The organism is Consotaella aegiceratis, from assembly GCF_036541425.1.
Taxonomy (GTDB): domain Bacteria; phylum Pseudomonadota; class Alphaproteobacteria; order Rhizobiales; family Rhizobiaceae; genus Consotaella; species Consotaella aegiceratis.
Genome location: NZ_JAZHFT010000039.1, coordinates 1 through 40,611, shown reverse-complemented (window position 1 = coordinate 40,611; position 40,611 = coordinate 1). Strand labels below are relative to the sequence as shown.

Sequence of the window (40,611 nt, the reverse complement as noted above, 5' to 3'; positions counted from 1 at the left end):
AGAAAAAGCCGATAAAGCGTCTGACTACAACGATTTGTTCAAGCTGAACGCCTGATGTAGCAAAGCCACTTCTAGTGGCTCAAGCGCAGCGTTCCAAACCTCCGCCTCTGGCGGAGGTCATGACTTTTCAATCGATCGAATTTCGAGACCACGCTGTCGCCGCGTCGTCCGCACTGGGACGTGGAGACTGCGGCATTGCGTGAGCCGTTGGCTTGCGACGATTGCGCCACTGCGCACCTTCGGCACCATCGCACGCGAAACCAGCTGAAGCGTCCGGCCGACAAATCCGAAAGCTCGGCACCGTTTCGGGTCGATACTCTGGGCCTCTGTCCGGCCATCGATCCGGCGAACGCATGAAAAGCCGCGCATGGGCGCCCGCCGGCCTTTTGCGCCGGCGGCCTTCGATCCGGCGTTACTGCTCTCGGGGCAGGGCGTAGGCGATCACGGAATCGCCCTTCTTGGTGCCGAGCGAGCCGTGGCCACCCGCAACGACCAGAAGATACTGCCGCCCGTCACGTCCTTCATAGGTCATCGGCGTGGCCTGGCCGCCGGCCGGAAGCCTGGCCTTCCACACCTGCTCGCCCGTCGTCAGGTCGTAGGCGCGGATAAAATAGTCGAGCGTGCTCGACAGGAAGGCGAGATTGCCGGCGGTGACGATGGGTCCGCCGAGATTGGGCACACCCATCTCGAAGGGCAGAGACACGGGCGAAAGATCGCGCACCGTCCCGTTCTTGTGCTGCCAGACGATCTTGCCGGTGGTCAGATCGGCGCCAGCGACGTAGCCCCAAGGCGGAGCCTGGCAGGGCAGTCCGAGGAAGGACCGGAAGGCCGCGAGCTTCACCGCATAGGGCGCGCCGAAATTTTCGTTGAGCGCGGGCAAGGCACCTTCGGGCGGCGCGTCGTTGACATAGAGCTCGGTCGGATCCTCCCGCGGCACCAGCTGCGAGGTGAAGGCGAGATAGGTCGGCGTGGTAAAGGCGACCTGCCGCTGCGGATCGACGGCAATGCCGCCCCAGTTGAAGACGCCAAAATTGCCGGGGTAGATCAGCGAGCCTTGTTCCGAGGGCGGCGTGAAGCGGCCCTCGTAGCGGTATTGATGGAAGCGGATGCGGCAGACGAGCTGATCGAACATCGTGGCGCCCCACATATCGGCGCCCGTCAGCCTCGGCGGATCGTAGGAGAGAGCCGAGACCGGCTGTGTGGGCGCCGTTCGATCGCCGTCGGCCGCGCCCTGCGGCGCCGGGGTCTCGGTGACCGGCAGCAAGGGCTCTCCGGTCCGCCGGTCGAGCACGTAGAGTTCGCCCTGCTTGGTGGGCTGCACCAGAGCCGGCACGGTCTGGCCGTCGATCGTTAGATCGATGAGGCTCGGTTGGGCGGGAACGTCATAATCCCACAGATCGTGATGCACCGTCTGAAACGCCCAGCGCACCTGCCCGGTCGCAAGATCGAGCGCCACCACGGACGAGGAGAACCGTTCGACCGCATCGCTGCGATTGCCGCCGAACTGGTCCGGTGGCTGGTTGCCGAGCGGCACGTAGATCAGGCCCAGCGCTTCGTCGGCGCTGGAGATCGACCAGCTGTTGGGCGAGTTCGGCGTGTAGGTCTGGCCCGGCGCCAACGGCTGAGTCTGGTCGGGGTTGCCCGAGTCCCAGTTCCACACCAGCGCGCCCGTATTGACGTTGAAGGCGCGGATGACGCCGGAGGCCTCGTTGGTGGAGACGTTGTCGAGCACGGTGCCGCCGACGATGACGAGATCGCGGGTCACCACCACCGGCGAGGTCGAATAGTAGGAGCCGGGATTGACGTTCGGCATATTGGTCCAGAGGTTGATCTGGCCGTTGTCGCCGAAGCTCGGACAGACCGCCCCCGTTTTGGGATCGAGCGCGATCAGGCGCCCGTCGGCGGTGGGCATGAACAGCTTGCCATCGCAGGTATCGGCCGTCCGCGCATTGGCAGCGGCCTGGGGCTGTTCGGCGGCGTTCGGCGCCGCTGGCTGCGGCGTCCCGTCCGTTTGCGACGCGGCGCCGGTCGAATCCGGCGATGCTGCCTCGGCTGGTGTCTGTGCGTTGTCCGCCGTCGATTGCGCCGTTGTCTGGCTGGCGGCCCGCGTCGTCTGGGCCGCCGGCGGCTGGTAGGACAGGCCGCGGCAGGTGAGGTGCTGCAGCGCCAGCTCGCCCTGGATCTTCGGATCGTAGCGCCAGACTTCCTTGCCGGTCACGGCGTCGAGCGCGATGACGTTCTGGTGCGGCGTGCAGAGATAGAGGCGGTCGCCGATCTTGAGCGGCGTCACCTCGTAGGTCGTTTCCGTCGGGTCGCCCGGTTCTCCGCGCTCGTCTCCTGTATGATAGTGCCAGGCGACGTCCAACTGGGCGACGTTGTCCGGGGTGATCTGCGCCAGCGGCGAGTAGCGCTGGCCGTAGGCCGTGCGTCCGTAGGCGTGCCATTCGCCGTCCGGCACGCCGAGATCGTCCGCCATCGCTGCGCTGCGTTCGGGCAGATTGCCCGCGCGCAGTGGCGGATCGTAGACCCAGGAGAAGGCGGCTGCGGCCACCGCCAGAACCAGGGCGAGCGTCAGCACGATGCCGCTCCCGCGAAAGACGCCGGGATGCACGCGGACTCGGTCGAGCGCGTCGCGCACCGTCGGCCGGCCGAGACCTCGCGTGATCCAGGGAGTCAACAGCCAGAGGCCGATGAGCACGACCACGTCGCCGCGCGGCGCGAGCTTCCACCAGTCGAAACCAACCTCCCACCAGGCCCAGGCCAGGGTGCCGACGACGAACAGGCCGTAGATCCACAGCGCCGCAGGCCGCCGGCCGATGAGGAGCGCTGCCGTGACGATCAGCACGGCGCCGGCGACGGCATAGTACCAGCTGCCGCCGAGGACGATCAGCCAGAGACCGCCGGCCGCGAGGCCCAGCCCGACGATCGCCAGGATGGCGCCGGTGATCCAGAGGGCAGGGCGGGCGGATGGTCCCGTCGTATCACTCATGCACTCGTTCTCCGCGGTTCGTGCCGCTCGGTCAGTGTCTCGTTCTGGGCAGGCGCTTCGTGTCGGATGGGCTATTCGTCCCGGAAATAAGCTTCGACCGGGCCGCTCAGCTTGAGCGTCATCGGTTTGCCGAACCGATCCTTGGAATTGCCGGCGGCAACCCGGACCCATCCTTCGCTGACGCAGTATTCCTCGACATTCGTCTTCTCGGCGCCCTTGAAGCGGATGCCGACGCCCCGCTGCAGCGCGTCGTTGTCGAAATGCGGGCTGGTCGGATCGATTGAGAGGCGGTCAGGCGGCTGGTCGGTCATGTCGTAAGGTCCGAAGGTCAGAAAATGGCGTCGTCGCGAGCACGTCAGCAACTAGGTCACGATGCCGGAGCGCCAATCCCTGCGGCTTCCTTGCTTTTGGTCCTGCAAGGCCGGGTGGGGCGCGATGGCGCCAGCCAGGCGAAAGGCGATCGGTGCAATATCGTGTCCACACTTGCACTTTGCGTCGTTGCTTGATCAAAAGAGACGACGAACAAGCCGAAATGCCGGTGCGCCGACGGCGGACCGCGAAGCCAGCAACCGTCGTATCGCGGCCGGCGCGCCCTCACGGCGAGCTTCGGGTCCGCGATTCGGCGCCACGACGAGGACGGATCGCGTGTTTCAGACTTTGGAGAGCCGGTGGCTGGACCGTGCCATGCTGAAGAAGGGCGGTCCCGGCGTTTACCAGTCGGGAGCCATGCCCTACACCGTGGTCGACGGACAAGCCGTCTTTCTGCTCATCACCTCGCGCCGCAGCGGCCGTTGGATCTTTCCCAAGGGATCGCCGATCGATGGCTTGACGCCCTGGCAGACCGCCCAGCAGGAGGCTCTCGAAGAAGCCGGGGTCGAAGGCACCGTCGACCGGGTGCCGATCGGATCGTACCGAACCCTCAAGCGGGGCATCCGCTCCAAGGTGCTCGATGTCGAGCTCTATCCGCTCAAGGTGACGGTGCAGCATGAGAGCTGGCAGGAAAACGGCCAGCGCTATCGCCACTGGGCCATTCTGCCGGAGGCCAAGCGGCTGATCGCCGACAAGGCACTGGCGGCGCTTGCCGTTCGCTTGGCCGAACGGGTTGCCGCACAGCGGTCGTTTGCCACCACGCCGATCGAGTTTCGGACAGCGGCCGAGAGCGATCTCTAGCTGGATCGGATCGTCCAAAACGTTCGGGCTGGCGCTGGCATCGGCCGCGGCGCCGACGGGATTGCCGCTTCGTGCTCGATGGAGCTAGCCCGCCAGGGCGTAGAGCAGCAGGTAGAGCAGCGCCGAGAGCGCCATCGAGGCCGGCACGGTGATCACCCATGCCGCCGCGATGCCCAGCATGTGATGGCGGCGCACCAGCCGGCGCCGCTCGCGTTTCTGGAAGTTCTTGATCGCCTCTTCGGGCGTCTTGTTCAGCTTCGACGTTCTGAGAAACGTCGAGCGCGGCTGGACGCCGGGATTGCGCAGGCCCCGGTTGGACTTGAACTCGCGTAGAAAGCCGACGCCGAAGACGGCGCCGACGGCGATGTGGGTCGAGGACACCGGCAGGCCGAACGCCGAGGCGACGAGCACCGTCACCGCCGCCGACAGCGCGACGCAATAGGCCCGCATCTCGTTCATCTTGGTGATCATCTGGCCGACCGTGCGGATGACCCGCGGTCCGAACAGCGACAGGCCGACGGCGATGCCGACGCCGCCGATCGCCAGCACCCAGAACGGCAGAGCCACCACACTCGCCTCGCCGGAGCCGCTGGCGGCGGCCTGGACGATGGCGGCGAGAGGGCCGACGGCGTTCGCCACGTCGTTGGCGCCGTGCGCGAACGAGAGCAGGGCGGTCGCCATGATCAGCGGCAGGGCAAACAGCGTGCTCACATGCTTGACGCGATTTTCCAGACCGGCCGACCCACGGCGGATCAGAGGGACGGACAGCAGCCAGCCGAGCAGGAAGAACCCGCCGCCGAGCACCAGAACGGTCGCAAGCCCGGGTGACCACACCCGACGCAATCCCTTGCTGGCGAGATACATGGCGAAGGTGCCGGTCATCAGACCGACGAACACCGGCACCCAGATGCGCGCGGCGGCGACCCGGTCCTGCCGGTCGACGATCGCCTTGTCGATGAAGGCGAGCAGCAGCGATGCGATGGCGCCGCCCAGCGCCGGCGAGATGATCCAGCTTGCCACGATCGAGCCGAGCATCGGCCAGGCGACGATATCCGCCCCGGCGGCCGCGATGCCAGCACCGACCACGCCGCCCACCACCGCATGGGTGGTCGAGACGGGCGCGCCGAGAAAGGTGGCGAGATGCGTCCACAAGGCGGCGGCCAGCGAGGCGGCCATCATCACCAGGATGAACTCGGAGGCCGTCATGGCCTGAACCGGGCGGAGCAACTCGCTGGAAATCGTGCCGACGACGTCGCCGCCGGCCAGGATAGCGCCGGCGGCTTCGCAGATTGCCGCGATCAAAAGTGCGCCGGTCAGCGTCAGGGCGCGGCTGCCGACGGCCGGGCCCATATTGTTGGCCACGTCGTTCGCGCCGATGTTGAGCGCCATGTAGGCGGCAGCGACCGCGGCGAGGATCACCAGGTGATTGAGCGGCCCGCTGACGATCGACAGATAGGCGAGAAGCACGGCGCCGATGAGAAAGACGATGGTCAGCCCCGGTGCCGCGGCGGCGCGCGCGTTCGACCGAGTCACGCTCTCCAGGCCGCCGATCTTCTTCAGGTCTTTGTCGAGAGCGCTGCTGGGCACGGATATCCCGATCGTTCGTGGACGGAGCGGCCGGCACGCCGGCTGTCGCCTTTTGCCGTGCCTTCCACCGGCCGTCTCATGATCCATGTCAAGGAGGCAAGACGCGCTCGGCAGGATGCTGGGGATAGACGGAAAAAATGAAACAACCGTCATGCAAACGACAAATCGCGAACGGCGACAATCGAGGTGGCCGCGCCGGTTGAGATCGGTCCGCCGCCGAAGCCGGCCTGAAGCCGGTAGCGCCGGCCGGGAGAGGTGATCGACATGCTGAAGGATCTGGTGGTTCATCTCGACGGGTCGGCCGCCGACACGGTCACGCTGGCCCATGCAGAGGCGTTGGCGGCGCGTTTCGAGGCGCATCTCGTCGGCCTCTACACCAATATTTTCCAGACGAGGTTCATGCCGGCCGACCTTGGCGGCGGAACGTCGGCCGACATCATCGCCGATCTTCTCGCGCAGGCTCGCCAACTGGGCGACGAAAGCGAACATCGCCTGCGCGAGCGCTTCGCCAACCTTGGCGTGGCCAGCGACCTGCGCCGTTCCGACGGTTCTGAAGGCGACTTGGTGCAGGCGATCGCCCATGCGGCTCGCGGGCACGATCTCTTCGTGGCGCTGCGGCCCTACGGAGTCGATGGCAATCGCTGGCCGGAGCTGGTCGAGGCCGCGTTGTTCGCCGGCGGGCGCGGCGTCTATCTGGTCCCGCCGGAGATGGCGAAGCCGGGCAAGCTGGAGACGGTGCTGATCGCCTGGCGCGACACCTTCGAGTCGACGCGGGCAATCGCCGAGGCCATGCCGTTTCTCAAGCGCGCCGCCACGGTTGTCCTGGCCGCCGTCGCGGACACCGAGGAAACCGGCGGCGAACCGGGCGAGGGCGTCGAGGAAATGGCGCGTCACCTCAAGCGGCACGGCTTGGCGGTGGAGCATCGCTGCGTGCGGCGCGAGGGCCGCATCTCCGACGTCATCCTGAAGGAATGCGGCGCGACGGGCGCGGGACCTTCTGGTCATGGGCGGCTACGGCCATACCCGGCTGCGCGAATGGATCCTCGGAGGCACCACCCGAAGCATCCTGGCCCAGGCCCCGCTTCCGGTCTTGATGGCTCACTGAATCCGGGTGAGGCTGCGGCGCATCAGCCGTGCTGCAAATGATGGCGCCTGCGCGGCTGCGGTTTGACAGGCGCGGCGGGCGGACGATAGTCGGGAGCGTCACTGTCCGGGATTTCCATTGCGCGCTCCAATTTCACTTCGGCTGAGGTCTCTGATCTGCCGCTCGGTCATCGCCGGCCTGACGGTGCTGTCTTTGACCGCCTGTCAAAGCGCATCGGGACCGACCGAGGTTCTGCAGATCCCCTCCGTCACGGCCTTGGCCGCGACCGAGCCGCCGAGCCGGATCCTGTCGGGCGAGGTCGAAAAGCGGGCGCCGGCCGCCATCGTCATCGACGCCGCCACCGGCCGGGTGCTCTATGCCGAGGAGGCCGATGCGCTGCGCTATCCGGCGTCGCTCTCCAAGCTGATGACGCTCTATCTCACCTTCGAGCAGATTCAGGCTGGGCGGCTGTCGCTGGACGATGATCTGCTGGTCTCTGCGGAGGCCGCCTCCAAACCGCCTGCAAAGCTCGGCCTGACCGCGGGCTCGACGATCCGCGTGCGCGACGCCATCCAGGCCTTGGCGGTCAAGTCGGCCAACGACGTCGCGAGCGTCATCGCGGAAAATCTCGCCGGCTCCGACGAGGCCTTTGCCCGCGCCATGACGGCCAAGGCGAAGGCGCTTGGCATGAGCCGCACCAATTTCGTCAATCCATCGGGGCTGCCGGACCCCCGGCAGATTTCCACCGCCCGCGACATCGCCCTTCTGGCCCGCGCGGTTCGCTCGCACTTTCCCCAGTTCACGCCGCTCTTCGCCGAGTCCGGTTTCGACTACGGCGGCAAGCACTACAAGGCGACCAACCATCTCCTGGGCAAGGTGCCCGGCGTCGACGGCATGAAGACCGGCTATATCCGCGACTCCGGCTTCCACCTGGTTGCGACCTGCCGCCGCGGCTCCAAGCGCGTCATCGTCGTCGTCCTGGGCGGCAAGACGGCGCGCGCCCGCGACGAAGAGGTCGTCGCGCTGATCGACCGCTATCTCTGACGGATCGATGACGCGCTGAAGCCGGTGCCGGCTGCACCCGCCGCTGTTGCATGATTGTCACATCGACCCGCTAGAAGGCCCCCGTACGACAGAGATCCCGTCGGACTTTCGGAGAGGCAATCATGAACAAGCTGGTAGCACTGGGGCTGGCTTCGGCGCTGATGACGACTGCGGCATACGCCCAGGACATCGCGCAGCAGGACAGCCAATGGTATAAGGATGCGCAGACCAAGATCCAGGAGATGGTCGCGCGGCAGCCGAACACCAATCGGGCCAAGAACGTCATCCTTCTGATCGCCGACGGCATGGGCATCGGCACCAACTATGCCATTCGCCTCTATGACGGCCAGCAGAAGGGCATGATGGGCGAGGAGAACGTCCTGCCTTACGAGGCGTTTCCGAATCTGGCGCTGGTCAAGACCTACAACATCAACGCCCAGACGCCCGATTCCGCCCCGACCGCGGGCTCGATGAACACCGGCGTCAAGCAGCAGTTCAATCTGATCAACCTCAACGAGAACGCTCGCTGGGACGACTGCTCGACAGTCGCCGGCAACGAGCTGACCACCTTCGCCGAGATGATGTCGGAAGAGGGCAAGTCGGTCGGCGTCGTCACCACCGCGCGCATCACCCACGCCACCCCGGCCGCCGTCTACGCCAAGACCGCCAACCGCGATTGGGAAGACAAGGTGTCCGAGGGCTGCACCGCTCAGAAAGACATCGCTAGCCAGCTCGTCGACGCGATGAAGTCCGGCGAGATCGACCTCGCCATGGGCGGCGGCCGCGAATACTTCGTCCCCAAGGGCACCACTCTCGCGGATCAGGAGCAGACCGAAGGCCATCGCCCCGACAGCACCAACCTGATCGAGGATGCGGAGGCTGCCGGCATCCAGTACGCCTGGAACACCGAGACGGCCAAGCAGCTGAAGCTCGACGGCGAGACGCCGGTCCTGGCGCTCTTCGAAGACAGCCACATGAAATACGAGGCCGACCGGACCGACGAGGACGAGCCGTCGCTCACCGAGATGACCCGGATGGCGATCGAATACCTCCAGAACAACAGCGAGAACGGCTATTACCTGGAGATCGAGTCGGGCCGCGTCGACCACGCCAACCACGACGGCAATGCCTACCGGACCGTCACCGACGGCGTCGAGTTCGCCAAGGCCGTCGCCATGGCCGACGAGATGACCGACGACGAGGACACCCTCATCATCGTCACCGCCGACCACGAGCATTCGATCGCCCTCAACGGCTATTGCGGCCGCGGCTCGCCGATCCTCGGCCTGTGCTACGAGGTCGATACCACCAAGATCGAACATGCGGACACGCCGAACCTCGGCTCCGACGGCAAGCCTTACACGGTCATCGGCTATCTGAACGGTCCCGGCTCGGTCCTGATCGAGCAGGAGGGCGGCGCCTATTCGGGCGAGCGGCCGGACCTCACCCAGGAAGAAGCCGAGGACACCGAATATCTGCAGCAGTCGCTGATCCCGATGAGCTCGGAAAGCCATTCGGGCGAGGACGTCGCGGTCTGGGCCAAGGGGCCGTGGTCGCATCTCTTCGACGGCGTCATCGAGCAGAACTACATCTTCCACGTGATGGATTATGCGGTGAGCGCCGGACAGACCGGCTCGAACTGAGGCCGGAGATGGCGGGCCCGGTGGTCGCCGGGCCTGCAAACTTTCATCGACACCGCGTCCTGGAGGGCGCGGTGTCGGCATGGGAACTCCGTCTCAAGGAAGGACCACGATGCGACGTCGCGACTTCCTCCTCGCCGCAGGTGTCGGCGCACTCTGTCCCAGCCTCGCCCACGCCGACGATCCGGTGCGGATGCGCGATCTCTACAACAAGGATCTTTCCTTTTCGGATTACGCGCAAAAGATGGAGGGCCAGCGGATTGCCGTGCAAGGCTTCATGGCGCCGCCGCTGCTTGCGGAATCGAGCTTTTTCGTCCTGACGAAGCGGCCGATGGCCGTCTGCCCGTTCTGTGAGTCGGAGGCCCAGTGGCCGGACGACATCCTGGCCATCTATACCAAGCGGGTCGTCGACGTGGTGCCGTTCAACGTGAAGATCGTCACGCGCGGCCGCCTCGCTTTGGGGCGGTTCAAGGACTCCGAGACAGGCTTCGTCAGCCGGGTTCGTCTCGAGGATGCAGGCTACGAGCGGAGCTGAGTGCAATGGTTCTGCCCCTGCGGGTTGAGGGACTCATAGTTCGCAGTCCGCGTGGACGGGCGATCCTGACTGTCGATCATCTTGCCGTCCAACCGGGCGTCTGTCTCGGCATCCGCGGGCCGTCGGGCGCCGGCAAGTCGACTCTCCTCTTTACCTTGGCGGGCCTGATTCCACGCGCCGAAGGGGCGGTCCACTGGGGCGAGACCGAGCTTATCGGCCTGGGTGAATCCAAGCGCACTGCCTTTCGTCGCAACCATGTCGGTCTGATCTTCCAGGATTTTCTGTTGTTCGAGGAACTGGGACCCCGTGCCAACGCGGCCATTGCCGCCGCCTTCTCGCCGTCGCACGAGCGGGCGCCGATCGGCCGGCGCGCCGGCGAAGTGCTGGCGCGACTGGCGCTCGACGTCGAGGAGCGGCGGACCGTGCGCAGCTTTTCTGGCGGTGAGCGGCAGCGGGTGGCCGTGGCGCGCGCCCTGGTGCACGACCCCGACATCATCCTCGCTGATGAGCCCACCGCAAGTCTCGACCGCGCCAGCGCGGACCGGCTGGTCGACGATCTGGCCGTGCTCGTGCGCGAGACGGGAAAGACGCTGATCGCCGTTAGCCACGACGCTCATCTCCACGCCCGCATGGACCGGATCGTCGACGTCGTCGACGGCCGATTGCAAGGAGAGGAAGAGTGGGGTGCCTGAGGCGGTGATGCTGTGGTGGGAAGCCTTGTCGCCGACCGTGCAGGACGCGATCTGGCTGATCCTTCTGCTGTTGCCGGCCATCGTGGTCGGCGTCGTCGTGGTCGGCGGCTACCGTCCGTTCGGTCTCGCCGGTGCGATGCTGTGGCGGTTTCGCTGGCCGAGCCTGCTGTTTGCCGCTTTGATCGCGGTTTCGGTCGGAATTGGCGTCGGTCTCGTCTCGCAGGAAAGGGCGCTGCGCCAGGGCACGGCGCGCGCGGCCGAAAAGTTCGAGCTCATCGTCGCGGCTCCCGGCAGCGAGATCACCATGTTGCTGGCCGCCGTCTACCTGCAGCCGAGCGACGTGCCGTTGTTGTCCGGGCAGGTCTATGACGAGATCGCCCGTCACGAGCATGTGGAGATCGCGGCGCCGATCGCCTTCGGCGACTCGCTCAACGGCGCGCCGGTGGTCGGCACCACGGCGGAGTTCATCACGCACCTTGCCGGCGATCTCGCCGAAGGACGGCCGTTTACGGCGCCGCGCGAAGCGATCGCGGGCGCATCGGCACCGGTCGGGCTCGGCGACGTCTTCACGCCGCAGCACGGCGTGGGCGGCGAGGGGGAAGAACACAAAGGTTACGAGTTCACCGTTGTCGGTCGGATGTCGGCCACTGGCAGCCCCTGGGATCGCGCGGTTCTGGTGCCGGTCGAGGCGGTCTGGCAGGTGCACGGGCTGGCCGACGGCCATGCGCCGGCACGGTCCGGCCAGCTCGGTCCGCCCTTCGATCCGGACTATTTTCCCGGTACCCCGGCCGTGCTGGTGCGCGCCGACGAACTGTGGGCCAATTACGCGCTCCAATCGGAATTCACCCGCTCCAACACCATGGCGTTCTTTCCGGGCGCCGTGCTGGCCCGGCTTCACAGCCTGCTGGGCGACGTCCGGCAGGTCATGTCGGTGCTCGCCGTCGTCACCGAGATCCTGGTGGCGGCGGGCGTGCTGACGGGCCTCGTCATCATCACCCAGCTGTTCTCCCGGCAACTGGCGTTGTTGCGGGCGCTCGGCGCGCCGCGGCGCTTCGTCTTCGCCGTGGTCTGGTGTTTCGCCGCCGCCCTGATCGCCGGCGGTGCCGCGCTCGGCATCGGTGTCGGCGCGCTGGCGACGCGACTGATCTCCGACGTCGTCACGGCGCGCACCGATATTTTGGTCTCGGCAACGCTTGGCTGGCGCGAATTTCACCTGGTGGCCGCCTTCGTCAGCATCACCGTGATGATGGCATTGGTGCCGGCAGCCGTAGTGCTGGCGCGTCCGGTGGTCTCCGACCTGAGAAGCTGATCGGCAGCGAAGGAGTGGTCCGATGTCTCGAAACTCGTCTCTCGCCCTTATTCTGGCGTGTCTTTCGGTCGCCTGGCCCGCTCTGGCGGAGGACGATCATCATGACGACGATCATCATGTCAGCGAGCTTGACGGCGTCCGCGTGATCCATGCCTGGACCCGCGCGACGTCGGCGCGCACGACGGAGGTGTTCTTCGACGTCCAGAACCGCAGCGATGCCGATGTGGCGCTGACAGGGGGCGAGAGCGGCATCGCCGAAATGGTTTCGCTCGTCGGATTCACGATGAGCGGAGAGGGCGAGGGTACCTACGAGACGCTGCCGTCCGTGCCGATCAAGGCCGGCGGCACGATGAAGCTCGCGCCGAACGGTCTGGCCCTCCAACTCGGCGGTCTGAAGCAAGCCCTCCGGCAGGGCGACGAGATCGAGATCGAGGTCATCTTCGACATTGGACATATGGACGTGCATGTCGAGGTCGAGGCCGCAGACGCCACCCAGCATAGTCACGCCGGCCACAATCATTGATCGCCATCGCCGTGCCGGCCGGTTGCGATGCCGGCTATTCGACGGATCGTCCGGCGGATTGCTCCTGTCGAGCCGTGGGAGCCAGCTTCCGTAGCAGGTGTTGGCGCACGGACGGGGCGTCCCAGTCGACCGGCCCCGCCCAGCGCTCTTCGATGCTTCGATCGGGGCCTAGAAGGATCGTCGTCGGGTAGCCGAAGATACGAAACGTGGAGCCGGGATTGCCGGCCGTCACCTGCCAAGAGGTCAGGCGTTCGACGCCGACATCGTCGAGAAACATCGCCACTTTGTCGTAAGGCGGTGCGTCGACGGAGACCACGATCAGCCGATCCTTCGCCCCGGCCTCGTCGAGCGTTGCGGAAAATCGGTCGAGCGCCGGCAGTTCGACGCGGCAGGGCATGCACCACGTCGCCCAGAGATGCAGGATGATCGGCGCATCCGGCAGCAACGCGTCGAAGGAGACGTCCTGCCCAGCCGCATTCGACACGCGCAAGGTGCCGGATCCGGCCGGCACCTCGTCGTCGGCCCACGATGGCGACGGGGCGACCACAGCCGTGATGATCGCGGCCGCCAGCAGTCGTTTCACCGTCGTCACCAGCATCCCGAGACCCTCTTTGGAATTAGCTGAATTTAAGATAAGCTTCCGTAAATAAAGAAAAAATCGATTTGAGTCGCGCGTCGCCCCCTTCCACAGGCGCGCCATCGCGATAAATGTATCGCAGACACACTTTTCAAAAGATGCGGAACTTTCGCAATGGTCATCAAGGATAATGCGGAGGCCGTTCGCAATCGCGCCTATGCGATTTGGGAGCGAGAAGGGTGCCCGAGCGGTCGCGAGCACGAACATTGGGCGGAGGCGGCCCGCGAAATCGACGCGGAAGCACGCCTGGCCGAACAGGAAGAGGTCCGCCGCGAGGTGGTTCAGCCCTGGAGCGCCGGTCCGTCGAACGAGCGGGAAGCCGAGCGGATGAGGCGGGCACTCTGGGAGCCGCAGCCGCACTGCGTCGAGCTTTTTCCGGGCGAGCCTCGCTACGGCAGCGACCGGCAATCCATTCACGCTCGGTCCTCAGATCGGGTTGCCGGACGGCGTTCGGCGGCCTGATGGCGATTTCGGAGCCGGCTTCGGTCGGCCCCGGCCTTTACCGGGGGCCACGATTCGGGCCCCGGTGGAAGGATTGCAAGTGTTGACGTTAACGCGTTGTCAGATGGGAGGTAATGGCATGACGGTGAAGCATCTTCCCAGCACGCGCTTGGGCCAATCGCCGGATGTATCGGTCGTCGAAGCGATGGAGATCGCATGGGTCGATATCGAAGCCGGCAGGATCACGGTGGTCGACGAGCGCCGGCAATTCGTCTCCGTGGATGTTCCCGAAGGATTTTTCCGTCGCTCGATTCCGGCCTGCGGCGATTTTCTGGTGCGCTACAGCGACGGATACGTGTCCCACGCGTCTGTCGGAAGCAAGCTTATGACGAGGCATGCCGCGCGGCTGGCCGCGCGCAAGCGGATCGGCGCTGCTGCGTGAGCGTTCATCATATGATGGCACGGCAGCGGCCGGCGGTGATGACCGCAGGCCGTGCCGCCGCTGACGTCAACGGCTGACGCGCAGGTTCGACAACGAGTCCGCGATCGCTTCGAAGTCTTCCGCCAGATCGGCGGAGGTCGGCGAATCGAAGAAGTAGCTCGGCTGTGTTGCGCACCCTTGCAGCAGTCCTTTGGTGGTGTTGTCCGGATCGCCGAACGCTACCGTGTAGACGATGATGCCGGCATTCTTCATGGCCGTGCAGATGCTGCTCAAATCGGCGTCGAAGGCCTTGACCATGGCTGAACTCGCGGACGCGCTTGAGGCAACTGTGATCTCGAGGCGTCGATTCTCGTATTGACTGCACCGGGTTTCTGTTTGGCCGTTCGACTTGGTTCGCGTCGTATACTCCGTGCAGGTCCAGTCGTCCTCGTTACTCTTGTCGGTCTCGCCAAAGGCGGTTCGTGACGACGGCATGGTATTATCGCCGTCTGTCATGATGATAGCCGCCTTGACCATGTTGTCTGTGCCGTAGTCGAGCGGCAGGGCGTCGGTATCCATGCTGCCGCCCCACTCTCCGCGCCAGCGTGGGGAGAGCAGGCGCCAGCCCCAGGCGGCGCCGAGATTGATGTGGGTATAACCGGCGGCGTCGAGATTGTTGATGGCGGTCGTCAGCGTCGATTTCGTCGAGGTGAGCGGCGTAATCGCATTCGGGCAGTTCGAGCCGCTATATTTCGTGAAAGGCGCTTCGCTCGGCGGGTCGTCGGTGATCGACAGGTGATCGTAGCGCGCGTCCACGCACCCCGACCAGCTTCCGCCGCTCGACGCCAGCCAGTCCGTGTGCGACGTACCGACATTGACCGTCTGCGAAAATGGTACGATGCCGACGAACAAGTTGTCGACGCTCGTGTTCGAGCCGAACAAAATATTCATGAGGTCGTTCGCTGCGGTCTTCAGGCCGCTCAGCTTGCCGTTGCTGTCCATCGAGCCGGTGACGTCGAGGACCAGCGCCAGCTCCATGCCTGTCGTCGCCTTGGTAATCTCCGTCTGGGCGGTCGCAGTGATCTTGTCATATCCGAACAGGCTCATGAAGACGGTCGGCGCCTCGACCTGGGCTGTCAGGGTCATGACGTCGCCATTGGCGCTCTTCGTCGGAACGAAGGAAACGATCTCGGCGCCGACATAGCCCCTGACGAAGTTGGCCTCGGTGAACTTCCGGGCTTCCGTCGTGAAATCGGTGGTGTTCAGCTTGGCGGCTGCCGACAGGCCGGCCGCATCGATCGCCGACTGCAGGGTCGACTGCATCAAGGCCATGCGGGCCCCGTCCACCGCACAGCCGATGGCGCCGATCAACGCCAGGCTGCTGATGGCGATGATCGGCAGGACGCTGCCGCCGTCGCCGCGAAATGAGCTGCTCGGCGTCGCGCCCGGAGCGTGCCGGGACATGTCTGGCCGGCAGCGCCGCGCGAGGGTTCCGACGCGTCGGAGGATGTCGTGGAACAAGGGGGTCGAACCGTTCATGATTGACCTCAGCATCCCGGCGCTGTCGTCAACGCGCCGAGACGCGGTCGAAAGACGGCGGTTTTGTAGATCGTGGTGTCCTCGATCGGCAGCCAGCTCAGAACGGGCGTGTATTCGTAGAAGACTTCGGCGACGATGACGTCGTCGTCCTCGTCGATCGTCAGATTCCCCGGCAGCGTCGCCGTTTGTCCCACTTGGCCGATCGCACTCATCTGCGTGAAGTCGCCGCCGCCGCTGCACTGCCATTCCACCGTGGGATCCGTCTGATCTTCCTCGAGGGCGACCGATGAAAGAATGATGTAGCCGTTGTCGCTGAAGTCGTCCTTACCCATGACCTGGGCGGACAGATCGAAGATCGCATCGACCAGTTCAGCATTGACGGTGTCTTCGCGGGCAATGGCGTCCGTGACGGTCGTCGCCATCTGGGCCGCCTGGTAATGGGCGACCACGAAGCGGCTGATCTCGACGGTGCCGCACAACATGGTGAGCAGCATCGGCGCCGCCAGCGCCATCTCAACCGCCGCGACGCCCGACCGGCTGGCCAGCGCCGGCAGCACCGAGCGGCGAAGTCGAGACAACAGGGTTTTACGGCATGCGCGAAGAAACTCGGCCGCGATGTTGTTTGCCATGTGAGATTTGCGGGTACCGATCATCGCTCTACGACCAAGGCTCGTTCTGGACGATCGCCGTGGCGGTGAGCGTCAGCACGCCGTCCGTCCCCATCAGATCGCCAATCAACGGCGTGAAGAATGTCCAGGGATAGGTCACGGTATAGACGACCACCGAATCGGCGTCGCCAATGCCGACGGTGGCGCCGTCATATTGGCCGTTTCCGTTGACGTCGGTGTAGTTCTCGCCGTCGTCGCGCACACCGTTTTCGTTGGCGTCGACGAAGGGTTCCGGTGCCGACAGCGTATCGAAGCCGTCATAGGATTTGCTGTCGATGTCGATCTTGCTGGTGTCCATCAGGATGCCAGCCTGTTCCTCGATGATCTGACGCACCAGTTCGTCGCGCGTCGTTTCCGATGTCGAATAGCCCGTGCGCCCGGTCCGCGAGGCCGTGTAGGTCGCATGCTTGAGCATCACGTCCGCCGTCAGCACCAGACCGCCCTCGATCGTCCCCATGAGCAACATGAACAACACAGGAGCGACAAACGCGAACTCGATGGCGGTGACGCCGCTTTCGTCACGGAAATTTCGCCGCGTTCGCTGACCCCAACGAGACGAACCCGCCGCCTTCGAAGGGCGACGGGCACTTGCGGTCGGGGATCGGCGGCCAAACGCCGCCCGGACTGCGCGCAGGTCGAGATGCATCATCAGAAGAGCTTATCGTCCAGCCGTTAACAGTCGCCCTATCGCTTTCCTACAAGTCGAGCGATCGGACGCCATCGTCCCCTGGCGCCGCCTATAGTCGGGAGACGGAGAGGTCGCGCCATTGCGATAAGAACAAACGGCGCTATTTGCTTGCAGCGTCGCCTTGATTGCGGATAACGTGGTTAATGAGGCGGCTTGTTCAAAAAGGCAGCGCCTCTCATTTTCGACTGCCTTGACACGGGGGAAGGCATGACGGTCGCCGACCACGATAAGATCAGCAAGCGCGCATACGAGATTTGGGAACAGGAAGGACGTCCGCACGGCCGGGATCAGGAACACTGGGACCGGGCGCGGACGGACGTGCAGGGCGCATCCGCCCCGGCAAGCGAGCCGGCACCGGTGCTGAACGGTACGGCCGGCGCGGCGGCGCCCGCGGTCAAGAAAACGCGCAAGAGGGCTGCGGCCAAGCCGACCGAGGGCGTTTCGAGCGTCGCGGCGAAAGCTGTGAAAGCGGCCGCGAAGAAGGTCAAGGCCGTGCCCGCTGCCAGCGATGACGCGTCGACGTCCGCCGCCCCGGCCAAGCGCACGCGCACGTCGGTGAAAAAGCCCAAGACCACCGAGTAGTTTGTTTGTAGCTGTGGCGCGGCTTCTGGGCCACGAAGGCCCGATCCTCACCATTCATCGAAGCTCGGCGGGCTGATCGGCGGACTTCGTCGTCGGCCTGGCATTCGGCTTGGTATGGTGTCTGAGTCTCCTGCTCGCGGCCATCCGCGTGGCATCTCATGCGCACATGGCCGCCGACGCTTTTACAGAGCTTGGGTACGAAGTGGCTCGTCGGCGGTGCGCGCCTGCATGGCGGCCTCGGCGAACACTTGGCCGACGCCGATGAGCAGTGGCCGGCCATAGCCGATCCTGTCGACCAGATCACCCAGGTCCGACAGACGGCCGGCATCGCGCGTTTCGTCCTCGCGCGACAGGTTGGCGGCGATCGCTACGGGCGTATCGGCCGGCAACCCTTCGGCCATCAGCCGCGCCGCGATCGCTCCGGCCATGCGCGCGCCCATGTAGAAGATGGTGGTGGCGCGCGGCTCGGCGAGCGCCTGCCAATCGAGGTCGCCCGGCAAACCGCCGCTCTTCGAATGACCGGTCACGAAGCGCACCTGGCTGGCGTGGTCGCGATGCGTCAGCGAGACGCCGAAGGCCGAGGCGAGCGCCGAGGCGGCGGTGATGCCCGGCACGATGGCGGTCGGGATGCCGGCGCGCTTCAGTTCGGCGAGTTCCTCGCCGGCCCGGCCGAAGACGGAGACGTCGCCGGACTTCAGGCGAACCACATGTTTGCCCGCCTTGGCGAAGCGGATCATCATCGCATTGATGTCCTCCTGGCGGCAGCTTTCCCGCGCCGCCCGCTTGCCGACCAGCATCCGTTTGGCCTCGCGCCGCGCCAATTCGAGGATTTCGTCGGAGACGAGGTCGTCGAACAGGATGACGTCGGCCGCCTGCAATGCGCGCATGGCTTTCAGCGTCAGCAGTTCCGCTTCGCCCGGTCCGGCCCCCACCAGGGTGACGCGGCCCCCCGCTTTCGGAGAACGGGCCAGATCCTGGACGAGACGATGGGCGGCATCCTCGGCGAGGTGTCCCGGCGCCTTGGCGGTGAAGGCCCAATCGGCGAAGCGTTCCCAGAAGGCGCGGCGTGGACCGCCTGGCGTCAGGCGGTCCATCACCTCTGCGCGAATGGCGCTCGCCAGCCTTGCCCAGTCGGCGAGGGCGGGCGGGAGCAGGGTCTCGATGCGGCGGCGGATGGCCTGTCCCAGAATGGGCGCGGCGCCATCGGTGGAAATGCCGACGACCACCGGAGATCGATTGACGATCGAGCCGAACCGGAAGTCGCAGAACGCCGGCCGGTCGATGACGTTGACGGGGACGCCTGCCGTCCGGGCCGCCGCGGCGAAGGCGGCGGCCTCATCCTCGTCTTCGCAGTCGCCGATCGCGATCGCCGCGCCACTGAAGACATCCGCATCCCAGTCTCGGTTCATGGGTTCGATCGCGCCGGCCACCGGAGTGCTGGCGAGGAGCGCCTGCATCTCGTCGGACAAGGCGTCGGCGGACGCATAGAGGGCCACATGCGCGCCGGCGACTGCCAGCAGTTCGGCTTTCCAGGCCGCGGCCGCCGAGCCTCCTGCCACCACCACGCGCTTGCCGATAAGATCGTAGAACACCGGCAGGGACGCGAGCGCCGTCATATGCGGCGCGCGGGCACGGGCCTCCTGGGCTTCGCGAAGCCGCAGCGCACGGCTGTGGAATTGGGGGTCGACCATCGAGCAGTCCCTGGATCGGTTGTCGTCGCGTTCGAGCGGCGCAGCTTGGATGGAGCCGCCATTGCCTGGTTTTTCGCAGACTTTTCGCGACCGTCGTCCAAGGATGTCGACGGCCCGGCATCGAAACAAGAACGGAAGTTGCGCCGCAGGGGCCGTGCGGGAAATGTTCGTTCGTAAATGCCGCGACGCCGAGAGTCGCCGGCTCTCCAGCCGTCGCCGCGGGGGCGACGGCGCGGCAGGGGCTTGAATAGCGCCATAACATTAGATATTTCTAATGTAAGAAACGCGCAGGGGGCCGCAGGTACCAGCCGCGTGACCCAGTCTTAATAGATCGGCGGGATTCAGCATGTCAGTTCGTTCTCTCATAGCTGCGGTCGTGATGGTCTTCACGGTCGCTCCCGCGCTCGCCACGGAATACCTCGTAGAGCCGACCAAGGTGGTCGAGACAAAGGCGGTCTTCGGCCAGGTCAAGAGCCGCACCGTGGTGCCGGCACGCGCGCGCATCGGCGGAACGGTGCGCGAAATCACGGTGGACGAGGGCGCCCAGGTGACGGAAGGCCAGGTGATCGCGGTCGTCGTGGACGACAAGCTGGCGATCCAGCGTCGGGCCGCCGCCGCCCAGGTTCAGGCGGTCCGCTCCCAGCTCGACAATGCGCAGACCGAACTGGAGCGTGCTGGTGAACTGCTGGCGCGGGGCACCGGCCCGCAGAGCCGGGTCGATCAGGCGCAGACCCAGGTCCAGGTCTACACCAACCAGCTCGCCGCTGCCGAGGCCGAGCAGGCGGTCATCGAGCAGCAAGCCAAGGAGGGCAGCGTTCTCGCCCCGGCCAACGGCCGCGTTCTCGACGTGCCGGTGACGCCCGGCTCGGTCGTCTTGGCGGGCGAGGAGATCGCCAGCATTGCCGGTGGCGGCTACTTCCTGCGCCTGTCTCTGCCCGAGAGACACGCGGCCGCCATTCGCGAGGGCGACACCGTGGCCGTGGGCCAGCGGACCCTGTCGAGTGGCGGCCGCGAAGAGACGATGGAAACGCGCGATGGCCGGCTCGCGAAGGTCTATCCGGAGATCAGTGGCGGCCGTGTCGAGGCCGATGTCGAAGTGGAGGGCCTTGGCGACTATTTCGTCGGCGAGCGCACCCTCGTCTGGATCCCGGTCGGCCGCCGCTCCGTCATCGCGATCCCGCCGGAAGCCGTGAAAACTCACCATGGCATCGATACCGTCCGATTGACCAGCGGGCAGGGGGCCGCCGAGGTTCCCGTCGTGCTCGGCGAAACGATGCAGACCCAGGAGGGCGGGCGTATCGAAGTGCTGACCGGACTTGTCGCCGGCGACACGATACTCTTGCCTTGAACGTCGACCGGGCCGACTGGTCCGATCCGTTTCAGTCCTCACCGGCTTCCTGGGGAAAGCAGTAGACCGCCTGCAGCGTCTGGATGACCTGCAGCACCTCGGGCTGGGCGATGTGGTAGAAGACGGATGTGCCTTCGCGACGCGACGCCACCAGTCCGTCGAGCCTCAGTCGCATCAGATGCTGTGACATCGGGGCCTGATCGATACCGCCCAACTCTTCCCGCAACTGCCCCACGGATTTTTCGCCGTGACCCAGGGCGCACAGCACGAGCAGCCGGTGCGGATGCGACAGACTTCGCATCAAGCTCGCGGCCCGCTCGGAGGCTGGGATCAGGCTCTTTACATTCATAATTTCTAATTTATAATATTCGAATATACAGCGCAACCAAGAACGCCGTGCTCGATCTCCCGGGCATCGAGACGCCGAAAGACAACCACATGGACACGGCGGATTAGCCCGCCACCCCGATCAACTTTGGAGCAAAGCACATGACCGTCGATCGCGCCGTGCTGGCCCTGGCCGGCACCATCACCCTTCTATCGCTGGCGCTGGGCTATGTTCTCTCGCCTTACTGGTATCTCCTGACGGTGTTCGTTGGCGCCAACCAGATCCAGGCGGCGTTCACCGGCTTTTGCCCGGCTGCCCTCATCTTCAAGAAGCTCGGCGTGAAGCCGGGCGTCGCCTTTTCCTGATTGAGACCGCCGGCCTTGCGTCGCGCGGGCCGGCAGCTGCCGTCTATCCCGGGTCGATCATGCCATATGCCATCCAGCGGGTCCGGCCTCGGTCCGCGCTCGCCGTCGGTTCCGCGCGGGAAGGGAGCCTGACTAGCTTCCCGCCGCATTATATCGGCGCCGATGAGCGCGCCGGTCGCAAGAGCGACGTCATGCCGCCGCGCCTGACCGGCACTCTCGTGACAGGATCGGACCGAGGCAAGGGCTGCGGGGGCATGCCGTCATGAAGCTCGGACTGGCCGGTCGGCTGACCCATGCCTTCATCGCCTCGCCGCTGACACCGCTTCTCTTGATCGCGTCCTTTGCGTTCGGGCTGATTGCGCTGGTCCTGCTACCGCGCGAGGAGGAACCGCAAATCTCGGTGCCGATGGTCGACATACAGGTCGAGGCCGACGGGTTGAAGGCCGAGGATGTCGTCAAGCTCGTCACCGAACCTCTGGAAACCATCGTCAAGAGCATCGACGGCGTCGAGCACGTCTACTCGCAAACCGAGGACGACGGCGCCATGGTGACGGCGCGCTTCCTCGTCGGCACCAATGCCGACGCCGCGATTCTGCGCGTGCACGAAAAGATCCGCGCCAACATGGACCGCATTCCGGTCGGCATCCCCGAGCCTTTGATCGTCGGCCGCGGCATCGACGACGTCGCCATCGTCGTCGTCACCCTGACGGCCGAGGATGGCGAGGCGGGCCATTGGTCGGCCAGCGACCTGACGCGGCTCGCCCGCGAACTGCAGGTCGAACTGGTCAAGCTGCCGGATATCGGGCTCACCTATCTGGTCGGTCAGCAGCCCGAGGAAATCCGAATCGAGCCGGACCCCGAGCGCCTTTCGCTCTACGGCATCACGCTGGAACAACTGACCGGCAAAATCGCCGGCGCCAACCGCTCGTTCCAGGTCGGGCGCATTCGCGACGAGGGCGCGCAGCGCGTTCTGGTCGGCGGCCAGACACTGCAATCCATGCCGGAGATCGGCAATCTGCTGCTCACCGCGCGCGACGAGCGGCCGGTCTATGTGCGCGACATCGCCACGATCACGCTCGCCACCGATCCCAACGAGACGCGCGTCGGCGCCGTCACCAAGACCGAGGACGGTCTCGTGCGCTCGCCTGCCGTTTCGCTCGCCCTCGCCAAGCGGCCCGGCACCAACGCGGTGGTCATCGCCGACGAGATCCTCGAACGGCTCGACGAGCTCAAGGGCGAGATGATCCCTGAAGGCGTGCAGCTGTCGGTCACCCGCAATTATGGCGAGTCGGCCAACGAAAAGGCGAACGAGCTTCTGTTCCACCTCGGCCTCGCCACGATCTCGATCGTCGTCCTGGTGGTGATCGCGATCGGCTGGCGCGAGGCGATCGTGGTGGCGGTCGTCATCCCGACGACCATTCTGCTGACGCTCTTCGCCTCGTGGCTGATGGGCTACACGCTCAATCGGGTGAGCCTGTTCGCCCTGATCTTCTCGATCGGCATTCTGGTCGACGACGCGATCGTGGTGATCGAGAACATCGCCCGGCATTGGGCGATGCACGACAAGCGATCGCGCCGGCAGGCGGCGATCGAGGCGGTCGCCGAGGTGGGCAATCCGACGATCGTGGCGACGCTGACGGTGGTCGCCGCGCTTCTGCCGATGCTGTTCGTGTCGGGCATGATGGGCCCCTACATGAGCCCGATCCCGGCCAACGCCTCGGCCGCGATGATCTTTTCGTTCTTCGTCGCCGTCATGCTGACGCCCTGGCTGATGGTCCGGGTCGGCGGTCATGGAGAGGAGGCCGCCGGCGCAGAAGGGGATGGCCATATCGGGACGCTCGGCCACGTCTACATGGCGGTGGCGCGCCCGGTGCTGCTGTCGCGCTGGCGTGCCTGGATCTTTTTGATCCTCGTCGGGATCGCCACCATTGCCTCTTTGGCGCTGTTCTACACCAAGGACGTGACGGTCAAGCTCCTGCCGTTCGACAACAAGACCGAATTGCAGGTGGTCGTCGACCTGCCCGAGGGGTCGTCGGTCGAAGCGACCGATCGTGTGCTGCACCAGGTGGTGGAACGGCTGGAACCGATCGCCGAGATCACCTCGTTCCAGACTTATGCGGGCACAGCCGCGCCCTTCGACTTCAACGGTCTGGTGCGTCATTATTACATCCGCTCGCGGCCCGAGATGGGCGACGTGCAGGTCAACCTTCTGCCGAAGGGCGATCGGGATCGTGCCAGCCATGCGGTCGCTCTCGACATGCGCGAACGGCTGACGGGCCTGGATCTGCCCGAGGGCACGGCGATCAAGGTGGTCGAGCCGCCGCCGGGGCCTCCGGTGCTCTCGACGCTGCTCGCCGAGATCTACGGTCCGGATGGAAAGACCCGCCGCGCGGTGGCCGCCAAGGTGCGTGAGGCCTTCCAGGCGGTGCCGTACGTGGTCGACGCCGACGATTCGTTCGGCGTCCAGGCCGAGCGGGTGCGCCTGCGCATCGACCAGGACAATCTCGAATATTACAAGGTCGAGCAGTCCGACGTGTACGATACGATCAGCGCGCTCTATTCCGGCACCACCGTCGGCTATTCGCACCGCGGCGACGGCCGTCATCCGATTCCGATCCGCATCGCGCTTGCCAAGGGCGACAAAGTGCTGGACGAGGCGGCGCTGACCACGCCGATACCAGCCAATGCGCTGCCCGGCGTCCGCTCCGTGGTCGAACTCGGCGACGTCGTGTCGGCGCGGCGCGAACCCGCCTCCTATCCGATCTTCCGCCACAACGGCCGGGACGCCGAAATGGTGACCGGCGATCTTGCGGGCGAATTCGAGGCGCCGGTCTACGGCATGGTCGCGGTGGCCGACGTGCTCGATCGGATCGACTGGGGCGACGTGCCGAAGCCGACGATCAGGCTGCACGGCCAGCCGAACGACGAGTCGCGCCCGACGCTGCTGTGGGACGGCGAATGGGAAGTGACCTGGGTCACCTTCCGCGACATGGGCGCAGCCTTCATGGTGGCGATCCTCGGCATCTACATCCTGGTGGTTGCCCAGTTCGGCTCGTTCAAGCTGCCGCTGGTCATCCTGACGCCGATCCCGCTCACCTTCATCGGCATCATGATCGGGCACTGGCTGTTCCATGCGCCGTTCACCGCCACCTCGATGATCGGCTTCATCGCGCTCGCTGGCATCATCGTGCGCAACTCGATCCTCCTGGTCGATTTCATCCGGCATTCGAGCGCGAAGGACCGGCCGCTGATCGACGTTCTGCTGGAGGCGGGCGCCATCCGCTTCAAGCCGATCCTCTTGACCGCCATCGCCGCGATGATCGGCGCGGCGGTGATCCTCGCCGACCCGATCTTCCAGGGCCTGGCGATCTCGCTGCTGTTCGGCCTGGCGTCCTCGACGGCGCTCACCGTCCTGGTGATCCCGGCGATCTACGTGGCGCTGGGACGGGGGCGGAAACAAGAGGGCTGATCCCTCCACCGATCACGATGGCGGCGGCCCCGCCAATGAGGGGCCACCCGCGCGACCATGATCGGTTTGCCGCTGCGGAAACCACGGCTATGATGCCACCTGGGCGTGTGGAGGTGTGGAGCCGATGGCAGACAAACCGGATCCTCATGACTTCTCGGAGATCGAGAGCGCGCTGAACACCGCGTCCGCTCAGGTCGGCGCACTGTGGATCGGCTTTCTGACGATCCTGACCTATCTCTTCATCGCCGTCGGTTCGGTGACGCATCGCGACCTGCTGCTGGAATCGCCGATCGGTCTGCCGATTCTCGACGTCGAATTGCCGCTCAAGGGCTTCTTCTTCGCCGCACCGCTCTTTTTCCTGGTCAACTATTTCTACATTCTCGTCCGACTGTTGATCCTGTCGGGCAAGGCGGCGACCTACAACAGCGAAATCAGGACGGCATTCCCGCTCGCCGCTGACCGCAGGGTGGCCCGCCAGAGGATCGACGGCTTTCTGGTCACCCAATTGCTCTGCGGCTTCCACGACGGCAACAGACCAGGCATTGCCTGGCTGATCCGCGCCGCCGCGCTCATGACGACGGTGGCGCTGCCGATCGTCCTGCTGCTCTTCGTCCAGCTCAGCTTTCTACCGTATCACGACCCGATGCTGACATGGTTCCACCGGGGTTGCGTGGTGGCGGGCCTGTCGCTGATCGTGGGGTTCTGGCCGCCGATCATGACGCCGGCCGGCTTCGAGGGTGGGATAGGGGGCGCCCGCCTGCGCGACCTCTGGCCGAAGGTGCGGCAGCAGGAGGCGGGGGAGACCGGTACGAACAGTGATCCGACGCCGCTGGACAGCCCATCGGCTGGCCGCACGGCAGGGCAGGGTGGCGCTTGGACGGGGCTGCGTATCCTCGGACACGTCTTCGCCGCCGGTCGGCGTGCCGTGCTCCGGCTCATCCGCCGGTTTCTGCCGTTTCTGGTCTGGTCGGGGCGCGAGACCGACCGCGAAGCCATCGGCAGACTGGCGGCCGTGGCGATCTCGTTGTTCGCCATCTTGATCGCGACCTACCCGGGCGAGTGGATCGATGACAATCTCGCCCGGCGCCTTGCCGATCATGTGCGGTTACCGAACCGCTCGCTGGCGCTGGTACCGGCCTCCGAGGCTTTGTTCGAGGGTAGGGTCGACCTCGTTCGCGGCGGCACGCAAAGTTGGTTCGCCAATCGCTTGGTTCTGCCGGACGTCGATATCGTCGACGAGACACGTGACAACTTCGATACCCAGGCTGTCAGCCGCAGTTTGCGTGGCAGAGACTTCCGCAACGCCATCTTCATGCACGGTGACTTTCGAAAGGTCGATTTCACTGGGGCAGACCTGTCGAATGCCGTGCTGGCTCGAGGACGGTTCGATAATGCGCGATTTGGCTGTGACAGCATGGATGGAGCGGAAGCCAACTATATTCCCGGATTGCTCCTATCGATGCATATGTCGCCGCATCTGCTCGGCCTGACCTGCACGAATCTGGCGCACGCGATCATGCCGCTGGCGGAATTGCGCGAAGCCGATCTTCGCGGAGCCCAGCTATTCGATGCTTGGCTCGCCGGGGCCGAACTTCAGGAGGCTTCCCTGGACTGGGCGGATCTCCAGGGAGCAACCGTGTCTTTGGCATTCTTCCAGGGGGCCAGCCTCTATGGCGCTAAGCTTCAAGGGGCATTCCTGAAGCGCGCTCACTTGGAGGCGAGCGACCTGACCGGTGCCGTCCTTCATGGCGCGGTGCTCGCGGAGACTCATCTCGAAGGAGCCAAACTCCATAACGCCCAACTGCAGGGTGGCGACCTGGCTCGAGCCCAGATGCAGGGCGCCGACCTGTCCGATGTACAGCTTCAAGGCGCCAATCTCGTCGCGGCAGAATTCCGAGGCGTTAATCTGAAGGGGGCCTATGTCTGGCGGGCGCGGGGGCGTTCCAGCCCAAATGCCACGACGCAACAGCCGGCCGCTGACGCGCTTCATGATTTGGACGCGTGCGCGCAATGGCGGTCTTCAGCCGATCCTTCTGGTTCATCGGCCTCGGTGGAAGGGCTCGCGCCCGACGTTGCGGCCAAGGTGACCGGGGCGTGGCTGGAACGTGTTCGCGCAGGATCGTTGCGGAACGGCGTGGCGAAACGCCTTGCCCCCTTGACCAAGCCTGCGGATCCTGATCTCGCCACCGAAGAGGCGGCGGCGCCCTTCGAAAAATCACTCGGCCCGTCGCTGAGCGAGAAGCAATATCACCGCGTCGCCGTCGATGAGATCCTGCGCGCTGCCTGTAAGTCCTCCGGCGCCCCTTACGTGGCTCGCGGTATTCTGGCTTACCGCACACCCGGCGAGTTCGGCGATCAGGCGGCCCGCATCGTTGCGGCGTTTCGCGACGCCGAAAGCTGTGCAGGAGCCGAGGGGCTGATCGAAGGCGACTGGGACTATTCCGATTGGACCGACATTGAACTCCCGGCATCGACGTCGGCGCCAGGACAGGCAGCGGCTCCTTGATCATCGCTCCGGCCGTTTGACTTCGGGCATCGTCGGCGCGGTTCCTCGAATATCCTTCCGCCTCACGCCACGCGGCGGCCTTCGCGCCAGACGCCCCGGACCACTGGCACCTTGTCGTTCTCGGCGCGGATGCGCACGAGGTCGGCGCGCAAGCCGAGGGCGATGCGGCCGCGATCGGTCAGGCCGACGGCATCGGCGGGATTGCCGGTGACGAGGCGAAGCGCGTCCGGCAGTTCGGCCTCGCCCTCTTCTGCCATCAGGAAGACCGCCTGCAACAGGCTGAACGGCACGTAGTCGGAGGACAGGATCGACAGCAGGTCCCGACGGTGAAGGTCAAGCGCCGCGATGTTGCCGGAATGTGATCCGCCACGCACCACGTTCGGCGCGCCCATCAGCGTCATCATGCCGGCCTGCCGTGCCGCCGCCGCCGCCTCCAACGTCGTCGGGAACTCGGCCAGGTGGATGCCGAGCGCGATGGACTCGGCCACATGCTCTTGCGTCGCGTCGTCGTGCGAGGCGAGCGTGATGCCGCGTTCTCGACAACGACTGGCGAGTTCGGTCCGGTTCGCCGGCGAATTGCGCTCCGACTGCGCCACACGCTCCCGGCAGAAGGTTTCGAATTCGGGGTCCGAAAGCTTCATCTTCGCCTGATAGTACAGGCGATAGGTCTCGATATCGCGGAACTGTCGCTGGCCCGGCGCATGGTCCATCAGCGAGACCAGCCGGATGCGTTCGTTGCCGGCGATCCGGTCGAAATCCTCCACCACGTCGTCGGCCGACACCTCGCAACGCAGATGGATGTAGTGGTCGGCGCGCAGGCGGCCCTCGTCGACCGCCTCGCCGATCGTTTCGGCCATAGCGCGCATTTCTTCCGCCCAGGCCGTGCTGTCTCCATCCGTGCCGACGCGCAGCGCGTCGAAGACCGTGGTGATGCCGGACGCGGCGATCTGCGCGTCATGGGCCTGCACCGCCGCCATCTTGTTCCAGCGCACCGTGGGGCGCGGCAGAAAGTGGTTCTCGATATGATCGGTATGGAGTTCGACGAGGCCCGGGATCAGCGTATCGCCCTCCAGGTTCTCGCCCGAGCCGACACGTCCTTCGCCGATTTCTGCGATCTGTCCGTCCCGCACCACCACGTAGCCGTCGATGACGGACTCGGGCAGGACGACCCGCGCATTTTCCAGAATGAACTCGTTTGTCACGACAGGCTTTCCGCGGGTGGAGCGAAGGGATGGACCGAATGGACGACGAAGGGCGCACCCGGCTCCGGCTCGACGAAGAGTGCGAGCCGATCGACGGGCAGCGACACGCCGTCGAAGCGGGCGAAGCGATTTTTCAGCGTCGTTTCCATGACCTCTTGGTCCGCTTCGGCGATCGGTCCCGTCAGTGTCATATGGAAGCGAAACTCGTCCATGACATAAGGATAGCCCCACTTTTCCAGGTTCTGGCGCTGACGACGGCTCAGTCGCTCGGGCTGCCGGCGGGCAATCTCGTCGCGGCTTGCAGGCGCCCGGACGACATCGAACTCTCGCACCACGGCCTCTTCCAAGGCGTTCAGGGCCGTCGGCTGGGGGGCGGCGACGAACGCGAAGAACGCGCCGAGCCTGTCGATCGCCACCCGATCGATGCGGAAGGATTGTCGTGCGGCACAGAAGACGGCCATGTGCTGGGTCAAGTCTGCCAGCGTGCAGCCCTCCGCCAGCCGGAACGGCGCCTTGACGGTGGCGTGAAAGCCGTAGCGCGCGGGAGCGGCGACCCGCGGATCGAGATCCGGGTCCGGCTCGCGCGTCGGCCCGCCGGTGAAGGCGTCGCGCCCGAGCCAGACCGCGGCGGCCCGCGTCAGCTCGGCGTCGTCCGGCGGAGTGAAGTAGATGGCTGCGCGCATGGTCGGCTCGATCGGATAGTCTGGCAGGGAGATATTCAGTTCGGGGTGGTCGGCAATGATGCCGGGCAGGGTTTCCGCCGTCAGGCCGATCCGCCGCATTCCTGGATGATTTCGGCCAGCGCTTCGAAGTCCCGGTGGCGTACCGAGGATCGGCGGAACGCCAGGGCCAGCGTCCGCGTCGGCGTGGGCTTGGCAAGCGGCAGAACCGCAACGCCGCCGCTGCGGCCTTCCACGGTCACGGCGATCTGCGGAATGAGGGTCACCCCCAGGCCTTCCGCGACCATGCGCAGGATCGTCGTCAGGCTGGTGGCGCCGAAGCTCGCCAGCCGATCGGGATCGGCGATCTGACACACCTTCAGGGCCTGATCGCGCAGGCAATGGCCCTCTTCGAGCAGGATCAGCCGTTCGCAGGCGATGGCGCCGAGCTGGACAGGGAGAGGGAAGCGGCCCGCATCCGTTTCGGGGACGGCGAGATGAAAGGGGTCGTCGAACAGCGGGATGAGCTCGATGCCGGATTGTTCGTAGGGCAGTGCCAGCACCACGCAGTCGAGTTCACCGGCGTCGAGCGCATCGAGCAGCGAAGTGGTGACGCTTTCGCGGATCTCGACCTCGAGCTGCGGCCGGCGCTCGCGCAGGAGCGGCAATAGCGCCGGCAGGAGATAGGGCGCGACGGAGGCGATGAAGCCGATCTTCAGGCGCCCGCTCAACACCTCGCCATGGTGGCCGGACAGTCCCTCCAGGTCGCGGACCTCCGCCAGGATGTGGCGCACACGGGCCGCCACCACGCCGCCTTCGGGCGTCAGAATGAGGCCATTCGGCCGTCGTTCGACCAGCGGCCCGCCAAAAAATTCCTCCATCTGCGCGATCTGCGCCGACAGGGCAGGCTGGCTGATATTGAGGCGGCGAGCGGCCCGTCCGAAGTGCAGTTCCTGGGCGAGGGCGTCGAAATAGCGCATCTGTCGAATAGTGATCATTGCCATAAGATAACCTGATCGGGCTATCGAGAAAATACGATTGGAAATTATCAGCCTGATATGTTGGAACGGCTTGGAACGGTTTTAAAAAGCGAGGGAGGCCATCATGGCAGACCGCAAGACAATGACCACGTCGGCCGGCGCGCCGGTACCCGACAACCAGAATTCGTGGACTGCGGGGTCTCGCGGTCCGGTGCTCCTGCAGGACTACCAGCTGATCGAGAAGCTGGCGCACCAGAATCGCGAGCGGATCCCGGAGCGCGTGGTGCACGCCAAGGGCTGGGGCGCCTACGGTGTTCTCAAGATCACCGGCGACATCTCCAAGTTCACCAGGGCCAAGGCGCTGCAGCCGGGCGCCGAGACGCCGATGCTGGCCCGCTTCTCGACGGTGGCCGGCGAGCAGGGCGCGGCCGATGCCGAGCGCGACGTGCGCGGCTTCGCGCTGAAGTTCTACACCGAGGACGGCAACTGGGATCTCGTCGGCAACAACACGCCGGTGTTCTTCGTCCGAGACGCCTACAAGTTCCCGGACTTCATCCACACCCAGAAGCGCCACCCCAAGACCAACATGCGCTCGCCGACGGCGATGTGGGACTTCTGGTCGCTGTCGCCGGAAAGCCTGCATCAGGTGACGATCCTGATGTCGGACCGCGGCATCCCGACCGATCCGATGCACATGAACGGCTACGGCTCGCACACCTACTCGTTCTGGAACGACGCGGGCGAGCGCTATTGGGTGAAGTTCCACTTCAAGACCGAACAGGGCCACAAGCACTTCACCAACGAGGAGGCCGACAAAGTTATCGGCAAGACCCGTGAGAGCTATCAGGAGGCACTCTACGGCACGATCGACCGCGGCGAATTCCCGCGTTGGAAGGTCCAGGTCCAGATCATGCCGGAGCTGGATGCCGAAAAGACGCCCTACAATCCGTTCGACCTCACCAAGGTGTGGCCGCATGCGGACTACCCGCCGATCGACATCGGCTATTTCGAGCTGAACCGGAATCCCGAGAACTATTTCTCCGAGATCGAGAACGCGGCCTTCTCGCCGTCCAACATCGTGCCGGGCATTTCCTGGTCGCCGGACAAGATGCTGCAGGCCCGCATCTTCTCCTATGCCGACGCGCACCGCTATCGCCTCGGAACGCATTACGAGACGATCCCGGTCAACCGTCCGCGCGTCGAGGTCGCGCACTATCATCGCGACGGCGTGATGAACACGTTCGGCGGCATCATGACCGGCAATCCGGATGCCTATTACGAGCCGAATTCGATGAACGGCCCGGCCGAGGATCCTTCCGCCAAGGAGCCGGCGCTGCGCATCAGCGGCGACGCCGACCGCTACAACCACCGCGAGGGCAACGACGACTACGGCCAGGTCACGGCGCTCTTCAACCTGTTCGATGCCGGAGAAAAGCAGCGCCTCTTCGCCAACATCGCGGCCGCGATGAGCGGCATTCCCGAAGAGATCGCCGATCGGCAGATCGCCCATTTCGACCGGGTGCATCCGGATTATGGCGCGGGCGTGCGCAAGGCGCGCGCGGAACTGACCGGCCGCGAGCCGGCCATTTCGGTGACGCCGAACACGCCGCAGGAAGCGGCGGAATAGACCATCGGACCGAGAAAATCGGCGGGAATTGGCAGGCGCGGGAGACCGCGCCTGTTTTCGTTGTGTCCCATCCTGGCGGCCGGGCGCGGCGCCGTGCCGTTTTCGGGTCTGTTTTCTTGCCGCCGGACGTGCCACAGAGGGCGCTGCCGACCAGTGCATGGGATGGGACGAATGAGACTTGGCGGACGCATGGCCGCGGCGATCGAGGTGATCGAAGATATCGAGGCGCGCCGCCGCCCGGCGGCGGACGCGTTGAAGGATTGGGGCCTCGGCCATCGCTTCGCAGGCTCCGGCGACCGCGCCGCCATCGGCAACATCGTCTACGACGTGCTCAGGAAACGACGCTCGCTGGCCTGGCGGATGGACGACGAAGCGCCGCGTGCGCTGGTCTTCGCCGCCATGCTCACCGTCTTCGATCAGACACCTGAAAGCCTGGCTGCGGCGCTCGACGGCGATCGTTTCGCGCCGGAGATGCCGAGCGAGGCAGAATTCCAGCGGTTGGCGGCCCGGGACCCCCATGAAGCGCCGCCGTCGATCCGCGCCGACCTGCCGGACTGGGTGGTGCCGCTGTTCGAGCAGGGGCTCGGCGCCGACTGGGTCGACGAGGCGTCGTGCCTCGCGGAACGGCCGCCGCTCGACATGCGGGTGAATACCCTGAAGGCGGAGCGCGGCAAGGTGCTGAAGGCGTTGGATCGCTTTGGTGCCGCCGAGACCGGCTTCGCGCCGTCCGGGCTTCGCATCGCACCGATTACCGGCGACCGGCGACACCCGCACGTGCAGGCCGAGGCGGCCTTTCAGAAAGGCTGGTTCGAGGTTCAGGACGAGGGCTCGCAGCTCGTCACGCTCCTCTCGGGCGCGAACCCGGGTTCGCAGGTGCTCGACTATTGTGCCGGTGCGGGTGGCAAGACGCTGGCGCTCGCGGCGATGTTGGAAAACACCGGGCAGATCCATGCCTATGACGTCGACCGCCAACGCTTGGCGCCGATCTATGATCGCCTCGGTCGCGCCGGCGCACGCGACGTCCAAATTCACGATCCGCGCGCCGACCTGTCGGACCTGACCGGGCGCATGGACCTCGTTCTTCTCGACGCGCCCTGCACAGGAACCGGGACATGGCGTCGCCGGCCGGACGCCAAATGGCGCTTGAGCGATACGGCGCTCGACAAGCGGCTCGCCGAGCAGGATGCGGTATTGGATGCGGCCTCTGCCTTCACCAAGCCCGGAGGCCGGCTCGTCTACATCACCTGCTCGTTGCTGCGCCCGGAGAATGCCGGCCGCATCGAGGCCTTCCTGGAGCGCCATCCGGAGTTCGCGCTGCTGGATGCCACGCGGTCGTGGTCGGAGGCGTTGCCGGACAAGCCCGCTACCTATCGCGCCGACACGATCGGGGAGGGCGCCGTCCTTTCGTTGACCCCGCGCCTGACCGGTACGGACGGGTTCTTCTTTGCCGCTTTGGAACGGAGATCGACATGAACCGCTGGTGGTCGCTCATTGGCTTCCTCGCTCTGACGCTGGGCGGCGGCTGGCTGATCGGCTCGATGACGGAAACCGCCGGCTGGTACCAGGCCCTTGCAAAGCCGTCCTTCACGCCGCCCGACTGGCTGTTTCCCGTGGCCTGGACGGCGCTCTATATCCTGATCGGCATTGCCGGATGGCGCGTGCGCGAAAAGCGGCTGGCCGATCTGCTGTCGCTCTGGTGGATCCAGCTGGCGCTCAACTTCGCATGGACGCCGGTCTTCTTCGTCGTCCACATGATCGCCCCGGCGCTCGTCATCATCTGCCTGCTGTTGGGTGCTGCTGTGGCCTTCGTCGTCATGGCATGGCGCCATGATCGGCTGGCGGCACTCTGCTTCGTTCCCTATGCTCTGTGGGTCGCCTATGCCGCCGTTCTCAATGCGGCCATCTGGTGGTTGAACTGACGTCACTGGACGCGGAAGAGGGTGCTTCATGTCTCTGGCGGAAAAAGCTGAAATCGCCGTCGACGCCATTGCCGGGCGGCGTGTCCTCTTCGTCATGGCCGCCCATGCCGAATACGGCTCCCGGCTGAAGCGGCGAATTCGACCGGTGATGACCGGCGTCGGCCCGATCGAGGCGGCACTGGGGACCGGTCTGGCGCTCCAGGCCCTCGTCGATGCCGGTCGCCGGCCCGATCTCGTGGTCTCGCTCGGCTCGGCCGGCTCGCGCGCGCTGGAACAGGGCGAGGTCTATCAGGTCGTGTCGGTCTCCTGGCGCGATATCGACGCTTCGCCCCTGGGCTTTACCAAGGGTGTGACGCCGTTCGTCGATCATCCCGTGGATACGCCGCTGCCGACGCCGATCGCGCAGGTCGCCAGCGCTCGACTGTCCACGGGCTCCAACATCGTCTCCGGTCCCGCCTACGACGCCATCGACGCGGAGATGGTGGACATGGAGACCTTCGCGGTCCTGCGGGCCTGCCAGCGGTTCAGCCTGCCGCTTGTCGGTCTGCGCGGCATCTCGGACGGCGCGGCCGAACTCCATCACTACGACGACTGGGCGAGCCTGCTGTCGCATATCGACGAACGGCTCGCCGACGCCATCGATCAGCTCGAAGACGCGCTGCCCGCATTTTTCGAAACGCAGCAATCCTGAGAAGGAGCGCGGGCATCGACCCGCGCTCCTTTTGGGTCGTTATTCCGCCTTCAGGAAGTCGCCAACCTCGAGCAGCACGAACTCGTCGTCGTCCGCCTTGTTTAGCGCACGGCCGGCCGAGAACGGAAAGTTGTTGTCATTGCCGACGATGATGTGGGTGTCGTCCGCCTTGTCGACGTTCTCGATGGTGACGAAGGGCATGTCGTAGCCGCCCTCGACGCCGCCCTGGCGCGCCACGCCTTGCGGATCGCGGATATCGAGAAGATCGATATAGCCGATCTTGCGGACCGCCTGGCCGGCGTTCTCGTCGGTCAGCTCGATCTTGGTGATCCGCTTCAGCTTGGCCGGCGTCGCGAAGCAGTCCGAGGCCGGCTCGCCCGTACAGGCTTGGTCGGCCCGGCCGGCGCCGTTGTCGCGCTCGATGATCAGACCGTGGCTGTCGTCGATCATGTTGAAATCGCCGATCGCCACGCCGCCCTCGGCCAGCGGATAGAGCCAGGATCGGCCCGTCCAGTCGCCTTTCGTTGTGTCGAACTCGACGATGCGGAGCGCGGTGCGCCCGTCCTCGACGGTTTCCGCCTTGCCGTCCGTGTAGAGGGGGCCTTCCAGGAGGCCGTAGAGGCGCGATCCGTCCGGCGCGATCGCCATGCCTTCGTAACCGCCCGAGCGCTTCAGATTGAAGGCGGGCATCGCTTCCGTCGGATTGCCGGGCAGCCGGATGGTCGGATTGTCCGGCGAGAGAACGTCGATGTTGCCGACCTTGGTCGGATGCACCTCCTGCAGATGGCCTTGCGAGTCGAACTTCAGGATGTAAGGGCCGAACTCCTCGCCGACCCAGAAGCCGTCGGCCACCGGCTGGATCGATTCCACGTCGAAATCGGCGCCGGTGAGATAGCGCGTGTCCGAGCCCTCCATGGTGATCGGGAAGGGCGCCACCTTGTCGGGGTCCGACAGGAAGATCGTCTCCTGGCGATCGACCGTGCCGGCGTCCCAGTCGAAGGCGAGATGATGCAGCATCAGCATCGAATCGCTGGAATTGATCTGCGAACCGAAGCCGTTGTCCGACAGGCTCCAGAACGTGCCGTCGTCCATCGCCTTGATGCCGGAAAAGCCCTGAAGGCTCTGGCCCTCGATCGGAAGGCCGTAGCCGGTGGCGCGGACGCCGTCCTTGCCCTTCATGGCGCCGAGTTCGGCCGTGCGCTTGCGATCGGGTGTGGTGAATTTGCCGGCCTGCCGGAGATGGGCCGGAGCGTCTTCGGGGACGGCGACGGCCGAATCGGCCGGCAGGATGGCCTGGGCCGCCAGCACGGCCTCGAACCGGTGTCCTTCGGAGGATTGAGCCAGGACCGGCGGCGCGAGGTGGAGCACGGTCAGGGCCGTGGCGGCGGCGAGAAGCGGTTTCATGCGCGGTTTCTCCTGATGATGGGACGCAAGGAGAAAATCCGCTTTGGGTAACGCGCGATTGACGCCGCGATGACGGCTCGGTGACGATGATGGACGCTTGAACAGAAAAGGGTCGGCATCGCTGCCGGCCCCGGGATTCCCTATTGCATCGATTGGCGGCTGCAACAGCAGCGCCCATCGGTTGGGCCGTCAGGCGGCTTTCTTGTTGACCTTGGATTCGGCGATCTTCGTCAACTTGTCGTCGGCCGCATATTCTTCCTTCAGGGTCTCGCCGAGAAGGTTGATGGCCTCCTTGTGGCCGAGCGTCTCGGCCCACGACACCAGCGTGCCGTAGCGCGTGATCTCGTAGTGCTCGACGGCCTGGGCCGCGGCGATCAGGGCGGCATCGAGGGTCTCGGTGTCCTCGATTTCGTCCATCAGCTCCTCGGCTTCCGAGACGATGCCCTCGATGGCCGGGCATTTCTCGGCTTTCGGCTTTTCGCCAAGCGCCTTGAACACGGATTCCAGACGATCGACGTGTCCTTTGGTCTCTTCGAGATGACTTTCGAAGGCTTTCTTCACGTCGGCCGACGCGACTTTCTTCACCATCTTCGGCAGAGCCTTGGTGATGGTCTTCTCGGCGTAGTAGATATCCTGCAGGGTATGCAGAAAAAGGTCGTCCAGCGTCTTTACGGGCATGGTCAACTCTCCTGAAAAACAATCGGCCTTGCTGGCCGTCGCCTGTCAACGGACCTTCTTCGACCACGTTCCCCGCTGCCGCAGGCTGAATCCATAGCTGTGACTGAAGCATCGCGCCATCTTGCCTTCCGCCCGTCTCTTGCTTAAGGCCTCGTCATGACAGCCCATCCAGAAACCGTCCTGATCATCGACTTCGGCAGCCAGGTCACGCAGCTGATCGCCCGGCGCGTCCGCGAAGCCGGCGTCTACTCCGAAATCGTCCCCTTCCAATCGGCCGAGGAAGGTTTTGCCCGGCTGAAACCGAAGGCGGTGATTCTCTCTGGATCGCCCGCGTCGGTCACGGACGCCGACGCGCCGGGCGCGCCGCAATCGATCTTCGAATCCGGCTTGCCGGTGCTTGGGATCTGCTACGGCCAGCAGACCATGTGCGCCCAGCTCGGGGGCCATATCGAGGGCGGTCTCCATCGCGAGTTCGGCCGTGCCTTCGTGGAAGTCGAAAAGGCCTCGCCGCTGTTCGATGGAATCTGGGCCGAGGGCACGCGTCATCAGGTCTGGATGAGCCACGGCGACCGGGTCACCCGTCTACCCGAAGGGTTTGAGGTGATCGCCGTCTCGCCGGGGGCGCCGTTCGCCGCCATCGCCGATGAGCGGCGCCGCTTCTATGGCGTGCAGTTCCACCCCGAAGTGGTGCATACGCCGGACGGCGCGCGACTGATCTCCAATTTCGTCCACCGCATCGCCGGATGTGCCGGCGATTGGACGATGGCGGCCTTCCGCGAGCAGGCGATCGCCGACATCCGCGCCAAGGTGGGATCGGACAGGGTCATCTGCGGTCTGTCCGGCGGCGTCGACTCGGCGGTCGCGGCGGTGCTGATCCACGAGGCGATCGGCGACCAGCTCACCTGCATTTTCGTCGACCATGGCCTGCTCAGGATGAACGAGGCCGAGGAGGTCGTCGATCTCTTCCGCCGCGCCTACAATATTCCGCTGGTTCACGTGAAGGCGGCCGACACCTTCCTGGGTGCGCTGGAAGGCGAATCCGATCCCGAGGTCAAGCGCAAGACGATCGGGCGCCTGTTCGTCGAGACGTTCGAGGCGGAAGCGAAGAAGCTCGGCGGCGCCGATTTCCTGGCTCAGGGCACCCTCTATCCGGACGTGATCGAAAGCGTCTCCTTCACCGGCGGCCCGTCGGTTACGATCAAGAGCCACCACAATGTCGGCGGCCTGCCCGAGCGCATGAACATGAAGCTGGTGGAGCCGCTGCGCGAACTCTTCAAGGACGAAGTGCGGGCACTCGGCCGCGAACTCGGCCTCCCGGAAGCATTCGTCGGCCGCCATCCTTTCCCCGGACCCGGTCTCGCGATCCGCTGCCCGGGCGGGGTGACCCGCGAAAAGCTCGACATCCTGCGCCAGGCCGACGCGATCTATCTCGACGAGATCCGCAAGGCCGGCCTCTACGACGCCATCTGGCAGGCCTTCGCCGTTCTCCTGCCGGTGCAAACAGTAGGAGTGATGGGCGACGGGCGCACTTACGAATATGTCTGTGCGCTGAGAGCCGTGACCTCAGTCGACGGCATGACGGCCGACTTTTACCCCTACGACATGGAATTCCTGGGCAGCGCGGCAACCCGCATCATCAACGAGGTGCGCGGCATCAACCGCGTCGTCTACGACGTCACCTCCAAGCCGCCGGGCACCATCGAGTGGGAATGATTCAGGCCGTGCCGGGAATATCCGGCGGCGCGCCGGGATGCGATACAAGTCATTGAAAGAAATAATAAATATCAACATGGCCTTTCGTGAGCTATCACCCCGCAAGCGTTATGGATGACGGACCGGGCGACGGACTTTCGAAACCTTGCTGCAGATCGAAAATGAAAATACCGTCAACGATGTGAAAGCCGCTGACGGACTTTTTTTGAGCTTATCGCGCTGAAAGTAAATGGAATTTTCTGTTCAGATGGTGCGAAAATGCCCTGACGGACATTTCAGCGACTTTCCCTCGATTTTCCACTGATATCGGAGGGAATATGCTGACCGATACAGCCCTTAAGGCTTTGAAGCCACGAGAAAAAAAGTATAAGGTGACGGACCGCGATGGCCTATACGTGCTCGTCATACCGACGGGAGCCATCAGCTTCCGCTATGACTATCGGGTGAACGGTCGCCGGGAGACGGTTATCCTTGGCCGGTACGGACCCGCTGGCCTTTCCCTGGCGCGAGCGCGGGAAAAGCTGATCGACGCGAAGCGGGCAGTTCAGGAAGGACGTTCTCCGGCGCGAGAGAAGCAGCAGCAAAAGCGACGTCTGAAGGAAGCGAAGAGCTTTGGCGAGTTCGGGGAGCGCTACTTCCACGAAGCTCCGATGGCCGACAGCACGCGCGCCATGCGCCGGACGATCTATGAGCGCGACATCGTGCCGAAGTTCCGCAAGAGGCTGCTCACAGAGATCGAACCCGATGACCTCCGAGTGCTATGTGGCAAGGTGAAGGATCGGGGCGCTCCTGCTACTGCAATACACGTCCGCGACATCGTCAAGCAAATCTATGGGTTCGCCATCCTGCATGGCGAGAAGGTCGCCAACCCTGCGGATGAGGTCGGCCCCTCGTCGATCGCTACCTTTGTACCGAAGGACCGGGCGCTCTCGCCTGCGGAGATACGCATCATGCTCAATCAGCTCGAGCATGTCGCAACGCTGCCGACGATCCGGCTCGGCCTGAAGCTGATCCTGCTGACGATGGTGCGCAAGAGCGAGCTGCAGGATGCGGTCTGGGACGAGGTCGATTTCGAGAACGCGGTGTGGTCGATACCGAAGGAGCGCATGAAGCGATCGAAGCCGCATAACGTCTATCTTGCCCAGCAGGCGCTCGACATCCTGGTCGCCCTCAAGACCTGCTCCGGAAATTCCAAGTATCTCCTCCCGTCGCGCTATGATGCCGATGCACCGATGTCGCGCGCCACGTTCAACCGCGTCACGATGGCCATCATCAAACGTGCAAAGGACGAAGATCTGCCGCTAGAGCCGTTCACGGTTCATGACCTGCGTCGGACCGGATCGACGCTGCTCAACGAACTCGGCTTCAACAGCGACTGGATCGAGAAGTGCCTGGCGCACGAAGACGGCCGCTCGTCCCGAGGTGTCTACAACAAGGCCGAGTACGAGCATCAGCGCCGGCACATGCTGCAGGAATGGGCCAATTTGGTGGACGCTTGGGCTGCTGGGCAGAAATATGTGCCAACCCTCTATCCGCCGTCGATGGACTTGCTGACACCGGACCCTAGCGTTTGACGGGCCGGGTCTTCCGCAGGCGGACGTCCGGCATGGGCGCCCGCCGCGTGGCCTTGGCATCCGACGCCTTGCGCCGTTTTTCGAGCCATTCTTCGACCTCGGCCAAATCCCAAACAACAGAACGCGATGTGAGATAAAACCGACGGGGGAATTCTCCTCGCTGTTCCATTTCATAGATCGTCGTATCGGCTAGCGGCACGATTTCGCGAAGTTGGTGTCGCCGAATCGTCCGCCTGATGGTTGGTTCCGCGGGCCGGGTCATAAGTGTTCTCCTCGGAATGAATGTCTCCCGATAGAAAGCGATGGTGCCGGTGTGATGGAAGGCTTGGTTCGAAGCCGTGCGGCAAAAGGAAGGCGTGGCGTAGAAATCGGATGGCGCTGTCGCTGCGATATTGCCTTCTCTTGCGTGGCCGATCGGATGAACTGGCGGCAGTCTTTTGCTTGAGGCGCTCTGCTCGGTCGGATTGGGCGGTCGGCCCGAACAACGTGTAGTGATCGTTGCCGGGACGGGGACCAACAAGATGGCGCCGACACGCTAAAGCAAAATCTACGATCGGAAGCCCGAGCCGGGCTATCTGAACTCGATGGGGTCATGGGCGAACGGTGGCAGGTGTATAACTACAGCTATTCGTTCTTCGCGGCGTTGATCGCATTCTGTCGGTGGACATCTATGTTCCCGGCAGCCCGCCAAGGGCGTAATCGCCTTTGTACGGATTACTGCTTCTACAAAAGAAGATCGGAAGGACCAGAACCACCAAGCGCTAGTTAAGCAAGCCACTAATCTTACTGAGTCACAAAGTCGTTGATGGGGGATTCGCGCGTCGCCTGATGATGATAGCCTTCTGATTCACCTTGGCGGAAGAGGATACGATGGGTGAGCGGGAAGACGACAGAGGTTCGGCCTTCGA

The 40,611-nt window shown here is 64.9% G+C and carries 36 protein-coding genes and 1 pseudogene; 22 read left to right on the top strand and 15 right to left on the bottom strand.

Going from position 1 to position 40,611, the window contains the following annotated elements:
* Positions 1-412 precede the first annotated feature (412 nt).
* Positions 413-2,989 (bottom strand): glucose/quinate/shikimate family membrane-bound PQQ-dependent dehydrogenase, encoded by a 2,577-nt coding sequence (locus tag SMD10_RS20210; protein WP_331687541.1) that lies wholly within the window; start codon positions 2,987-2,989, stop codon positions 413-415.
* A gap of 71 nt (positions 2,990-3,060) precedes the next feature.
* Positions 3,061-3,300: a DUF3297 family protein gene (locus tag SMD10_RS20205; RefSeq protein WP_331687540.1), complete on the bottom strand. Its 240-nt coding sequence runs from the start codon at positions 3,298-3,300 to the stop codon at positions 3,061-3,063.
* A 334-nt stretch (positions 3,301-3,634) separates the two neighbouring features.
* Between SMD10_RS20205 and SMD10_RS20200 the strand changes: the two genes are divergently transcribed.
* Positions 3,635-4,159, top strand: a complete 525-nt coding sequence (locus SMD10_RS20200) for an NUDIX hydrolase (protein WP_331687539.1) — start codon at positions 3,635-3,637, stop codon at positions 4,157-4,159.
* Between the two features lie 84 nt (positions 4,160-4,243).
* Here SMD10_RS20200 and SMD10_RS20195 read toward each other — a convergent pair whose 3' ends face one another.
* Entirely contained in the window at positions 4,244-5,746 is a 1,503-nt protein-coding gene (locus SMD10_RS20195) for an inorganic phosphate transporter (protein ID WP_331687538.1), read from the bottom strand.
* A gap of 264 nt (positions 5,747-6,010) precedes the next feature.
* Between SMD10_RS20195 and SMD10_RS20190 the strand changes: the two genes are divergently transcribed.
* From SMD10_RS20190 to SMD10_RS20160, 7 genes are all read left to right on the top strand, one after another.
* Positions 6,011-6,892: a universal stress protein gene (locus SMD10_RS20190; protein WP_331687537.1), complete on the top strand. Its 882-nt coding sequence runs from the start codon at positions 6,011-6,013 to the stop codon at positions 6,890-6,892.
* Positions 6,893-6,968: 76 nt separating this feature from the next.
* Positions 6,969-7,874, top strand: coding sequence for a D-alanyl-D-alanine carboxypeptidase family protein (locus tag SMD10_RS20185; protein ID WP_331687536.1), 906 nt, complete (start codon positions 6,969-6,971; stop codon positions 7,872-7,874).
* Positions 7,875-7,996: 122 nt separating this feature from the next.
* The gene (locus tag SMD10_RS20180; RefSeq protein ID WP_331687535.1) at positions 7,997-9,517 is read left to right on the top strand and encodes an alkaline phosphatase; all 1,521 of its coding nucleotides are present in this window, start codon (positions 7,997-7,999) and stop codon (positions 9,515-9,517) included.
* A 109-nt stretch (positions 9,518-9,626) separates the two neighbouring features.
* The gene (locus tag SMD10_RS20175) at positions 9,627-10,049 is read left to right on the top strand and encodes a hypothetical protein (RefSeq protein WP_331687534.1); all 423 of its coding nucleotides are present in this window, start codon (positions 9,627-9,629) and stop codon (positions 10,047-10,049) included.
* 5 nt (positions 10,050-10,054) lie between these two features.
* On the top strand, positions 10,055-10,741 hold the full coding sequence (locus SMD10_RS20170) for an ABC transporter ATP-binding protein (protein ID WP_331687533.1): 687 nt from the start codon (positions 10,055-10,057) through the stop codon (positions 10,739-10,741).
* Positions 10,734-12,050, top strand: coding sequence for an ABC transporter permease (locus SMD10_RS20165; protein ID WP_331687532.1), 1,317 nt, complete (start codon positions 10,734-10,736; stop codon positions 12,048-12,050). The genes SMD10_RS20170 and SMD10_RS20165 overlap by 8 nt, the downstream gene beginning before the upstream one ends.
* A gap of 22 nt (positions 12,051-12,072) precedes the next feature.
* The gene (locus SMD10_RS20160; protein WP_331687531.1) at positions 12,073-12,573 is read left to right on the top strand and encodes a copper chaperone PCu(A)C; all 501 of its coding nucleotides are present in this window, start codon (positions 12,073-12,075) and stop codon (positions 12,571-12,573) included.
* A gap of 34 nt (positions 12,574-12,607) precedes the next feature.
* Here the strand turns inward: SMD10_RS20160 and SMD10_RS20155 are convergent, their stop codons facing one another.
* The gene (locus SMD10_RS20155; protein ID WP_331687544.1) at positions 12,608-13,171 is read right to left on the bottom strand and encodes a TlpA family protein disulfide reductase; all 564 of its coding nucleotides are present in this window, start codon (positions 13,169-13,171) and stop codon (positions 12,608-12,610) included.
* A gap of 153 nt (positions 13,172-13,324) precedes the next feature.
* Between SMD10_RS20155 and SMD10_RS20150 the strand changes: the two genes are divergently transcribed.
* Positions 13,325-13,672, top strand: a complete 348-nt coding sequence (locus tag SMD10_RS20150) for a DUF2934 domain-containing protein (protein ID WP_331687530.1) — start codon at positions 13,325-13,327, stop codon at positions 13,670-13,672.
* 73 nt (positions 13,673-13,745) lie between these two features.
* Entirely contained in the window at positions 13,746-14,093 is a 348-nt protein-coding gene (locus SMD10_RS20145; protein WP_331687529.1) for a hypothetical protein, read from the top strand.
* A 66-nt stretch (positions 14,094-14,159) separates the two neighbouring features.
* On the opposite strand, the gene SMD10_RS20140 is transcribed toward SMD10_RS20145, so the two are convergent.
* The 3 genes from SMD10_RS20140 to SMD10_RS20130 form a co-directional block, all read right to left on the bottom strand.
* Positions 14,160-15,611: a pilus assembly protein TadG-related protein gene (locus tag SMD10_RS20140; protein WP_331687528.1), complete on the bottom strand. Its 1,452-nt coding sequence runs from the start codon at positions 15,609-15,611 to the stop codon at positions 14,160-14,162.
* An 8-nt stretch (positions 15,612-15,619) separates the two neighbouring features.
* Entirely contained in the window at positions 15,620-16,189 is a 570-nt protein-coding gene (locus SMD10_RS20135) for a TadE/TadG family type IV pilus assembly protein (RefSeq protein ID WP_331687527.1), read from the bottom strand.
* 79 nt (positions 16,190-16,268) lie between these two features.
* On the bottom strand, positions 16,269-16,778 hold the full coding sequence (locus tag SMD10_RS20130; RefSeq protein WP_331687543.1) for a TadE/TadG family type IV pilus assembly protein: 510 nt from the start codon (positions 16,776-16,778) through the stop codon (positions 16,269-16,271).
* Positions 16,779-17,174: 396 nt separating this feature from the next.
* Between SMD10_RS20130 and SMD10_RS20125 the strand changes: the two genes are divergently transcribed.
* Positions 17,175-17,549, top strand: coding sequence for a DUF2934 domain-containing protein (locus tag SMD10_RS20125; protein ID WP_331687526.1), 375 nt, complete (start codon positions 17,175-17,177; stop codon positions 17,547-17,549).
* Positions 17,550-17,731: 182 nt separating this feature from the next.
* Here SMD10_RS20125 and cysG read toward each other — a convergent pair whose 3' ends face one another.
* Positions 17,732-19,165, bottom strand: coding sequence for a siroheme synthase CysG (gene cysG, locus SMD10_RS20120; RefSeq protein WP_331687542.1), 1,434 nt, complete (start codon positions 19,163-19,165; stop codon positions 17,732-17,734).
* Between the two features lie 421 nt (positions 19,166-19,586).
* On the opposite strand from cysG, the gene SMD10_RS20115 reads away from it, so the two are divergent.
* Complete coding sequence (locus SMD10_RS20115) at positions 19,587-20,588, top strand: efflux RND transporter periplasmic adaptor subunit (RefSeq protein WP_331687525.1); 1,002 nt, start codon at positions 19,587-19,589, stop codon at positions 20,586-20,588.
* Between the two features lie 31 nt (positions 20,589-20,619).
* Here the strand turns inward: SMD10_RS20115 and SMD10_RS20110 are convergent, their stop codons facing one another.
* Positions 20,620-20,889 carry an ArsR/SmtB family transcription factor gene (locus SMD10_RS20110; protein WP_331687524.1) on the bottom strand — a complete coding sequence of 90 codons (270 nt, stop codon included), beginning with the start codon at positions 20,887-20,889 and terminating at the stop codon, positions 20,620-20,622.
* 188 nt (positions 20,890-21,077) lie between these two features.
* On the opposite strand from SMD10_RS20110, the gene SMD10_RS20105 reads away from it, so the two are divergent.
* The 3 genes from SMD10_RS20105 (at position 21,078) to SMD10_RS20095 (ending at position 27,256) form a co-directional block, all read left to right on the top strand.
* Complete coding sequence (locus tag SMD10_RS20105) at positions 21,078-21,281, top strand: YgaP family membrane protein (protein WP_331687523.1); 204 nt, start codon at positions 21,078-21,080, stop codon at positions 21,279-21,281.
* A 262-nt stretch (positions 21,282-21,543) separates the two neighbouring features.
* Positions 21,544-24,750, top strand: coding sequence for an efflux RND transporter permease subunit (locus SMD10_RS20100; RefSeq protein ID WP_331687522.1), 3,207 nt, complete (start codon positions 21,544-21,546; stop codon positions 24,748-24,750).
* 391 nt (positions 24,751-25,141) lie between these two features.
* Positions 25,142-27,256: a pentapeptide repeat-containing protein gene (locus tag SMD10_RS20095; protein ID WP_331687521.1), complete on the top strand. Its 2,115-nt coding sequence runs from the start codon at positions 25,142-25,144 to the stop codon at positions 27,254-27,256.
* Positions 27,257-27,318: 62 nt separating this feature from the next.
* Here the strand turns inward: SMD10_RS20095 and SMD10_RS20090 are convergent, their stop codons facing one another.
* The 3 genes from SMD10_RS20090 to SMD10_RS20080 are packed head-to-tail and all read right to left on the bottom strand — an operon-like array spanning position 27,319 to position 30,121.
* A complete protein-coding gene (locus tag SMD10_RS20090) occupies positions 27,319-28,458 on the bottom strand; it encodes an alpha-D-ribose 1-methylphosphonate 5-triphosphate diphosphatase (RefSeq protein ID WP_331687520.1) in 1,140 nt (379 codons plus the stop codon).
* The gene (locus SMD10_RS20085) at positions 28,455-29,240 is read right to left on the bottom strand and encodes a DUF1045 domain-containing protein (protein WP_331687519.1); all 786 of its coding nucleotides are present in this window, start codon (positions 29,238-29,240) and stop codon (positions 28,455-28,457) included. Before SMD10_RS20085 ends, SMD10_RS20090 begins: the two co-directional genes overlap by 4 nt.
* Complete coding sequence (locus tag SMD10_RS20080) at positions 29,222-30,121, bottom strand: LysR substrate-binding domain-containing protein (protein WP_331687518.1); 900 nt, start codon at positions 30,119-30,121, stop codon at positions 29,222-29,224. The genes SMD10_RS20085 and SMD10_RS20080 overlap by 19 nt, the downstream gene beginning before the upstream one ends.
* A 100-nt stretch (positions 30,122-30,221) precedes the next feature.
* Here SMD10_RS20080 and katA point away from each other — a divergent pair, with 100 nt between their 5' ends.
* The 4 genes from katA to SMD10_RS20060 all read left to right on the top strand — a co-directional run bounded on the left by katA (position 30,222) and on the right by SMD10_RS20060 (position 34,334).
* Positions 30,222-31,724 (top strand): catalase KatA, encoded by a 1,503-nt coding sequence (katA, locus tag SMD10_RS20075; protein WP_331687517.1) that lies wholly within the window; start codon positions 30,222-30,224, stop codon positions 31,722-31,724.
* A gap of 171 nt (positions 31,725-31,895) precedes the next feature.
* Positions 31,896-33,197 carry an RsmB/NOP family class I SAM-dependent RNA methyltransferase gene (locus tag SMD10_RS20070; RefSeq protein WP_331687516.1) on the top strand — a complete coding sequence of 434 codons (1,302 nt, stop codon included), beginning with the start codon at positions 31,896-31,898 and terminating at the stop codon, positions 33,195-33,197.
* Positions 33,194-33,643 carry a TspO/MBR family protein gene (locus tag SMD10_RS20065; RefSeq protein WP_331687515.1) on the top strand — a complete coding sequence of 150 codons (450 nt, stop codon included), beginning with the start codon at positions 33,194-33,196 and terminating at the stop codon, positions 33,641-33,643. Before SMD10_RS20070 ends, SMD10_RS20065 begins: the two co-directional genes overlap by 4 nt.
* 28 nt (positions 33,644-33,671) lie before the next feature.
* A complete protein-coding gene (locus SMD10_RS20060) occupies positions 33,672-34,334 on the top strand; it encodes a 5'-methylthioadenosine/S-adenosylhomocysteine nucleosidase (RefSeq protein WP_331687514.1) in 663 nt (220 codons plus the stop codon).
* Between the two features lie 39 nt (positions 34,335-34,373).
* On the opposite strand, the gene SMD10_RS20055 is transcribed toward SMD10_RS20060, so the two are convergent.
* Complete coding sequence (locus SMD10_RS20055; protein ID WP_331687513.1) at positions 34,374-35,738, bottom strand: esterase-like activity of phytase family protein; 1,365 nt, start codon at positions 35,736-35,738, stop codon at positions 34,374-34,376.
* 189 nt (positions 35,739-35,927) lie between these two features.
* Positions 35,928-36,416 carry a YciE/YciF ferroxidase family protein gene (locus tag SMD10_RS20050; protein ID WP_331687512.1) on the bottom strand — a complete coding sequence of 163 codons (489 nt, stop codon included), beginning with the start codon at positions 36,414-36,416 and terminating at the stop codon, positions 35,928-35,930.
* A gap of 156 nt (positions 36,417-36,572) precedes the next feature.
* On the opposite strand from SMD10_RS20050, the gene guaA reads away from it, so the two are divergent.
* Both guaA and SMD10_RS20040 read left to right on the top strand, forming a co-directional pair.
* Positions 36,573-38,129, top strand: coding sequence for a glutamine-hydrolyzing GMP synthase (gene guaA, locus SMD10_RS20045; protein ID WP_331687511.1), 1,557 nt, complete (start codon positions 36,573-36,575; stop codon positions 38,127-38,129).
* A 317-nt stretch (positions 38,130-38,446) separates the two neighbouring features.
* Positions 38,447-39,703, top strand: a complete 1,257-nt coding sequence (locus SMD10_RS20040; protein ID WP_331687510.1) for a tyrosine-type recombinase/integrase — start codon at positions 38,447-38,449, stop codon at positions 39,701-39,703.
* Here SMD10_RS20040 and SMD10_RS20035 read toward each other — a convergent pair.
* A complete protein-coding gene (locus SMD10_RS20035; RefSeq protein ID WP_331687509.1) occupies positions 39,693-39,965 on the bottom strand; it encodes a helix-turn-helix transcriptional regulator in 273 nt (90 codons plus the stop codon). The genes SMD10_RS20040 and SMD10_RS20035 overlap by 11 nt on opposite strands.
* 226 nt (positions 39,966-40,191) lie before the next feature.
* Here SMD10_RS20035 and SMD10_RS20030 point away from each other — a divergent pair.
* Positions 40,192-40,468, top strand: a pseudogene (locus tag SMD10_RS20030) (NADH-quinone oxidoreductase subunit B family protein); the annotation flags it as partial.
* Between the last annotated feature and the right edge of the window lie 143 nt (positions 40,469-40,611).

Coding starts and splice junctions, on each gene's coding strand:
- SMD10_RS20210 (WP_331687541.1), bottom strand. CDS start 2,989: ATGAGTGATACGACGGGACCATCCGCCCGCCCTGCCCTCTGGATCACC.
- SMD10_RS20205 (WP_331687540.1), bottom strand. CDS start 3,300: ATGACCGACCAGCCGCCTGACCGCCTCTCAATCGATCCGACCAGCCCG.
- SMD10_RS20190 (WP_331687537.1), top strand. CDS start 6,011: ATGCTGAAGGATCTGGTGGTTCATCTCGACGGGTCGGCCGCCGACACG.
- SMD10_RS20180 (WP_331687535.1), top strand. CDS start 7,997: ATGAACAAGCTGGTAGCACTGGGGCTGGCTTCGGCGCTGATGACGACT.
- SMD10_RS20175 (WP_331687534.1), top strand. CDS start 9,627: ATGCGACGTCGCGACTTCCTCCTCGCCGCAGGTGTCGGCGCACTCTGT.
- SMD10_RS20170 (WP_331687533.1), top strand. CDS start 10,055: ATGGTTCTGCCCCTGCGGGTTGAGGGACTCATAGTTCGCAGTCCGCGT.
- SMD10_RS20160 (WP_331687531.1), top strand. CDS start 12,073: ATGTCTCGAAACTCGTCTCTCGCCCTTATTCTGGCGTGTCTTTCGGTC.
- SMD10_RS20155 (WP_331687544.1), bottom strand. CDS start 13,171: ATGCTGGTGACGACGGTGAAACGACTGCTGGCGGCCGCGATCATCACG.
- SMD10_RS20150 (WP_331687530.1), top strand. CDS start 13,325: ATGGTCATCAAGGATAATGCGGAGGCCGTTCGCAATCGCGCCTATGCG.
- SMD10_RS20140 (WP_331687528.1), bottom strand. CDS start 15,611: ATGAACGGTTCGACCCCCTTGTTCCACGACATCCTCCGACGCGTCGGA.
- SMD10_RS20125 (WP_331687526.1), top strand. CDS start 17,175: ATGACGGTCGCCGACCACGATAAGATCAGCAAGCGCGCATACGAGATT.
- cysG (WP_331687542.1), bottom strand. CDS start 19,165: ATGACGGCGCTCGCGTCCCTGCCGGTGTTCTACGATCTTATCGGCAAG.
- SMD10_RS20115 (WP_331687525.1), top strand. CDS start 19,587: ATGTCAGTTCGTTCTCTCATAGCTGCGGTCGTGATGGTCTTCACGGTC.
- SMD10_RS20110 (WP_331687524.1), bottom strand. CDS start 20,889: ATGCGAAGTCTGTCGCATCCGCACCGGCTGCTCGTGCTGTGCGCCCTG.
- SMD10_RS20105 (WP_331687523.1), top strand. CDS start 21,078: ATGACCGTCGATCGCGCCGTGCTGGCCCTGGCCGGCACCATCACCCTT.
- SMD10_RS20100 (WP_331687522.1), top strand. CDS start 21,544: ATGAAGCTCGGACTGGCCGGTCGGCTGACCCATGCCTTCATCGCCTCG.
- SMD10_RS20085 (WP_331687519.1), bottom strand. CDS start 29,240: ATGCGGCGGATCGGCCTGACGGCGGAAACCCTGCCCGGCATCATTGCC.
- SMD10_RS20080 (WP_331687518.1), bottom strand. CDS start 30,121: ATGGCAATGATCACTATTCGACAGATGCGCTATTTCGACGCCCTCGCC.
- katA (WP_331687517.1), top strand. CDS start 30,222: ATGGCAGACCGCAAGACAATGACCACGTCGGCCGGCGCGCCGGTACCC.
- SMD10_RS20070 (WP_331687516.1), top strand. CDS start 31,896: ATGAGACTTGGCGGACGCATGGCCGCGGCGATCGAGGTGATCGAAGAT.
- SMD10_RS20065 (WP_331687515.1), top strand. CDS start 33,194: ATGAACCGCTGGTGGTCGCTCATTGGCTTCCTCGCTCTGACGCTGGGC.
- SMD10_RS20060 (WP_331687514.1), top strand. CDS start 33,672: ATGTCTCTGGCGGAAAAAGCTGAAATCGCCGTCGACGCCATTGCCGGG.
- SMD10_RS20055 (WP_331687513.1), bottom strand. CDS start 35,738: ATGAAACCGCTTCTCGCCGCCGCCACGGCCCTGACCGTGCTCCACCTC.
- SMD10_RS20050 (WP_331687512.1), bottom strand. CDS start 36,416: ATGCCCGTAAAGACGCTGGACGACCTTTTTCTGCATACCCTGCAGGAT.
- guaA (WP_331687511.1), top strand. CDS start 36,573: ATGACAGCCCATCCAGAAACCGTCCTGATCATCGACTTCGGCAGCCAG.
- SMD10_RS20040 (WP_331687510.1), top strand. CDS start 38,447: ATGCTGACCGATACAGCCCTTAAGGCTTTGAAGCCACGAGAAAAAAAG.
- SMD10_RS20035 (WP_331687509.1), bottom strand. CDS start 39,965: ATGACCCGGCCCGCGGAACCAACCATCAGGCGGACGATTCGGCGACAC.